73 protein-coding genes and 15 pseudogenes (2 of these 88 only partly in view) are annotated in these 53,117 nt (G+C 43.5%); 61 read left to right on the top strand and 27 right to left on the bottom strand.

The annotated features are described in order from the left end of the window. Together DXE31_RS01775 and DXE31_RS01770 are read right to left on the bottom strand one after the other, a co-directional pair. Positions 1-884: pseudogene (locus DXE31_RS01775) on the bottom strand (FAD-dependent oxidoreductase) (it extends 1,421 nt beyond the left edge of the window). Then, positions 881-1,837: pseudogene (locus DXE31_RS01770) on the bottom strand (CmpA/NrtA family ABC transporter substrate-binding protein). The pseudogenes DXE31_RS01775 and DXE31_RS01770 overlap by 4 nt, the downstream one beginning before the upstream one ends. 326 nt (positions 1,838-2,163) lie before the next feature. Between DXE31_RS01770 and DXE31_RS01765 the strand changes: the two are divergent. From DXE31_RS01765 to htpG, 6 genes and pseudogenes are all read left to right on the top strand, one after another. Continuing rightward, positions 2,164-3,746, top strand: a pseudogene (locus tag DXE31_RS01765) (ABC transporter substrate-binding protein). Between the two features lie 15 nt (positions 3,747-3,761). Continuing rightward, a pseudogene (locus DXE31_RS01760) lies at positions 3,762-4,622 on the top strand (ABC transporter permease). Next, positions 4,612-4,851 carry an ATP-binding cassette domain-containing protein gene (locus DXE31_RS12685; protein WP_415077789.1) on the top strand — a complete coding sequence of 80 codons (240 nt, stop codon included), beginning with the start codon at positions 4,612-4,614 and terminating at the stop codon, positions 4,849-4,851. Before DXE31_RS01760 ends, DXE31_RS12685 begins: the two are co-directional and overlap by 11 nt. Before the next feature lie 27 nt (positions 4,852-4,878). After that, a complete protein-coding gene (locus tag DXE31_RS12680) occupies positions 4,879-5,028 on the top strand; it encodes a hypothetical protein (RefSeq protein ID WP_415077788.1) in 150 nt (49 codons plus the stop codon). Between the two features lie 3 nt (positions 5,029-5,031). Further along, positions 5,032-5,331, top strand: a pseudogene (cynS, locus tag DXE31_RS01750) (cyanase); the annotation flags it as partial. Positions 5,332-5,512: 181 nt separating this feature from the next. Next, a complete protein-coding gene (htpG, locus tag DXE31_RS01745; protein ID WP_114697600.1) occupies positions 5,513-7,414 on the top strand; it encodes a molecular chaperone HtpG in 1,902 nt (633 codons plus the stop codon). 337 nt (positions 7,415-7,751) lie between these two features. Here htpG and DXE31_RS11925 read toward each other — a convergent pair whose 3' ends face one another. The 3 genes and pseudogenes from DXE31_RS11925 to DXE31_RS10925 all read right to left on the bottom strand — a co-directional run bounded on the left by DXE31_RS11925 (position 7,752) and on the right by DXE31_RS10925 (position 9,202). Beyond that, positions 7,752-8,129 (bottom strand): ATP-binding cassette domain-containing protein, encoded by a 378-nt coding sequence (locus DXE31_RS11925; RefSeq protein WP_269460621.1) that lies wholly within the window; start codon positions 8,127-8,129, stop codon positions 7,752-7,754. Between the two features lie 61 nt (positions 8,130-8,190). Then, positions 8,191-8,442 (bottom strand): ATP-binding cassette domain-containing protein, encoded by a 252-nt coding sequence (locus DXE31_RS11920; protein ID WP_114697598.1) that lies wholly within the window; start codon positions 8,440-8,442, stop codon positions 8,191-8,193. 260 nt (positions 8,443-8,702) lie between these two features. Continuing rightward, positions 8,703-9,202 (bottom strand): annotated as a pseudogene (locus DXE31_RS10925) (ABC transporter transmembrane domain-containing protein). A gap of 224 nt (positions 9,203-9,426) precedes the next feature. Here DXE31_RS10925 and DXE31_RS12675 point away from each other — a divergent pair. The 3 genes and pseudogenes from DXE31_RS12675 to DXE31_RS10050 all read left to right on the top strand — a co-directional run bounded on the left by DXE31_RS12675 (position 9,427) and on the right by DXE31_RS10050 (position 10,583). Further along, positions 9,427-9,669 (top strand): PucC family protein, encoded by a 243-nt coding sequence (locus DXE31_RS12675; RefSeq protein ID WP_197712098.1) that lies wholly within the window; start codon positions 9,427-9,429, stop codon positions 9,667-9,669. Beyond that, a pseudogene (locus DXE31_RS10060) lies at positions 9,573-10,142 on the top strand (MFS transporter). Before DXE31_RS12675 ends, DXE31_RS10060 begins: the two are co-directional and overlap by 97 nt. A gap of 186 nt (positions 10,143-10,328) precedes the next feature. Further along, positions 10,329-10,583, top strand: coding sequence for a PucC family protein (locus DXE31_RS10050; protein WP_197712095.1), 255 nt, complete (start codon positions 10,329-10,331; stop codon positions 10,581-10,583). Positions 10,584-10,738: 155 nt separating this feature from the next. On the opposite strand, the gene DXE31_RS01715 is transcribed toward DXE31_RS10050, so the two are convergent. Beyond that, positions 10,739-10,960, bottom strand: a complete 222-nt coding sequence (locus DXE31_RS01715; protein ID WP_162785519.1) for a hypothetical protein — start codon at positions 10,958-10,960, stop codon at positions 10,739-10,741. A 38-nt stretch (positions 10,961-10,998) separates the two neighbouring features. Here DXE31_RS01715 and DXE31_RS01710 point away from each other — a divergent pair, with 38 nt between their 5' ends. The 8 genes from DXE31_RS01710 to DXE31_RS12670 all read left to right on the top strand — a co-directional run bounded on the left by DXE31_RS01710 (position 10,999) and on the right by DXE31_RS12670 (position 13,688). Then, on the top strand, positions 10,999-11,226 hold the full coding sequence (locus DXE31_RS01710) for a YlmC/YmxH family sporulation protein (protein ID WP_114697594.1): 228 nt from the start codon (positions 10,999-11,001) through the stop codon (positions 11,224-11,226). Further along, entirely contained in the window at positions 11,223-11,402 is a 180-nt protein-coding gene (locus DXE31_RS01705; protein WP_114697593.1) for a hypothetical protein, read from the top strand. Before DXE31_RS01710 ends, DXE31_RS01705 begins: the two co-directional genes overlap by 4 nt. An 89-nt stretch (positions 11,403-11,491) precedes the next feature. Further along, on the top strand, positions 11,492-11,944 hold the full coding sequence (locus tag DXE31_RS01700; RefSeq protein WP_114697592.1) for a PH domain-containing protein: 453 nt from the start codon (positions 11,492-11,494) through the stop codon (positions 11,942-11,944). Further along, a complete protein-coding gene (locus DXE31_RS01695; protein ID WP_114697591.1) occupies positions 11,935-12,183 on the top strand; it encodes a hypothetical protein in 249 nt (82 codons plus the stop codon). The genes DXE31_RS01700 and DXE31_RS01695 overlap by 10 nt, the downstream gene beginning before the upstream one ends. Next, entirely contained in the window at positions 12,158-12,355 is a 198-nt protein-coding gene (locus tag DXE31_RS10920; RefSeq protein WP_231969279.1) for a hypothetical protein, read from the top strand. The genes DXE31_RS01695 and DXE31_RS10920 overlap by 26 nt, the downstream gene beginning before the upstream one ends. Further along, a complete protein-coding gene (locus DXE31_RS10915) occupies positions 12,352-12,681 on the top strand; it encodes a ferritin family protein (RefSeq protein ID WP_231969277.1) in 330 nt (109 codons plus the stop codon). Before DXE31_RS10920 ends, DXE31_RS10915 begins: the two co-directional genes overlap by 4 nt. Further along, positions 12,682-13,428, top strand: coding sequence for a magnesium-protoporphyrin IX monomethyl ester (oxidative) cyclase (gene acsF, locus DXE31_RS01690; RefSeq protein WP_331852024.1), 747 nt, complete (start codon positions 12,682-12,684; stop codon positions 13,426-13,428). A 140-nt stretch (positions 13,429-13,568) separates the two neighbouring features. Then, the gene (locus DXE31_RS12670) at positions 13,569-13,688 is read left to right on the top strand and encodes a DUF3623 family protein (protein ID WP_415078052.1); all 120 of its coding nucleotides are present in this window, start codon (positions 13,569-13,571) and stop codon (positions 13,686-13,688) included. Here DXE31_RS12670 and ispH read toward each other — a convergent pair. The 3 genes and pseudogenes from ispH to DXE31_RS12665 form a co-directional block, all read right to left on the bottom strand. Then, positions 13,672-14,090 (bottom strand): annotated as a pseudogene (gene ispH, locus DXE31_RS01675) (4-hydroxy-3-methylbut-2-enyl diphosphate reductase); the annotation flags it as partial. The gene DXE31_RS12670 and the pseudogene ispH sit on opposite strands and share 17 nt — an antisense overlap. Positions 14,091-14,098: 8 nt before the next feature. Continuing rightward, positions 14,099-14,350, bottom strand: a pseudogene (rplL, locus tag DXE31_RS01670) (50S ribosomal protein L7/L12); the annotation flags it as partial. Then, positions 14,328-14,462: a DUF3623 family protein gene (locus DXE31_RS12665; RefSeq protein ID WP_114697588.1), complete on the bottom strand. Its 135-nt coding sequence runs from the start codon at positions 14,460-14,462 to the stop codon at positions 14,328-14,330. The gene DXE31_RS12665 and the pseudogene rplL, both read right to left, overlap by 23 nt. Before the next feature lie 217 nt (positions 14,463-14,679). Between DXE31_RS12665 and DXE31_RS01660 the strand changes: the two genes are divergently transcribed. From DXE31_RS01660 to DXE31_RS13090, 3 genes are all read left to right on the top strand, one after another. Beyond that, complete coding sequence (locus DXE31_RS01660) at positions 14,680-15,069, top strand: hypothetical protein (RefSeq protein ID WP_114697587.1); 390 nt, start codon at positions 14,680-14,682, stop codon at positions 15,067-15,069. 66 nt (positions 15,070-15,135) lie between these two features. Continuing rightward, positions 15,136-15,444 carry a hypothetical protein gene (locus tag DXE31_RS01655; RefSeq protein ID WP_197712094.1) on the top strand — a complete coding sequence of 103 codons (309 nt, stop codon included), beginning with the start codon at positions 15,136-15,138 and terminating at the stop codon, positions 15,442-15,444. 68 nt (positions 15,445-15,512) lie between these two features. Then, on the top strand, positions 15,513-15,629 hold the full coding sequence (locus DXE31_RS13090) for a cupin domain-containing protein (RefSeq protein WP_462803949.1): 117 nt from the start codon (positions 15,513-15,515) through the stop codon (positions 15,627-15,629). A 96-nt stretch (positions 15,630-15,725) separates the two neighbouring features. On the opposite strand, the gene DXE31_RS01645 is transcribed toward DXE31_RS13090, so the two are convergent. Together DXE31_RS01645 and DXE31_RS01640 are read right to left on the bottom strand one after the other, a co-directional pair. Beyond that, positions 15,726-16,181 carry a histidine phosphatase family protein gene (locus tag DXE31_RS01645; RefSeq protein WP_114697586.1) on the bottom strand — a complete coding sequence of 152 codons (456 nt, stop codon included), beginning with the start codon at positions 16,179-16,181 and terminating at the stop codon, positions 15,726-15,728. A 33-nt stretch (positions 16,182-16,214) separates the two neighbouring features. Continuing rightward, entirely contained in the window at positions 16,215-16,598 is a 384-nt protein-coding gene (locus DXE31_RS01640) for a dihydroneopterin aldolase (protein WP_114697585.1), read from the bottom strand. 233 nt (positions 16,599-16,831) lie between these two features. Here DXE31_RS01640 and DXE31_RS12660 point away from each other — a divergent pair. The 5 genes and pseudogenes from DXE31_RS12660 (at position 16,832) to DXE31_RS01615 (ending at position 18,892) form a co-directional block, all read left to right on the top strand. Continuing rightward, positions 16,832-17,356: pseudogene (locus tag DXE31_RS12660) on the top strand (linear amide C-N hydrolase). Further along, positions 17,346-17,690, top strand: coding sequence for a linear amide C-N hydrolase (locus DXE31_RS01625; RefSeq protein WP_162785517.1), 345 nt, complete (start codon positions 17,346-17,348; stop codon positions 17,688-17,690). Before DXE31_RS12660 ends, DXE31_RS01625 begins: the two are co-directional and overlap by 11 nt. 127 nt (positions 17,691-17,817) lie before the next feature. Continuing rightward, the gene (locus DXE31_RS10910) at positions 17,818-18,000 is read left to right on the top strand and encodes a nitroreductase family protein (protein ID WP_231969273.1); all 183 of its coding nucleotides are present in this window, start codon (positions 17,818-17,820) and stop codon (positions 17,998-18,000) included. Positions 18,001-18,092: 92 nt separating this feature from the next. Further along, positions 18,093-18,437, top strand: coding sequence for a nitroreductase family protein (locus DXE31_RS10905; RefSeq protein ID WP_231969272.1), 345 nt, complete (start codon positions 18,093-18,095; stop codon positions 18,435-18,437). Positions 18,438-18,580: 143 nt separating this feature from the next. Next, positions 18,581-18,892, top strand: a complete 312-nt coding sequence (locus tag DXE31_RS01615) for an alpha/beta fold hydrolase (RefSeq protein WP_231969271.1) — start codon at positions 18,581-18,583, stop codon at positions 18,890-18,892. Between the two features lie 1,052 nt (positions 18,893-19,944). On the opposite strand, the gene DXE31_RS01610 is transcribed toward DXE31_RS01615, so the two are convergent. From DXE31_RS01610 to ahpC, 5 genes and pseudogenes are all read right to left on the bottom strand, one after another. Continuing rightward, entirely contained in the window at positions 19,945-20,175 is a 231-nt protein-coding gene (locus DXE31_RS01610; RefSeq protein ID WP_114697580.1) for an amidohydrolase family protein, read from the bottom strand. 43 nt (positions 20,176-20,218) lie between these two features. Beyond that, positions 20,219-20,803 carry an amidohydrolase family protein gene (locus tag DXE31_RS01605; RefSeq protein WP_162785471.1) on the bottom strand — a complete coding sequence of 195 codons (585 nt, stop codon included), beginning with the start codon at positions 20,801-20,803 and terminating at the stop codon, positions 20,219-20,221. Then, positions 20,730-21,045 (bottom strand): annotated as a pseudogene (locus tag DXE31_RS10900) (FAD-dependent oxidoreductase); the annotation flags it as partial. The pseudogene DXE31_RS10900 and the gene DXE31_RS01605, both read right to left, overlap by 74 nt. 127 nt (positions 21,046-21,172) lie before the next feature. After that, positions 21,173-21,337: a hypothetical protein gene (locus DXE31_RS10895; protein ID WP_231969270.1), complete on the bottom strand. Its 165-nt coding sequence runs from the start codon at positions 21,335-21,337 to the stop codon at positions 21,173-21,175. A 98-nt stretch (positions 21,338-21,435) separates the two neighbouring features. Then, positions 21,436-21,999: an alkyl hydroperoxide reductase subunit C gene (gene ahpC, locus DXE31_RS01595; RefSeq protein WP_114697578.1), complete on the bottom strand. Its 564-nt coding sequence runs from the start codon at positions 21,997-21,999 to the stop codon at positions 21,436-21,438. 618 nt (positions 22,000-22,617) lie between these two features. Between ahpC and DXE31_RS09695 the strand changes: the two genes are divergently transcribed. The 18 genes and pseudogenes from DXE31_RS09695 (at position 22,618) to ccmI (ending at position 33,071) form a co-directional block, all read left to right on the top strand. Beyond that, the gene (locus tag DXE31_RS09695) at positions 22,618-22,827 is read left to right on the top strand and encodes a hypothetical protein (RefSeq protein WP_162785515.1); all 210 of its coding nucleotides are present in this window, start codon (positions 22,618-22,620) and stop codon (positions 22,825-22,827) included. A 418-nt stretch (positions 22,828-23,245) separates the two neighbouring features. Continuing rightward, on the top strand, positions 23,246-23,473 hold the full coding sequence (locus tag DXE31_RS01590; protein ID WP_114697577.1) for a hypothetical protein: 228 nt from the start codon (positions 23,246-23,248) through the stop codon (positions 23,471-23,473). Then, positions 23,458-23,721 (top strand): hypothetical protein, encoded by a 264-nt coding sequence (locus DXE31_RS01585; protein ID WP_162785514.1) that lies wholly within the window; start codon positions 23,458-23,460, stop codon positions 23,719-23,721. Before DXE31_RS01590 ends, DXE31_RS01585 begins: the two co-directional genes overlap by 16 nt. Positions 23,722-23,811: 90 nt before the next feature. Beyond that, entirely contained in the window at positions 23,812-24,219 is a 408-nt protein-coding gene (locus tag DXE31_RS01580) for an amidohydrolase family protein (RefSeq protein ID WP_114697575.1), read from the top strand. After that, on the top strand, positions 24,220-24,474 hold the full coding sequence (locus DXE31_RS01575) for a hypothetical protein (protein WP_114697574.1): 255 nt from the start codon (positions 24,220-24,222) through the stop codon (positions 24,472-24,474). A 53-nt stretch (positions 24,475-24,527) separates the two neighbouring features. After that, positions 24,528-24,722, top strand: coding sequence for a type 2 periplasmic-binding domain-containing protein (locus DXE31_RS01570; protein WP_114697573.1), 195 nt, complete (start codon positions 24,528-24,530; stop codon positions 24,720-24,722). A 113-nt stretch (positions 24,723-24,835) separates the two neighbouring features. Beyond that, complete coding sequence (locus tag DXE31_RS01565; RefSeq protein ID WP_114697572.1) at positions 24,836-25,264, top strand: MarR family winged helix-turn-helix transcriptional regulator; 429 nt, start codon at positions 24,836-24,838, stop codon at positions 25,262-25,264. Between the two features lie 19 nt (positions 25,265-25,283). Then, a complete protein-coding gene (locus DXE31_RS01560) occupies positions 25,284-25,508 on the top strand; it encodes a DoxX family protein (protein WP_114697571.1) in 225 nt (74 codons plus the stop codon). Between the two features lie 27 nt (positions 25,509-25,535). Further along, positions 25,536-26,086 (top strand): annotated as a pseudogene (locus tag DXE31_RS01555) (flavodoxin family protein). Between the two features lie 186 nt (positions 26,087-26,272). After that, positions 26,273-26,920 (top strand): cytochrome c biogenesis heme-transporting ATPase CcmA, encoded by a 648-nt coding sequence (gene ccmA, locus DXE31_RS01550; RefSeq protein ID WP_114697570.1) that lies wholly within the window; start codon positions 26,273-26,275, stop codon positions 26,918-26,920. Further along, positions 26,917-27,582 carry a heme exporter protein CcmB gene (gene ccmB, locus DXE31_RS01545; RefSeq protein ID WP_114697569.1) on the top strand — a complete coding sequence of 222 codons (666 nt, stop codon included), beginning with the start codon at positions 26,917-26,919 and terminating at the stop codon, positions 27,580-27,582. Before ccmA ends, ccmB begins: the two co-directional genes overlap by 4 nt. After that, positions 27,579-28,349 carry a heme ABC transporter permease CcmC gene (gene ccmC / locus DXE31_RS01540; RefSeq protein ID WP_114697568.1) on the top strand — a complete coding sequence of 257 codons (771 nt, stop codon included), beginning with the start codon at positions 27,579-27,581 and terminating at the stop codon, positions 28,347-28,349. Before ccmB ends, ccmC begins: the two co-directional genes overlap by 4 nt. Then, entirely contained in the window at positions 28,349-28,537 is a 189-nt protein-coding gene (gene ccmD / locus DXE31_RS10890) for a heme exporter protein CcmD (protein WP_114697567.1), read from the top strand. Before ccmC ends, ccmD begins: the two co-directional genes overlap by 1 nt. After that, complete coding sequence (ccmE, locus tag DXE31_RS01530) at positions 28,534-28,965, top strand: cytochrome c maturation protein CcmE (protein ID WP_114697566.1); 432 nt, start codon at positions 28,534-28,536, stop codon at positions 28,963-28,965. The genes ccmD and ccmE overlap by 4 nt, the downstream gene beginning before the upstream one ends. Beyond that, the gene (locus tag DXE31_RS01525) at positions 28,962-30,881 is read left to right on the top strand and encodes a heme lyase CcmF/NrfE family subunit (protein ID WP_114697565.1); all 1,920 of its coding nucleotides are present in this window, start codon (positions 28,962-28,964) and stop codon (positions 30,879-30,881) included. The genes ccmE and DXE31_RS01525 overlap by 4 nt, the downstream gene beginning before the upstream one ends. Next, positions 30,878-31,408: a DsbE family thiol:disulfide interchange protein gene (locus DXE31_RS01520; RefSeq protein ID WP_114697564.1), complete on the top strand. Its 531-nt coding sequence runs from the start codon at positions 30,878-30,880 to the stop codon at positions 31,406-31,408. Before DXE31_RS01525 ends, DXE31_RS01520 begins: the two co-directional genes overlap by 4 nt. Beyond that, positions 31,405-31,875 (top strand): cytochrome c-type biogenesis protein, encoded by a 471-nt coding sequence (locus DXE31_RS01515; RefSeq protein WP_114697563.1) that lies wholly within the window; start codon positions 31,405-31,407, stop codon positions 31,873-31,875. Before DXE31_RS01520 ends, DXE31_RS01515 begins: the two co-directional genes overlap by 4 nt. A 5-nt stretch (positions 31,876-31,880) precedes the next feature. Beyond that, positions 31,881-33,071 (top strand): c-type cytochrome biogenesis protein CcmI, encoded by a 1,191-nt coding sequence (ccmI, locus tag DXE31_RS01510; protein WP_415077787.1) that lies wholly within the window; start codon positions 31,881-31,883, stop codon positions 33,069-33,071. Positions 33,072-33,074: 3 nt separating this feature from the next. On the opposite strand, the gene DXE31_RS01505 is transcribed toward ccmI, so the two are convergent. Continuing rightward, on the bottom strand, positions 33,075-33,815 hold the full coding sequence (locus DXE31_RS01505) for an SDR family oxidoreductase (RefSeq protein WP_114697561.1): 741 nt from the start codon (positions 33,813-33,815) through the stop codon (positions 33,075-33,077). A gap of 273 nt (positions 33,816-34,088) precedes the next feature. Here DXE31_RS01505 and DXE31_RS10885 point away from each other — a divergent pair, with 273 nt between their 5' ends. From DXE31_RS10885 to DXE31_RS01495, 3 genes and pseudogenes are all read left to right on the top strand, one after another. Further along, the gene (locus tag DXE31_RS10885) at positions 34,089-34,406 is read left to right on the top strand and encodes a TAXI family TRAP transporter solute-binding subunit (protein ID WP_231969268.1); all 318 of its coding nucleotides are present in this window, start codon (positions 34,089-34,091) and stop codon (positions 34,404-34,406) included. 117 nt (positions 34,407-34,523) lie between these two features. Then, positions 34,524-34,766: a hypothetical protein gene (locus DXE31_RS10880; RefSeq protein WP_231969267.1), complete on the top strand. Its 243-nt coding sequence runs from the start codon at positions 34,524-34,526 to the stop codon at positions 34,764-34,766. 225 nt (positions 34,767-34,991) lie between these two features. Beyond that, a pseudogene (locus tag DXE31_RS01495) lies at positions 34,992-35,688 on the top strand (2OG-Fe dioxygenase family protein). A gap of 129 nt (positions 35,689-35,817) precedes the next feature. On the opposite strand, the gene DXE31_RS01490 reads toward DXE31_RS01495, so the two are convergent. Further along, positions 35,818-36,648, bottom strand: a complete 831-nt coding sequence (locus DXE31_RS01490) for a Bug family tripartite tricarboxylate transporter substrate binding protein (protein WP_231969266.1) — start codon at positions 36,646-36,648, stop codon at positions 35,818-35,820. Positions 36,649-36,838: 190 nt separating this feature from the next. On the opposite strand from DXE31_RS01490, the gene DXE31_RS10045 reads away from it, so the two are divergent. The 12 genes from DXE31_RS10045 (at position 36,839) to DXE31_RS01440 (ending at position 45,916) form a co-directional block, all read left to right on the top strand. Then, complete coding sequence (locus DXE31_RS10045) at positions 36,839-37,252, top strand: MFS transporter (protein ID WP_197712093.1); 414 nt, start codon at positions 36,839-36,841, stop codon at positions 37,250-37,252. Next, positions 37,249-37,542: a hypothetical protein gene (locus DXE31_RS10040; protein WP_197712092.1), complete on the top strand. Its 294-nt coding sequence runs from the start codon at positions 37,249-37,251 to the stop codon at positions 37,540-37,542. Before DXE31_RS10045 ends, DXE31_RS10040 begins: the two co-directional genes overlap by 4 nt. After that, positions 37,511-37,984 carry a hypothetical protein gene (locus DXE31_RS10035; RefSeq protein WP_197712091.1) on the top strand — a complete coding sequence of 158 codons (474 nt, stop codon included), beginning with the start codon at positions 37,511-37,513 and terminating at the stop codon, positions 37,982-37,984. The genes DXE31_RS10040 and DXE31_RS10035 overlap by 32 nt, the downstream gene beginning before the upstream one ends. A gap of 8 nt (positions 37,985-37,992) precedes the next feature. Next, positions 37,993-40,425, top strand: a complete 2,433-nt coding sequence (locus DXE31_RS01480; RefSeq protein ID WP_114698615.1) for a heavy metal translocating P-type ATPase — start codon at positions 37,993-37,995, stop codon at positions 40,423-40,425. Positions 40,426-40,434: 9 nt separating this feature from the next. Further along, positions 40,435-40,614: a cbb3-type cytochrome oxidase assembly protein CcoS gene (ccoS, locus tag DXE31_RS01475; RefSeq protein WP_114697560.1), complete on the top strand. Its 180-nt coding sequence runs from the start codon at positions 40,435-40,437 to the stop codon at positions 40,612-40,614. A 163-nt stretch (positions 40,615-40,777) separates the two neighbouring features. Further along, positions 40,778-42,220 carry a cytochrome-c oxidase, cbb3-type subunit I gene (gene ccoN / locus DXE31_RS01470; RefSeq protein WP_114698614.1) on the top strand — a complete coding sequence of 481 codons (1,443 nt, stop codon included), beginning with the start codon at positions 40,778-40,780 and terminating at the stop codon, positions 42,218-42,220. Between the two features lie 10 nt (positions 42,221-42,230). After that, positions 42,231-42,878 carry a cytochrome-c oxidase, cbb3-type subunit II gene (ccoO, locus tag DXE31_RS01465; protein WP_114697559.1) on the top strand — a complete coding sequence of 216 codons (648 nt, stop codon included), beginning with the start codon at positions 42,231-42,233 and terminating at the stop codon, positions 42,876-42,878. A gap of 19 nt (positions 42,879-42,897) precedes the next feature. Further along, positions 42,898-43,065: a cbb3-type cytochrome oxidase subunit 3 gene (locus DXE31_RS01460; RefSeq protein ID WP_114697558.1), complete on the top strand. Its 168-nt coding sequence runs from the start codon at positions 42,898-42,900 to the stop codon at positions 43,063-43,065. After that, positions 43,062-43,988, top strand: coding sequence for a cytochrome-c oxidase, cbb3-type subunit III (gene ccoP, locus DXE31_RS01455; protein ID WP_114697557.1), 927 nt, complete (start codon positions 43,062-43,064; stop codon positions 43,986-43,988). The genes DXE31_RS01460 and ccoP overlap by 4 nt, the downstream gene beginning before the upstream one ends. Before the next feature lie 12 nt (positions 43,989-44,000). Beyond that, the gene (ccoG, locus tag DXE31_RS01450) at positions 44,001-45,458 is read left to right on the top strand and encodes a cytochrome c oxidase accessory protein CcoG (protein ID WP_114697556.1); all 1,458 of its coding nucleotides are present in this window, start codon (positions 44,001-44,003) and stop codon (positions 45,456-45,458) included. A gap of 24 nt (positions 45,459-45,482) precedes the next feature. Next, on the top strand, positions 45,483-45,692 hold the full coding sequence (locus DXE31_RS01445) for a FixH family protein (protein ID WP_114697555.1): 210 nt from the start codon (positions 45,483-45,485) through the stop codon (positions 45,690-45,692). Between the two features lie 50 nt (positions 45,693-45,742). Then, complete coding sequence (locus DXE31_RS01440) at positions 45,743-45,916, top strand: hypothetical protein (RefSeq protein WP_231969265.1); 174 nt, start codon at positions 45,743-45,745, stop codon at positions 45,914-45,916. 29 nt (positions 45,917-45,945) lie between these two features. On the opposite strand, the gene fnr is transcribed toward DXE31_RS01440, so the two are convergent. Further along, positions 45,946-46,716, bottom strand: coding sequence for a fumarate/nitrate reduction transcriptional regulator Fnr (fnr, locus tag DXE31_RS01435; protein WP_114697553.1), 771 nt, complete (start codon positions 46,714-46,716; stop codon positions 45,946-45,948). A gap of 77 nt (positions 46,717-46,793) precedes the next feature. Here fnr and DXE31_RS01430 point away from each other — a divergent pair, with 77 nt between their 5' ends. Continuing rightward, on the top strand, positions 46,794-47,513 hold the full coding sequence (locus tag DXE31_RS01430) for a sulfite exporter TauE/SafE family protein (protein ID WP_114697552.1): 720 nt from the start codon (positions 46,794-46,796) through the stop codon (positions 47,511-47,513). 87 nt (positions 47,514-47,600) lie between these two features. Here DXE31_RS01430 and DXE31_RS10875 read toward each other — a convergent pair whose 3' ends face one another. The 3 genes and pseudogenes from DXE31_RS10875 to DXE31_RS01420 form a co-directional block, all read right to left on the bottom strand. Beyond that, entirely contained in the window at positions 47,601-48,056 is a 456-nt protein-coding gene (locus DXE31_RS10875) for a SulP family inorganic anion transporter (protein ID WP_231969264.1), read from the bottom strand. 35 nt (positions 48,057-48,091) lie between these two features. Further along, a pseudogene (locus DXE31_RS10870) lies at positions 48,092-49,132 on the bottom strand (SulP family inorganic anion transporter). A gap of 79 nt (positions 49,133-49,211) precedes the next feature. Then, positions 49,212-49,511: a DUF2177 family protein gene (locus DXE31_RS01420; RefSeq protein ID WP_231969263.1), complete on the bottom strand. Its 300-nt coding sequence runs from the start codon at positions 49,509-49,511 to the stop codon at positions 49,212-49,214. A gap of 119 nt (positions 49,512-49,630) precedes the next feature. On the opposite strand from DXE31_RS01420, the gene DXE31_RS01415 reads away from it, so the two are divergent. Continuing rightward, positions 49,631-50,071 (top strand): universal stress protein, encoded by a 441-nt coding sequence (locus DXE31_RS01415; RefSeq protein ID WP_114697551.1) that lies wholly within the window; start codon positions 49,631-49,633, stop codon positions 50,069-50,071. 67 nt (positions 50,072-50,138) lie between these two features. On the opposite strand, the gene DXE31_RS01410 is transcribed toward DXE31_RS01415, so the two are convergent. The 3 genes from DXE31_RS01410 to DXE31_RS10030 all read right to left on the bottom strand — a co-directional run bounded on the left by DXE31_RS01410 (position 50,139) and on the right by DXE31_RS10030 (position 52,368). Continuing rightward, a complete protein-coding gene (locus tag DXE31_RS01410) occupies positions 50,139-51,590 on the bottom strand; it encodes a M23 family metallopeptidase (protein WP_231969262.1) in 1,452 nt (483 codons plus the stop codon). Positions 51,591-51,674: 84 nt separating this feature from the next. Continuing rightward, positions 51,675-52,103: a 3-hydroxyacyl-CoA dehydrogenase family protein gene (locus DXE31_RS01405; RefSeq protein WP_231969524.1), complete on the bottom strand. Its 429-nt coding sequence runs from the start codon at positions 52,101-52,103 to the stop codon at positions 51,675-51,677. A gap of 103 nt (positions 52,104-52,206) precedes the next feature. Continuing rightward, a complete protein-coding gene (locus DXE31_RS10030; protein ID WP_197712089.1) occupies positions 52,207-52,368 on the bottom strand; it encodes a 3-hydroxyacyl-CoA dehydrogenase NAD-binding domain-containing protein in 162 nt (53 codons plus the stop codon). 89 nt (positions 52,369-52,457) lie between these two features. On the opposite strand from DXE31_RS10030, the pseudogene DXE31_RS01400 reads away from it, so the two are divergent. Next, positions 52,458-52,763 (top strand): annotated as a pseudogene (locus tag DXE31_RS01400) (mandelate racemase/muconate lactonizing enzyme family protein); the annotation flags it as partial. An 86-nt stretch (positions 52,764-52,849) separates the two neighbouring features. Here DXE31_RS01400 and DXE31_RS11915 read toward each other — a convergent pair. Beyond that, a complete protein-coding gene (locus tag DXE31_RS11915; RefSeq protein ID WP_269460565.1) occupies positions 52,850-52,984 on the bottom strand; it encodes a hypothetical protein in 135 nt (44 codons plus the stop codon). A gap of 27 nt (positions 52,985-53,011) precedes the next feature. Next, positions 53,012-53,117, bottom strand: the 3' end of a protein-coding gene (locus DXE31_RS10865; protein WP_231969261.1) for a TAXI family TRAP transporter solute-binding subunit. It continues 248 nt past the right edge of the window; only the last 106 of its 354 coding nucleotides appear in the window; its start codon lies beyond the right edge, outside the window; it ends in the stop codon at positions 53,012-53,014.

The following is a 53,117-nucleotide window of genomic DNA, read 5'->3' as shown; positions in this document are numbered from 1 at the left end:
TTCATAACGCCCAATGCCGTGTTCAGCAAGATGATTTGCACAAACTTTTGCCTGTTCAAATAGCGGTGCAACTAAACCATAGGCTGTGCTTCAGTGACTTGCGCACTCACCAACAGCATAGACTCTTGTGTCAAAAGTCTGCGTTGTGTCATTAACAACAAGACCGCTTTGGCAATGTAAGTCTGCAGATTCAGCCAATGCGGTGTTTGGCTTAATTCCAGCAGCCATAACAACTAGGTCGGCAGGAATTTCTAGGCCGCCCTTAAAGCGAATAGAGCCAACCCAATCTCCAGCTGTATTAGGTGAGATTGCCTCAGTAGAGATCTTTAATAAAAATTTAAGATCCTTTTCAGCGAGATGAACTACGGTCACATTCATTCATCTGAGCGCTAAACCATTTTAGCCGCTTCTAAGCCAAGCAATCCACCACCAATCACAACAGCATTTTTATAGCGGGTTGCTACATCAATCATTTCATTGGTATTTTTGATGTCGCGATATGCAATGACTCCCGGTAGGTCATTGCCGGGGATAGGCAGAATAAAAGGGAGAGAGCCCATCGTTAGTAATAAGTGATCGTATTTTTCAACCGTGCCATCTTTAGCAGTAACCGTACGTTCTTTACGATCAATCTTTGTCATTTTTTTACCAAGATGAAGATGAATTCCATTGTTCGTATACCAATCCAGATCATTTAAAACAATTGGTTCAAGCGTTTGTCCACCAGCCAAAACTGGGGAAAGTAATATCCGGTTGTAATTGGGATGAGATTCTGCGCCAAATATGGCAATCTCATAAAGTTCTGGATCGAGCTTTAATAGTTCCTCGATGGTCCGGACTCCGGCCATCCCGTTACCAATCATGACAAGTTTTTGTTTTTTCATGCTTTGATCTTGAAGTTATCTGCGTATGCGGCTGGGTGCGAGCCATTCCAAACAACTCCATCAAATAGTTTGCTTGAGCGCATATCGCTTTTTGGAAGTGGAGTTTTAGTTGCGGTGGCTGCATCTTTGTAGATGGCAATATTGTTCGCCTTCTTTGCAACCGCTAAAGAATCTGGATACTCTTTGAGTAAACACCAGTGCTTATGTTGAGTCATAAACCACACACCATCTCATAGATACGGAAATGTAGCAAGACCGTTGTTGTAACACTTCATTGCATTAGGATTATGCCAAGTCTTACAATACCATTGTTATAGCGACCCATCATGCGATATTGAATTACATTGACATCTGTATTTACAAAAGAAAGTGCAGAGACCACTTCTACTGTTGCATGTTTATTTGAGGTAAACGCATCAATATACTTGCCTGCTTCTAGGATAGCCGCTGTGACCGCGCGACAAGTATTTGGATATTTTTTAGCAAAATCAGAAGTTGTACCTAACGCTTTTTCTGGATGATCTTGCCAAATGGCGTGTGTAGTCATTGCTGTGAATCCAATGCCATCAATGACGGCGCGAGCATTCCATGATTCACCTACACAGTAACCATCCATATTCCCACTGCGCATATTGGCAACCATGTGTGGTGGCGGAACGGTAATAATTTTTGCGTCTTTAAATGGATTAATTCCGTAATTGGCTAGCCAATAATAGATCCACATGGCATGTGTACCGGTCTGAAGAGTAGTCTGTCAATGCAATGAAACTCACCTTTACATCAGTTTTTTCTGGAGCATCAGAGCCTGCAGCCCATGCACCCGCTTTTACCATGGGATCTATCAACGATAAAATACTCGCTGAGCCAATGGATTGAATTAGCGTTCTTCTGGCTGAATTTGTATCAGTTGCAGTAGAAATTGCAACATTGGAAGTTGCGCTTTTAGATTTCATTTCTTCATTCATGCGGAGCTCTTTTGATCGATCACTAAGGATAAGTAACTTTTTTTCGGGGAAATCTGGAGATAGCTCAATATTGGTGCGTCAAATAAATGCATGAGCACTTTTGGTTCATGTAATTGATTTATGACTTTTGAGGACTGTTAAAAATGATGCATGGACAACATCATTCGAAATGCAGTTAACACGCCAAAGCGTGGCTAAGCGCAAGCTAGTTCGCAGCACTTTATTAACAAACAACTGGTAGATGCTGCAGGTAAGAATTTAGTGGTGGCGCGACTAAAAAAGAGAGGCTAATCTTTGGACGTGCTTAGGGGGAAATCGATGGACTTGAGCGCTCCGGAGTCTATTACGAGATCGTCCCTGGCATCACAACTGCCTTAGCTGCTTCGGCTCAACTAAAGCAACCACCAACGACCAGAGAGTTCAGTCGAACTCTGACATTGACCACTTTACCGGTTCGGTGTGCGCATCCCGCCCACAAAACTTCTATCTATTACATGGCCCGTGATCAGTTAATGGAGGTTGCTCCTACCTTAATCTCTCAGGGCTATTCGGGCGATACCCCAGTCTGCTTGATGGAGTCTGTAAGCCTTCCGTCCGAGCGGAGTTTTGCATACACATTATCCGCAAAGATGGATACTGAGCAGGAGAGTGCCGATTTTGTTGAGGCTGGCTTGGTAAAGGCTTTATTTCCTCAAGAGGCACGTAGGCGCGCTTTTTTAAAGGCGGTTGGTGCTGGAGGCGCAATGAGTGCTTTATTGGGCTTTTTGCTGGTGGGTGCTTTGCAGGCAATGGCCCAAGAAAAAGTTCCCCTTGAAAAGCCAGATTTAAAGATTGGTTTTATTGCGATTACTTGCGCAACACCTCTCATTATGGCCGATCCATTAGGCTGTTATAAGAAGCAGGGTCTGAATATCACCCTGAATAAAACTGCAGGATGGGCATTGATTCGCGACAAGATACTGAACAAAGAGCATGACGCTTCTCACTTTTTATCGCCAATGCCAATTTCAATGTCAATGGGTCTGGGCTCTGATCTAACTCAAATGCGTGTTACCACAATTCAAAACGTAAATGGGCAGGCAATTACCTGAGCAAACAAGCATAAAGATAATCATGATCCTAAGCATTGGAAGGGGATGAAGTTTGCAGTTCCCTTTGAATATTCAATACATAATTTCTTGTTGCGTTACTACGTAGCACAAGCTGGACTCGATCCAGATAAAGATATTGAAATTCGCGTGACTCCGCCGTCAGACATGGTTGCCAACTTACGCGCTGGAAATATTGATGGCTTCTTAGGCCCAGATCCATTTAATCAGCGTGCTGTATACGATGAAGTTGGATTTATTCATATTCTCACTCAGCAAATCTGGGACGGCCATCCATGTGGTGCCTTTGGAACTTCTGAGGATTTCATTAAGAATAATCCAAATACTTTTTCCGCTTTATACCGTGCGGTATTGAATGCTTCTACGATGGCACACGATCCTGCTAATCGACCTCTGATTGTGCAAAAGTGATTTTACCTCTTAACTACCTCAATCAGCCTGAAACCGTTGTAATGAAAGTATTGACAGGAAAATTTGCAGATGGTCTTGGTAATGTGCAAAACGTTCCTGGTCGCATTGATTTCAATCCAATTCCTTGGTATCCAATGGCAACATGGATGCTTACCCAAATGCAGCGCTGGCGTTACGTCAAGGGCGATGTTAACTACAAAGATATTTCTGAAAAAGCATTCCTCCTGACCGATACCAAGAAGTATATGGGTGAAACTGGTATTGCTATTCCACCACTGGCTAAAGTGGGATACAAAAAAGACAAGATTATGGGTACAGAGTTTGACCCTAGTCAGCCTGCAGCCTATCTGAAATCTTTTCAAACAAATAACGCGTGAATCTAAGGTAAATGAATGAAAACATTATCAATTGAGGTTAAAGGTCCAATCCTATCAGTTGTGATCTTGCGCATGTGCTTATCAATTTGGCATATGGCAACAACACACAAGGTTGCGCCTTCAGCTGGCATATCAACAAACTCTAGCGAGTACAACAATCTTATTGGCCAAGGAAGTGGTGAGCCAGTTCAGAAAACTGGTTTTCCAACCTTAAGCCAAATGCGGCAAACAATCTATAAGCAGTTGTCACATCCTTTTTATGATAATGGCCCAAACGATAAGGGACTTTGTATTCGGTTAGCCTATTCTTTGGCTCGTGTTGGTTTGGGATTTTTGTTTGCAATGATTGTGGCAACTCCATTTGGATTTTAGATCGGTATGTCACCGTTAGCATATGAGGCATTTAATCCATTTATTCAAATCCTCAAGCCTATCTTCCCGTTAGCTTGAATGCCGATTGCGCTTTATACGATTAAAGATTCATCTATCTCGGGCATCTTTGTGATCTTTATTTGTTCTGTATGGCCGATGCTTCTGAACACTGCATTTGGCGTAGCTAATGTTCGTAAGGAGTTGTTGAATGTTACTAAAACATTAGAAGTTACCCCTCTGCGTAAGGCGTTCTTGGTAATCCTGCCCGCAGCTGCCCCAACAATCTTGACTGGCATGGGTATCTCGATGGGTATAGCTTGGCTGGTGATTGTTGCGGCTGAAATGCTTGTTGGCGGCACGGGAATTGGTTATTTCTTGTGGAATGAGTGGAATAACTTATCCCTTTCTAGTGTGATTTTTGCAATTCTTTTAATTGGTATTGTTGGAATGCTCTTGGATACAGTATTTGGCAAATTACAAAAGGCGGTTTCATATGCAGACTGAAAATACTTTTCTTAAGGTCATTAACCTTTATATATCTTATAAGGCAGATACGCCTCCTGTATTTGAAAGTATTGATTTTGAAATCGAAAAAGGAGAATTTGTTTGCATTATTGAGCATTCTGGATGCGGTCAAACTGCTATCTTGAATGTTCTTGCTGGCCTTGAAGATGCAACTGGCGGCGACGCAATTATGCTAGGTAAGCGCATACAAGGCCCTGGTTTAGAGTGAGGCGTAGTATTCCAGGGGCATGCATTAATGCCCTGGATGACGGTATTGCAGAATGTTGCCTTTGCCGTAAAGTCTAAGAAACCATCTGAGCCGTTTGGTGCCTTGGATGCCTTAATGTGTAGTGTTATCCAGGACGAGTTTTTAAAGATACGTAAAGAAACAAATCAAACTGTTTAAGCGCAGGTAGAGGCTGCTGGACAGTTCTTTGATTTGACCGATGAAGAAATGACATGGTTACAAATTGTTCCATACAAGGGTGCACTGCCTACAGCTGTTCCGACCGATCCGCTGATCTATCGTTGGTATGAAATCGGCAGTGTATATGGAACCACAATTAAAGAATTGATCCATGAGGAATCTGGTGATGGCATCATGAGTGCAATTGATTTCTCAATGGATATTCAGCGAGAGCCAGATCCAAAGAGTGATCGTGTCCAGGTAGTGCTTTCCGGCAAGTACCTTTCATACAAAACCTACTAAAAAATCAATACATTCCCATGAAACCACCTTCGGGTGGTTTTTTGTGGCCAAGATCTGGGGGAAGACCCTGTGGATCAGGACTCAGTTACCTTGGACTAGGTATTTAGAGGCAATGTTGGGTATTGAAATATTTAAAATTACCCCCAATTAGAGGTAATTCATTTTTTTATGGGAAAAAGAAATGACTGTTGCTACAAAAGAAACTCTGAGATTTCAGGCGGAAGTAAAGCAGCTTTTACAGCTGATGATCCATTCCTTGTATTCCAATAAGGAAATTTTCCTACGCGAACTAATCTCTAACGCCTCAGATGCTACTGATAAGTTACGTTTTGAAGGAATCGCACACCCTGATTGGTATGGCGATGATCCTGATCTCAGGATAATAGTCGAGTTTGATAAAGCGGCTAGAACGGTGACTATTTCTGATAATGGTATTGGAATGAGCCGCGAGGAAGTGATCAGTAATTTGGGCACTATTGCCCGCTCTGGCACAAAAGAATTTGTCTCCAAACTGTCTGGAGACCAGCAAAAGGATGCTGCCTTAATAGGCCAGTTTGGTGTTGGTTTTTATTCCGCCTTTATTGTTGCTGACAAAATTACAGTCGCAACCCGTCGGGCAGGCTTATCCGCATCTGATGGCGTTCGCTGGGAGTCGGATGGTTCTGGTCAATTTACGATTGAAACAATCGATCGCCCACAACGTGGCACCTCTATTACATTGCATTTACGAGAGGGTGAAGATGATTTTCTCAATAGCGTTCAGCTCAAAGCGATTATTCGTAAGTATTCCGACCATATTTCATGGCCTATTCAGATGCGCAAGGAAGAATGGGATGCAGAAAAAAAAGAGCAGGGCATTAAAGATGAGCTTGAGAGTATCAATCAATCTTCTGCACTTTGGGCTCGTAACAAGTCAGAAATTACCGAAGAGCAGTACAGCGAGTTTTATAAGCACCTTTCTCATGATTATGAGAACCCACTGACCTATTCATTAAATAGAGTTGAGGGTAGAAGTGAATTTATTCAGCTACTTTTTGTGCCATCCCGTGCGCCATTTGATTTATGGGATCGTAATAAGCGTGGCGGCATCAAGCTTTATGTGAAGCGGATTTTCATTATGGATGATGCAGAACAGCTCATGCCGATGTATTTGCGCTTTGTCACTGGTGTGATTGATTCAGTTGATTTGCCTTTGAATGTCTCACGTGAAATTCTGCAGGAATCTCGTGACATTAAGGTGATACGTGAAAGCTCTACCAACCGTGTATTAAGCATGCTTGAGGAGCTGGCGAATAGCGCAGACGAAACTAAGAGAGAAAAATATAGTAGCTTCTGGGCCCAATTTGGGCAAGTGCTAAAAGAAGGTGTCGGTGAGGATCATGCCAATCAAGCGCGGATTTTGAAGCTCTTGCGTTTTGCAAGTACACATACCGATGCTGCTGAGCAGACAGTATCTTTGGCTGACTATGTATCTCGCATGAAAGAAGGTTGGGATAAGATTTATTACGTCACTGGCGAGTCTTTTAACGCTGTCAAGACTAGCCCGCATCTAGAGATCTTCCGCAAAAAAAGGGTTGAAGTTCTTTTGCTCTCCGATCGAGTGGATGAATGGATGCTCTCATTCATGACCGAGTTTGATGGCAAGGCATTGGTATCTGTTGCCAAAGGCGGATTGGATCTCGGAAGTTTGAGTGATGAAAAGGAAAAGAAAGAGTACAAAGAAACTGAGAAGCAATTCAAAGACTTGGTAGAGCGTATGAAGAAGGTATTGGAGGATAAGGTAAAGGATGTTCGCGTCACATTTCGTTTAACCGACTCTCCAGCTTGCTTGATAGCTGATGAAAATGAGCTCTCCGGAAATTTGTTGCGGATGCTAAAGGCTGCTGGTCAAAATGCTCCTGATATGAAGCCGATTTTAGAAATTAATCCAGAGCATCCTTTGCTGGTAAAGCTAAAAAACGATAATCAGCAATTCGATGACTGGACTAACTTGCTATTTGACCAGGCACTTTTAGCGGAGGGTGGTCAGCTAAACGATCCAGCTAGTTTCGTGAAGCGGATGAATCATCTGCTCTTAAAGTAATTCTGTATTGTGCCCATATTAGTTGCGGGTGTCGTGTGGCTGCTATTGCCCTCGTTTCCCATGCTGGATACGAGGGTTCGATACCCTTCACCCGCTCCAGCACTCTCAAAAAGCGCTACTTTGATGTAGCTCTTGCCCATTTGGCTCTAATGGGGGAAGCTAATCAGATGTTTAAAAGGTAGAATTGCTGCCTATATATGAAAGCGAGGGTGCGTCATGATGAATAACAAAGCAATCGAAACTAAAGATAAGATAGCAAAAAGCTACCTTAACTTATCTGTCGTTTTCATAGTGAGATTTTCCAGCATTACATTAATATCGCTATTTTTGAACGCGCTCAATTTCTAAATATTTGTAAATTGCAGTTTTGCAAGGTGTGAGTATAGTCTCCGCCTTGGTGAATCAGACTGGCATGGTCGCCGATTTCTACTATGCGACCATATTCTATGACAACAATTCTGTCTGCTTGCTTAACCGTCATAGCAAGTCTATGAGCAATAACAATACTCGTTCTTCCCTTCATGGCTTCCTCTAGGGCATGCCGTACTAATCTCTCAGATTCTGCATCCAAAGAACTAGTGGCTTCGTCTAAAAGAAGTAATGGTGGATCGTTGAGTAAGGCCCTGGCGATAGCAATCCGTTGCTTCTGACTGCCAGATAGTCGGACTTCTCGATCGCCAAAATACGTGTTATAGCCTTCTGGCCGCTTAGATATAAATTCATCTACGGATACAAGCTTAGACGCTTGTATTACCTCCTCATCACTGGCATCTACATTACCGTAGCGAATATTTTCTAAAGTATTTTTCAGAGAAGATACTCATGTCTTGAGGCACCACTCCGATCAGCTTTCTTAAATCTTCCAATCGATATTGCCTAATATCTACGCCGTTGAAACAGATGCTGCTACTTTGTGGATCGTAAAAGCGTTGCATCAATTTAAACAAGGTCGATTTTCCTGACCCAGAGGGTCCAACGATGGCAATCTTTTCGCCAGCCTGAAGATCCAAAGTGAGACCTGATAACACTTCGTTGGTATGGAGGGGGAATGAAAGCTGAGATTTTGGATTTCAATACTGATCGCTTGATGATGACGTTTTCCAGGAGCAAATGGAGCCTCAGGATTTCGTACCTGAGATTGAAGTCGTAGTAATTCTAAAAGACGATTGCTAGCTCCAATAGCTCTTTGAACATCTCTAATCACCTCTGAGAGGGCGGCAATAGAGCCAGCAACAATCAATGCATACAAGAAGAACTGAGTTAGTGGACCCCCACCAGACATTATTACTTACCGCATATGCGCTACAAGCCCAAGGACGGCAATAATGCTGGTAAATCCCAAAAGAATGACGACAAAAGTGAGTTTTCCTCGTGCGGCACTTCTTATGATGGCAGCTATGAATGAAGTCTCAATGGTTTTATTAAATGCCTTGATTTCATTTTTTTCATTTGTAAATGATTGCACCGTCAATATTGCATTGATTTTTTCTCCTGCAATTGCAGACGACAGAGCAATCTTATCTTGGGAATTTCTTGATAATTGGCGCACTTTTTCCCCATCAGCATGACGGGGATGACTGTCAATAAAAGGGTTGCAAGAATCAGTAATGATAATTTGATGCTAGTAATAAACATCATTGTCATACCACCCAGCAGTACAAAAATCTTTCTCACTGCCATCGATACACTCGTACCTACCAAAATTTGTACGATGGAGGTGTCATTATTAATGCGTGATCGCAATTCACCACTTTGTTTTGTCTCAAAAAATTTTGGGCTCTGGACAATGATGTGTGAGTAGACTGCTTTCCTGATATCGCTTGTTACGCTTTCTTCAAGCCAGGAGGCTATTTAATAGCGCAGAGCACTTGCAAATGCGGCTGCAAATAAATTAATAAAAGTGAGGTTGATCTGATCATGGCTAATGTTGCTAAATCCAAGATCAACAATCCTACGAAAGCATAGTGGCACCACTAAGGTTGCAGCGGCCGCCAGGATCAGACTAGTCTGTCATGATTTCTTTTTTTCCAATCATCTTTGCGCCATTTCGAGCCCTCATCGGCTTTCGTTCCGATAATCATAAATTAGCTTTGGGTTGGCGTAGGGTGCCCTACATTTGGATGGATATTTTAGTGCAATTTGTGGCGGCTTATCTATCATGCCATTTGCGTTGCTGGTTTTATCTGGCGCAGGTCAATCTCATCAAGCGCCAGTGTGGATTGGTTGGGTGGCTTCTGGCCTCGCTTTTTTATTAGTTGGGACTGGTATTCACATCACGCAAACGGTTGGGTTGGCCTTGGCTACAGATTTAGCTCCGGAAATTGATCAACCTACAGTGGTTGGGTTGATGTATGTAATGCAACTCTTAGGGATGATTGTGAGTGCATTGGTATTTGGTGTGGCTTTAAATGAATTTAGTCCTGGAACGTTAATTCAGGTTACTCAAGCTTCTGCAGTGATCACTATCGTGCTCGATGTTATCTCCTTGTGGAAGCAGGAGCCTAGGAGTTCGGATGGCAAAAAACATCAGGCACAGCCTGCATTTATAGATTTTGGGCGAACCTTTGCTTAAGGTGGTCATGTTATGAGAAGGCTAGTTGCTGTTGGCTTTGGGACCGTGGCATTTAGTATGAATGAAGTTTTATTGGAGCCATATAGCAGTCAGATTTTAGGGATGAGTGTGAGTGACACTAGTATGCTTACAGCAATCTTGGCTGCCGGGGATTAATTGGTTTTAGCTGGGCATCCCGCGTGCTGAGCAAGGGTACCGATCCTTTTATATGGCCACAATTGGTGCTTTGATCGGTATACCCGCATTTATGTTCGTTATTTTTTCTGCCCCCTTAGTTTTAATGACACTCTGTTTATTGGATTTGGTGCGGGATTATTTAGTCACGGAACCTGAACAGCAACGATGCAGTTAGCGCCTTCCGATCAAAGGGAGCTGGCATTAGGGGTCTGGGGCGCGGTACAGGCCACTGCAGCCGAAATAGCGATGGCTTTGGGCAGTGTCATCAGGGATCTTGTAGTGACAGTGGGTGTAGCAAATTGGTTACCCGAGGGGGTAATTGGCCCGACTACAGGATATTCTTTTGTTTATATGTTGGAAATTGGATTATTGATTGCTACAATTTTCTCAATGACCACACTTTTGCCTAAGAAGTGCTAGGATTTATTCTTAGCTTGTATTTTTATTCAGGGAGACTGAAATGAATTGAAACGGAATTTTATTAGCGGCTTGGGTAATCGTATGCGCTATCACGATTGCGAAAATGGCAGCAAGACTTACTAGCAAATACAAAGAAAAGATTTGTTTCAATCGCCTCATATTGAATAATGAGGTGATGATCGTGGGCCAAATATTTTGAGCATCACGTATTCCATCATGAAATTACAAATCAGTGCCGTCACAAATCCAGTTAATACGGCTAGAACAGTCCAACTGATTTCGTAACCAAACTTGAAGCCGAAATCAAATCCCATGATGCTAGCAATGCAGTAGGGAATGAAGCGCCAAAAATGATTTTTCTTTTTGGTGCGACTCATGTCATTTGTTGCTTGAATCAAAATAGTTGGTAGATCACATGGAAGTGATGATTCGTTACCTCGAGGTAGAGGTAGCAGGACATAAGATTTTGCTGTCCATCACCTTCTCTCGTATTGGTAAGCAGGATATTCAAGTGCAATCCATTTTGGCAGACCAATTTGCACAAGTCCCTAAAACAAAGCATCCAGAAGAAGAAAAAATCATGGCGTACTTTGGAGTAGGTACTCTATACACTACGCCTGAACGTCAGGCGCCGCTGGCATGAGTCTCGATATCCATAGTAGTCCAGAACATGAGTTTGAGACTGAGCTAGGTCTTCCAAAACGATTGCCTAAGGGAGAGCGTATTTTGTGGCAGGGATCTCCTGATACAAAGACGATCTTGTTAAGGGTCTTTCATATCAAAATTTTGTTCATCTACTTTGGATTGCTATTGGCTTAAATGATGGCGAACCAATTGCAGTAATTTTGTTGTCTTTAGTCAGTATTTTGGCAATATCAGCGCTAGGTCTTAGACTTATTGGGTATTGAATGGCCTCCACAGCAATCTATACGATTACCAATAAACGGGTTGTGATGCGTATTGGAATTGTGCTCAATATGACCTTTAACTTTCCTTTGAAGATGATTGAATCGGCAGACTGTGGGGTTACTAACAACGGTACTGGTGATGTTGATTTGAAGTTGAGCAAGGGATGCAAGATCGCAATATTTCATTTATGGCCACATTCAAGGCCTGATAAGTGGGCCGTACCCCACCCAACCCTGAGGGGAATAAAGAACTATTCTGAGGTGGCACAAATTTTGGTAGATGCCTGGACTACAGAAAACAATGTAATTGCGCGCTCAGTCCAAGCAACTTCTCATCAGTCAGCTGATACAAAAAGTCATTGCTCAGAGGTAGAAGCAGCATGCTTTTACCCATCAGCCCAATACACGTGCAAAACTACATTGCATTATTTATTGCCGCATCCTTGGCGATAGTAGTTCTGCTGGTTGGAAGCTATGTTCAGTCTGGTAAGCTAAAGCCTCAAGCTGATGCGAAAGTTGAAGGGCAGGCAGGATTTGTGAGGGGTATTTTAAGAGCGCTTGCTCGTGATCGTCGCATTCGCCAACTCTCCAGTGATGATGCCTTTGAGCTGATTAGTCGCTCAGATGGAGGGCTAACTTTGATTGATTTAGCTATAAACAGTCGAATTGAACCGAACGGCTACTGTATCTAAGGCGGGATTCTTATCTCGGATATGGGTATATCTCACTGCTAGGCTCGAGGTGACGATGTTGTATGAGGTGAGCTTTTCGACTACTCGATTTAGTAAGGCTAAAACATACCCTAGGCAAGTTCCAAGTAAAGAGGTGGCACCGATTATTTTGCGTGAAGGAGTAAAAGCATGAGTACAAATGCCCCAACAATGCCAATGGGGTGTTCGAGAAATGAGTCAACCGATCGCGCTCTTGAAAATACCATTCTGAGTCCGCGTTTTTATACGACTGACTTTGATGGGATGGACCGCTTTGATATTTCTTCCGTAAAGCCGGAGTGGGCTCGACTCATGCAAGAGTTTGATCAAGATATCAATCAGTCTCATTTTCAGCGCCCTGAAGATATGTCGAAGGATTGCTCCTATCTTCCGGAGGGTTTGTATCAAGAATGCTTAGATTTTTTAATTAGTTCTATTACTTCTGAGTTTTCTGGCTGCGTGTCGTATTCCAAAATTTAAATATCCATTAATAATCCAGAACTCAACAATCTTTTCTCTTACATGGCTCGTGATGAAAGTAGGCGTGCCGGATTTATTAATCAATGGTTCAAAGATTTTGGTATTGGTGTTGATTTAGGATTCTTGGCAAGAACTAAAAAATATACTTTCTTCAAGTCAAAGTTCATTTTTTATGCTACCTACCTTTCAGAAAAGGTCGGATACGCGCGCTACCTCATGATTTACCGCATCATTCAGAACAATCCTGATTTACGTTTTCACCCAATATTTCTCTGGTTTGAGAAATGGGGCAATGATGAATTCCGTCATGGTGAGGCATTTGCGCTATTAATGCGTTCAAACCCAGACTTACTCAGTGGTGTGAATCGTTTATGGATTCGCTTTTTCCTGATTGCAGTGTATGCAACGATGTATGTACGCGATCATTCAAGGCCCGAATTTCATAAGGCACTTGGTGTTTCGCCCACAGACTATGATCGCCAAGTTCTTAAAATTACCTCAGATATTTCTAAGCAAGTATTTCCATTTACTATTAACTTGGATGATCCAAGGGTTTGGAAGGGTTTTGAAAAGCTCAGAAAAATTTCTGATGAAGTTGAGAAGCTTAAGCTAAAAGGTGGATTCTTCTCTAAGGTTAAGCGTGGTGGTTTAGCTGTTGTTGCAGCAACCACCTTTTTGCAAATCTATTTGTTGCCAGTAGTTCCGAATGGGCTACCTGCTGATATCCACTTAGCACCGGTTTGGTAAGGGACCATGTATTTTTGGATAGGACCTTTAATCTTTATCATCTTTGTATGGTGGGTGAGCGCGGGTCTTATTCTGAAGATTAATGGTTTGCCAAAAAAATTTTCAAGTTGATTTTTGTACTTTCGATTGGCGTGCTATTGATGGCCTTCTGGGGATTAGAAATCTCGAGCCAACAGGCTACCGTAGCGGGTGCGTATTGTTCCTTTGTCTGCGCAATTATTATTTGGGGATGGCAAGAGCTTGCTCAATCAAATGAATAGAGGCATCAATTTGCCCTATCGCTCCCTCTACCTCTGGATGGCCGTGATGACCAATCATAATAATTTGATAGCGACGCTCTTTTAAACGCATGACTTCTGCATGAACTTTGGCAATCAACGGACAAGTAGCGTTAAACACTTGAAATTGTCGTTCATCAGCCTCATACCGAACTGCCTTGGAAACTCCATGAGCGCTAAAATCAGAATAGCACCCTTCAACACTTGATCGAGTTGATTAATAAAGACGACGCCACGCGCCTCAAAATCCTTGACTACATAAGCATTATGAATACTTTCATGTCTGACATAAATGAGGGCGCCATGTCTCTTGAGCGCCTCTTCCACGATGAGGATTGCTCGCTCCACTCCCGCACAGAAGCCTCGCGGCTGGGCAAGAAAGATGGTTTTGTTTGATCAATTGGCTTAGGTGCACCATCGACCAAGTCCTTAGCTTCTTTCAAGCCAAGACCAGTAATTTCGCGAACTGCCTTAATTACTGAAACTTTATTTGCACCAACTTCGAGCAAGTTAACAGTGAATTCTGTTTGCTCAGCGCCACCAGCATCGCCACCAGCTGCACCGGCAGGACCAGCAACGGCCATAGCTGCAGCTGAAACATTAAACTTCTTTTCGAACGCCTTAACCAAGTCGTTCAAATCCATAATGTGTGCTTTGCCGCATGCCCCATAAGATGATGTAAGTCCAAAATCCAGTTTGATTCATGGCTTCCAGATTCATGAAAAAGAAAAGCACACCAAATCCGAGTAAAGTCATCTCATGATAGTTAATGGTCTGGAAAGCATATCAAGCACGCCTTATGCCGTTGAGCCCGTTAGGACAATCAGTACGTCTCGATCCAGTGATATAGCCCAGTAAAAATGCAAGTGGCTGATGTTGCTAAGCTCTCTTTCAATCAAGATGAGCTATTGGCTTACATTACACAAACTACTTTATCAGTCGATGAAACGCAGGAAATTACGGCTGCGCTCACATCAAAAAAGATCCCCAAATTCATGCTCCCAAACGGCAGTATATTTGTTGCGCAACACAAAATCGTCAAGACGCTGTTAAGGCGATGGTTCCCCATGTGGATGTTGTTGTTGGAAGTCCGAATAGTTCCAATTCCAAGCGCTTGCAGGAGTTAGCCAGCAGCTTAAATGTCCCGGCATTTTTAGTGGATGATCCTATTCAGATAGAGGCTGACTGGTTTATGTCTGCAAAGAGCATTGGGGTCACCGCTGGCGCCTCAGCACTAGAGGCCTTAACCACTAAAATCATTGAGGCGATTCATTCCTTGCACCGGGGTTCAGTAGTTCCCATGCTAGGAATTGAAGAAACCGTCAATTTTTTCCTGCCAAAAGGCTTATTAGAGGCGGCTTAGGCCCAAAAAGCACTTCCCCTGATAAGGGTTTTCACTGGTAAAAACAGACTATAAATAACGATTGCGATGCGCCTCAATTGGGAAGCACTTGTTTTGAACCCAGGAGCCTATATTGAGCATATGCCAAGTATGAAGCTGCTACACCTCGGCGTGAATCATCATACTGCCCCAATTGATATTCGGGAGAGTGTGGCAGTTGCGCCTGATGTGTTACAAGATTCATTAATCGATCTGCGCAAATTTTTGCAAATAGAAGAGGCCGAGCATCAACCTGAAGTAAGAAGCTTGTCTATGTGTAACCGCATGGAAATCTACTGTGCCGCCAATGATGTTGAGTATGAAGATCATCATCTAGAAGGTCGTGCCTTTGAATAGTTAGCTGCTCAGAATAATGTCCATAAAAATGAATTACGCCCCTATATCTATTCAGCTAAAGAGAGTGCATGCTGTTAAGCATGCATGTATATTTCAATCCCCACAAACATTATGGGGGAGAGGAAATCTTTGTGGTTGAGGGAGTTTTTGAGGATGGGCATGGTCGTTATCCAGCGGGTTCATAGATTAGAAGCCCGCATATGAGCCTGCATCAGCCTTTTAGTAAAGAAGGCTGCACTATTTTTGTAAGGACCGGACACCTAACTATAGAGTGATACTCATTAAAGTCTGGGGCTGGGGTAAATCTGATGTGATATATGCTGCCCATTCTGATTTACTTTTACTAGAACCATGTCGTTAACACCTACCACTTTTCCCGTATAAGCCTGAATATTGACGTGATGGGTTGCGAGAATCAGCGGCTGCCTATGATTGCTTTTGAGAGTCGACTGAATCAATTTCTCCAAGTCTTTTGTTTGTTGTTTTTCAAGACTCATATTGTCAAAAAATGAACCAAGAGATGGAGCAATCTGCACTTTACCACGATTGCGTTGGGCGGAGCATTGGTTTAGCTGATACCCAGAAGGATCTCCATCTCCAGGAGCATCTGCATGTCGCATTAGAAGGACGTGCTCGCTGTCATGCAAGTCGGTCGCTAGGTTTGCCTGTGCTGCAAGAGGTAGCATATTACCAATTATCACAGCGCAAAGAGAGATGCAGATTTTGATGAGCTTCATAGATGACACACTTTTCCGTAGATTGAAGATTGCTTAATTTCTTAAAGCTGCTAAGTCAGCCTGCTCCAGGAGTAGCCTAACGCCCAGTGAGCCAGATTGATTTCTAACGGGAGATTTGCGGAGGCTAATTTCTAAGGCGGTAACTTGGGGGTAGCTTGCGCATGCCTCAACTATCCTACTGACCAATCTTTCTTGAGCCTCATATAAACCATCGCCGGCTAAGCTCTCAATATCAGCAATCAGAGGGTCATAATCAAAAACATGACCGATCCCATCTTCAGTAGTCAACACCAGATCAGAGTCGACCTTTAGCGTGAGATCTAAAGGTCTATCGGGAACAATGTCGCCGGGCTTGTAGATTCCAATTTGGGTTTGGAGTTGAAGATCGCGCAATTCAATAGATGCTTTAGTTCGCATATTGTGATTCTCTGTAGGAGATTAGTCTTTATTATTGATTAGGATAGTATTATTCTTAAGTTACCCCTGAAATCAGGAGGTAGTTGTGGAGAAAAAAATAATGAGAAAGATGGTGGCTGCTTCGGCATCAGTCAGCCTGGCATTTACTCCCTTGGTTAGTGTAAGCCTGTACTAGTTTTCTATTAAAAGGTAGCGATGGTGCTGATGTCTATAGACGAACCCTAGAGTTTGGAATGTCTTTGGCCTCACAGCTCACGACTATTCCTAGAGGCTACGCCCTTAAAGGAATTGGAGTTGATGGCAAGTATGGATCAGGGCTTAGCTGGAGCTCCACATATGCTGTTGCTGCGGCAAACTCAAGCGAGAGTATTAATTCAGTACAGGTGCTGACTGATGTTTTGACCAAGTTTGCTACTGTTGAAGAAATTAAAACAGGATTCCAGAAGATTAAGGTCAACGGAGCTAAGCTGTCTATTGATGGCAATCGCACCCCGCCAATGCACTACACATTCCATGACGCAAATGGAAAAAGTATTGTTGTTGAGTATATGAAGGGGTAGCTCAATATTACGGATAATCCAGTGACCGTGATGACAAACGATCCTCCGTTTCAAGATCAACTGAATAATATTGGTAAGTACGTTAACCTTTCCAAGGTAGAAAAACCGCCACTAGTGATTAATGGTGCCACGTTTGCAGCTCCTAGCTCTGGTAATGCCTTACACGGCCTTCTTTCCTGGCGACTACTTGAGCACTAGCCGCTTTATTCGTGCGGTATTTCTCTCGCGTTCAGTTCCTACTAACTTTACGACTGCTCAAGCAAGTGCTGCAGCTGGGCATATTTTGGGAAGTTTTGATATCCCTCCTGGCGCAGTTACATTACCCGCGAGTAATCCATATGGTGGTGCCTCAGGTGGCTATGAGATAACCGAGTGGAGCGTAGTAGCGAATAATAAAGAGATGCCTTACAGTGTGAAGATGTATGAGAATACTAACATCTATAGCTATGATCTGAAAAAGATAGATGTCAATGCCAAGGAAATTAAATACACTAAATTGGATAAACTCAAAATCGTATTCCCATTAAATTGATTTGCTGATTTGCTGATTCGTATTCGTGCTACTAAACTCGCCTCGGCGGGTTTTTGATTGCCATCAACGGCTATGCTACGGTTTTCTATATCAAATAGATGAATGCCTAAATATACGCAAGCGAATCATGAAAGCATTAATGCCAGCAGATGCAATTACTTCTCGCATGTCTGTGAGAGTTTTTACTAAACAGGGTATCTCGAAGGAGCTGATTCTTCGATTATTGAATATTGCAGCGCGTACCCCATCTGGTACCAATACTCAATCATGGAAAGTTTATGTGCTTGAGGGTAAGTCACTCAGTGAGTGATGTGAAAAAGTCTATACTGCATACGATGAGATTGCTGCTAATCCAGAGTTAGCAAAAGAATATTAGCCAGCTTACGACTATTATCTAGCGAAATGGTTTATAGTCCTTATATCGATCGACGTCGTGAAAATGGTTGGGGTCTATATTGGCTCTTGGGCATCACCAAGGGGGATAAAGATAAGATGCATATTCAGCATCGCAAGAATTTTGAGGCATTCGGTGCACCAGTTTGCTTCTTCTTTACCATCGATAAGGAGCTGGGCAGGGGATCAATGCTGGACTACGGCATGTTCCTGCAGAATCTAATGGTCGCTGCAAGAGGGGGGAGGGCTTGGATACCTGCCCGCAAAATTAGTAAATACCTTTCACACCCCGAGGGTGGTGGGCGGAAGAATTTACGACATGGGTCAACTAAGTTGATGGACATGCTTAATTGAAGAAGTAGCATAAATTTAGTTTTTAGAGGGCAATAATTTCATGCGCTTAATGATTAGATTTCTATTTTGTATTGGCATCCTGTTTGTTTATTGGATTTTATAGTCAGACCACTACAGGTTTTTGTCCTCTGGTTATCAAGAAGATGAGTGTTGATTCGGGTGTGATTAGTTACCTGGACGGTGGTACAGGCCCATCAATCCTATTGATGCATGGATTATTTGCTCAAAAAGAGCAGTGGCTTGATGTTGGTTGTGCATTGGCTAGCAAGGGTGATCAGGTTATCGCCCCTGCTCTTCCTAGTTATGGAGCAAGCTCTGGTTTTTCGGTCTCGGTTTACCCTTTGGGGTCTCAAGTAAAAGTATTGCACGAATTTTTAACTGGTCTAAGACTGGAGCAGATTCATATCGCTGGTAGTTCAATGGGTGGCACTATCGCCTCTATGTATGCGATTTAATATCCACAAGCAATTCAATCTCTTGCATTTATTGGCGCCCCAATAGGAATCATTCCTTGGAGTCCACGGGTGAAGAGTGCCATTTTCCAAGGTGTCAACCCTTTTATTCCGATAAACCAGAATCAATTGGAATTGGAAATGAGCTTGTTATTTTTTAAACCACCGGTTGTGGATTGAAAAATAAGCTCACAACTAATTAAAGACTATCTGGATAACAATCGTCACTATCAATAGGTTTGGGATATTGTTAATTTTTACGGCGGGGCATTAGAGAGTGGACCTGTATATCAGGGCGCAACCTTAATTCTTTGGGGGGGGGAGAAAGATGGCATCTTTAATGTTGCAGGATTACCCGCTTTAAAAAACCTTCCCATAATCCAAAACATTTAGTTATGCAGACTCTGCTCACTTATTGAGGCTGGAGCAACCCAATAAGGTGTTAGATGCTGATGCCGACTTGCTGGGGCAAGGTAAGACAGTATTGCCTAAAAAATAGGTAATACTATTGATTAAGGTTGGCATTCATTTGAAACATGCTACCCAGTTTTGGATATCTTGGAGTTATTTAAAGCCGTTCAATCAGCATTTAAAGGTCTTTAAATGCGGCATATGTAAATATATATTGCTTTGCAACAAAAATATCTTGCATTTAGAAAAAGAGGCTCCTAAAATGGTGCATCGCAATAAAAAACCCATTTACTTAAAGTTAGGATAAATCATGTTTTAAACTCAATTAAATGATCAATTTGCTAATGCACAAGCTAAAGTTAACAAAGTGGTTCTAACGGCAATAAAGAAGTTGCTCAAGTAGTTGACGCTGCTATAGAAAACATCCATAGGTCAATACGTTGTTGCTAAGCCTGCTGCTAAAATCCGTAAAGCTGCTTAATCTGATTGCTTACTTCAGCTACAGATTTAGTTTTACTGTTTTTCTAAAAGCCACCCGAGGGTGGCTTTTTTTTCGTGCTATCAACTAGTCAGACTTATCAACCACTCGACCACCTACTATGGTCATGGATGCTTGAACGTCTTTCAGCGATGTTTTGAGTATTTTAAAAAAAATGATTGGATAGTACTGTCATATCTGCGTACTTACCAATCTCAATGGTGCCCTTCACTTTATCTTCCCCAGTCGCCTGGGCGGGCCAGATAGTCCACATTCGTAAGGCGTCGCGAACTGAAATAGCCTCTCGGGGCTCAAAGATTCCCATATCGGACTGCCTTGTTACGGCCGCATAAATTGCTTTAAATGGATCAATATTGCCGAGGTAGATACCTGTCATATCTGTGTTGGCGGCAGGCTCTCAACCAGTATTAATCATGGTTTTAAATTGATATCCAGTTTTTGCTCTTGCAGTCCCCATAATTTTCATAATCAGCATTAACTAGCTCCAATAACCAGATGGGTTGTGATGAGAGATGACAGTGATTTTCCTTGAGTGCAACACCTCGCTTTAATTGTTCTGGTGTTAGCTGAAACATGCCAAAATGTTCAATACGTTTGATGGTATTACTTGATTGATTTTTGCTGAGCAGTTCGTATGCATTGAGTCCAATATTAGCAGCCGCGTCACCAGAGCAATGCAGCATGCTCATTTTCTGATTTTGATTGGCTAGCTTGGAAAGCTGATTAGCTAATTGCTGATTTGTGACCAAGGTAATTTTTCCGCCAGGTGGATCGGTATCCTGTATGCCTACGTATGGCTCATACATGAAGCCTGTTGGACAGTTATTTTCTCCATCAACCCATGCTTTGATGGCGGCAAAGCGGTAGTAAGCAGGATTTGCTTTTGCTGACATTTCAAAAATACTTAAGTCTTTTAGCATACTTTCACCGTTAGGTGCCGCCCAAACTGAAGCGGTATATCGAATATTCGGCGTAGGAGCAGAGAGTGAGACACTTTGCATCACGGGAATGGCAGTAGCTAGTTAGACTAACCATTTTTCTTTGCAACACAGCATCGGCACGCAGTTTGCTATCCAATTCAATCCAATCAAGGTGACATGACTTACGATACCCAACAAGTCAATTGCAGCGTCAACACCTGAGTTCCCACCACCAATTACCGCGGCACGCTTGCCTTTAAATAAGGGGCCGTCACAGTGAGGGCAATAGGTACACCCTTACCGCGATATTCTTGTTCGCCGGGTATATTCGATTGCAAAATAGCCAAGATAAAGGCAGTCAGTTCGTGACCCATTGGCAGTCCAGCAAAAGTGATGCGCGCAGACTGGTCAAGTTTGCTTACAGTAAAGCTAGGGATGTGATCCGCTGTGCCGTCAGCTTTGACGGGTGATTTTGTCAGGCTGTTCAGCAACTTCGTTTAAGAGCTCAAGCATTTGTTTTGAGCTTTCGCTGCCATCCACGCTAGCCACTAAAACGATAGGGCTAACGATTTTTTCAAAATAAACCTTGAATTGAGATTTGATATTGGTATCGAGCATGATAATTTCCTTCAATATTTTTTAGGTGAGTCTATTGGGCAGGATCTGTTCCTCTCCAATAGACTCACCGAAGAGAGTCTATGGATGAATGATTCAGCTTAGATCTTGCCTACGAGATCCAATGATGGAGTTAAGGTTGCTGCCCCTTCTTTCCACTTGGCTGGGCAAACTTCACCTGGATGTGCAGCTGTGTATTGAGCAGCCTTTAATTTACGCAGAGTCTCAGAAACATCACGAGCGATTTCGTTGGAGTGAATTTCTGCGCTCTTGATTACACCTTCTGGATTGATGATGAAGGTGCCACGTAACGCTAAACCAGCTTCAGGAATATGCACACCGAATGCATTGGTCAAAGTATGAGTTGGGTCGCCTACGAGCGGGAACTTTGCCTTACCAACAGCTGGAGATGTTTCATGCCAAACTTTGTGTGAGAAATGAGTATCAGTAGTAACGATATAAACCTCAGCACCCAATTTTTGGAATTCAGCATAGTTTTCAGCTGCATCTTCAATTTCCGTTGGGCAGTTAAATGTGAATGCTGCTGGCATAAAAATGAGCGCTGACCAATGGCCCTTCAGAGTCTCGTCGGTAACGGTAACGAACTTGTCGTTGTGGAAAGCTTCGGTTTTAAATGGCTGTACTGCTGTGTTGATGATGGACATACTGTGCTCCTAGTTTTGGTTAATCAATATTTTGGTAGCAAATACAACTGAATGAATTGTGAACCTCTGATGATTATTTGTCTAATGAATAAATTTGATATTTATCATCGAATTATTAGATAAACTGAAATTGCCCATCCTAAAATACTCAATATTCAATTTAGACCATATAAATCAATAGAGTACAAATTCTGAGAATGCAGGGGTTCTCAATTGCATCCAGCTAAGGGGCAAAACATCGCCTTGCAAAGGTTTGTAGCGCACGCTAACTATGAGCTTGCATTTAGTAATCAGGACGCAAACCTACAGTAAGAACAGCTAGCATACTGATGCAAAAGGCACTTACAAATCTTATAACTTTTAACGTTTTTAGTTAAATTTTGCTTATCCCTGCATCCTATAATGAGCCCTAAATTGATCGCAAACGCTGTATTCAACCCAATCTTTTAAGTAGATTATTTATGAATAAGAAAATCCTTGTAATTTGTTTCTCTGCATTCCTAACCTTGGGATCTGTAAGCGTTGTTCAAGCTGAAGAGCAGATCTTACCAATTCCCAAAATCTCTGACAGTTGGACCGTAGATGTAACGCCATATTAGCAGTCTCAAGTCTGGTGGAATGCTTGCGAGCAAGGTTCGTTATGGTAACCGGGGGATGATGGCTGACTTTATCAGCGCAACGCTTCACAAAACAGGAACAACATCTGTCACCCCCGCCCCTGGTTATAACTTTAGGGTGGGATTGAAACCTACAGTTCAACAAACCATTTTGACTGGCGCAGCAACATACAATTTAGTCAACAGTCAAGACGCCACTTTGGATGGTTGACTAGGGGTTCGTTGGATTAGTGCGACAGCCACATTGAATCTGGCTCTTGATGGCACGAATTATTCATTGAGCGATTCTAAAACTGTGAGCACTGCTCATCCAATTGTGGGCTTCAAAGGCCGCTATCGTATTGCAAGCTCAACTGGGTATGTGCCTTTTATGCTGATATAGGTAGCGGAGGAGGTGCTACCAACGTAACTTGGCAGGCCATGGCTGGCATAGGAAAGACTGTTGAGAAATGGGTTGATGTCTCTCTAACTTATCGCGGTCTTTACTATGACATGCGCTCCTCAAAGACTAACGGCGCAGGCTTGCTGCAAAAACGACTTTTCAAATCCCGCAATTATCTGCCATTTTCCACTTGTCATTCTTTTAAATAGTGCTTATGAAACTTGCTTAAAAATGGGTACTGAATTTAGTGGTTGCAGGATTATTTTCATCCATACCATTTGCTCAAGCAGTTTCTAGTCAACCAAGTAATGTTAGGGCGGATAATTCAAGTGCCGTTTCAGCTGCCTCTAAGCCGGCGGTAGATTCTGTTGATATTGCTAAAAAACTGGCCCATCCAATTGCCAATATGAATTCAGTCGTGGTGTTGGCAGAAATCAAGGAGGGCCTGAGCAGACCCTCTTGTTCCAACCAGTAATGCCTTTTGATTGGGGCGGCGACGATATTTTTATCGTCCGTCCAATTGTGGCTGGCGCAAGAGAGATTAGCGTTCAAGATGCTGTGGGCCAACCTTTTGTTGTTTATACCAATAAAAAGAAGCTTGGACTTATACAGCTAATATGGAAGCACTTTATAACTGTAATACGCGCCGTACTTCCAACCCGCTTTATGTTGGCTGATGGTGTGCTCATTTCATTTGGCCGTGGGCCCTATGTATTACGTTAGCAATACTCCGGGTGGTCCATCGATATGAGGTGCTCGTGCTACCGTAACTTTGGTGATTTTAAAATAATGAATTAATACCTAGGAAAAGATATGCAATTTGCTTCGAAGCTATTCTCTGCTGTATTGATGACGCAGAGCGCCCTTGTGTTTGCAAAAGGCAATACCGATACCATTTTTTATGGCGGCCCAGTTGTTACCGTCAATGCTAAAAATGAAGAGGCACAAGCACTCGCAGTTCAGAATGGCAAGATCGTGGCTGTTGGTACAAAGGAAGTCGTTACTAAAGACTGGCAAGCTAGCACTGCCAAGAAGGTCGTGGATCTTCAAGGGCAAACACTCATGTCTGGATTTGTAGAGCCGCATGTTCACATTATTATTACTTCGGTATCTGAGGGTCTGGGATTAAAATTCAGGAATTTCACATTGCCATATGACACCAAAGAGACCTGGATTCAGAAAATGAAGGCAGCACTAAAGAATATTCCTGCGGGAGGATAGTTGTTTGGTTTTGGTTTTGGTTTTGGTTTTGGTGTTGATCCAACACGCACCACGCCATTTATGGCTGAAATGGCTGAATTAACTGCAGATGATTTAGATAAGGTCTCTAAAGATGTTCCGATCTTTATCGTCAATCAATCGGGCCCTATTGGTTATGTCAACCATAGGGCTCTCGAAATTGCTGGTGTTACGGATAAGACTCCAAATCCCCCAGGCGGCGGTATTTATATGTCAAGGATGCTACAGTCAAATTGACTGGTAAATTGGTTGAGCCCCCTATGCGGGGTTAGTTTCATGTTCCAAAAAAAGTGCCAGGTTCACGGATATTAGATGGCCAATTCACCAGTATACAGCAAGCGATTGCCACCAAGAAGTCGAATTTAGAAGCAATTGAATATTTGGATGCTTGTCTCAAAGAGTGTATTCGGAGTGGCTTGGTTGCGAATTTGCTGCAAAAATATGGTGTGCAGGACTTATCCGCCGCCCCCATTATCAAGCCGTAGAAGGTGAGTGAGAGGACGCCTGCCAAGTCTCAAATCAAACCCCCCCATTAATGTGGGGTTTTTTGTTGCTCTAGCTTGCATTTAGTTCGTATTAGTTCTAATTAGTACTGTATATGAGTCAAATGAACTTCTTACCAACACGACGCACTCTTGTGTCTGCCTATCAGGCTTTTGAGCGATATTCAGCGCCAGATGTCAAAGCGATGGGTTTAACTACTACTCAGTTTGATGTGATTGCGACTTTAGGTAACCAACTTCCAATGACATGCAAAGAGTTGGGTGACAAGACTTTAGTAACCAAGGGAACGCTGACAGGGGTCCTGGAACGTCTAGAAGCGAAAGGAATTTTGGAGCGGAAATTAAACCCAGAGGATGCGCGCAGCCAAATGATTGGGCTAACAACAGCCGGAAAAACATTATTTGAAAAAGTATTTCCTGCGCATCTACAGCATTTAGAAAAAGCATTTTCTAAATTGAGCGAAAAAGAGTTCGCGGAAGTTACTAAATCTTTGCGGGTTATTAACCATATTTTTTCAAATTAAATTAATCAGAGAAGTTTTGATGAATTCAATATCCAAGCCGTTAGTATTCATTGCCAGAATTTTGCTTGCAGCAATTTTTATATCTGCAGCCTTTATTTTGCATAATTTTTGGGCCGCTCCTGCTGATCAGGCTTATGTACAAAATCTCATGTTGATGAAAAATCTGCGTATTGCAGGCGGTCTATTTTTGTTGACAGTATTTGGCGCTGGTGAGCTCTCGATTGATTCTAAAAAAGTATCTTAATAATTGGCTTATTTAAAGGAGAAAAGTATGAAAAAAATTGCAGTGATATTTCATAGCGGTTATGGTCACACAGTAAAGCAAGCAGAAGCAGTTGCAAAAGGCGCTAATGGAAGATTGGTGGCAATTGATGCTGAAGGCAATTGAACTGAATCCCAATGGTCAATCTTGAATGACGCTGATGCAATTGTCTTTGGATCGCCAACCTATCTGGGTACGGTAAGTTGGCAATTTAAAAAGTTTACCGACGCGAGCTCAAAGCAGTGGTTCTCTCAGTAATGGAAAGACAAGGTGTTTGGCGGCTTTACCAATTCGGCTACGATGAATGGTGATAAGCATTCTACTTTGCACTATTTCCTTACTCTAGCCATGCAACACTCTGGTTTATGGGTTCGCACTGGATGAATGCCCTCAAATTCTAAGGCTGCAAAGCCTGATGACATTAACTATGTCGGTTTTTCAGCGGGAGCAATGATGCAAACTCCCTCAGACGCAAGTGCGGATGAAGTCCATTCGGGGATTTGGAGACTGCTAGACTATACGGACAACGTATCGCAGAAATTACTAAGCGTCTTAAGTAGGCTAAGTAATTGATTTAAAAAAACTACCTTTGGGTGGTTTTTCCTTTCTGTGAGGACTCGGTTTATACTTTCATAAGTAATTGAATTAAAAGGCATTATTCCCTTAATTCCACCTGTCCTGGTTTGACAGTCCCTATGGGCTCTTGGACAATGCCTGGGGTGGTTTGATTCAAGCCACGAGCCCTCATGATTGTCACTACCTCCTCCATCTCCAGCAACCCATCACTTGCGCTTGAAGCTCGTGAGCTGTGCTGTGTGCGTGGCGAGAGAACGTTATTTCGGGATCTCGATTTCAGAGTTTCAAACGGAGAGTGCCTACATGTTCGTGGAGAGAATGGAATCGGCAAAACCAGTTTCTTAAGGCTTTTGACAGGCCTATCTAAACCTGAGTCTGGAGAGATACTATGGAATGGTGAGTTGATCAGTAAAGATGCTCCCATCTTTCACCGCGATTTGCTATTTCTGGGGCATCGTGACGCACTCAAAGAAGACCTCACAGCATTCGAAAATATACAGTTGTATGCTGCGCTCGATAATATTGCATTATCAGACGTTCAAGCCCTGAATGCTTTCTGGCGCTTTGGTCTACGTGGGCGCGAATACTTGCCCGTGAGTTGTTTGTCTGCTGGACAAAAGCGTCGTGTATTGATGGCGCTTATGTTGACTCGTCAAGCTAGATTATGGATTTTAGATGAACCATTCAATGCGCTTGATACTGATGCAGTAAGGGCGTTACAGACTTTGATTGCCGAGCATATAGAGCATGGTGGTTTGGTGATCATGACTAGCCATCAAGAGCCCAGTCTTCCAAATGTTAGGGTATTGGATTTATGAATGCCTTGTTAGCTGTTATTCGTCGTGATTTGCTTTTGGTGATGCGTCGCAAAAGCGAGGCGCTCACAGCTTTATTCTTTTTTGTCGTCGTGACCAGTTTATTTCCTTTGGGCATTGGTGCGGATAGTGCCTTGTTACGTAAAATTGCACCAGGGGTTTTGTGGGTCACTGCTTTATTGTCGACATTATTGGGTTTGCAGCGGATGTTTTCTGCTGACTATCAAGATGGATCCTTGGAGCAGCTCGCTTTATCACCGCAGCCTATGGTTCTCCTAGTTACCGGAAAAATTATTGCGCATTGGATTGTGAGTGGATTGCCGCTAGTGTTATTAGCTCCCGTTATCGGGATCCAGTTTGATCTGGATGCAAGTGCTTTATATGTATTAATGGGAACCCTCCTAATAGGAACGCCAGTACTATCCTTGTTGGGCTCTATAGGTGCAGCGTTGACACTGGGCGTCAGGGGAGGGAGCGTCTTATTGAGTTTATTAATACTGCCTTTATGCATGCCAGTGCTGATTTTTGGTGCTGGCGCTGTTTATGCAAATAGTGTGGGTTTAGACGCGTCAGGGCATTTTTCGTTGCTGGGCGCATTATTGATTTTGGCTTTAGCATTTGTCCCTTGGGTAAGTGCTATAGCTGTGAAGATTGCGATTGAATGAGACAGGAAAAGAATTTTTCTAATAACCGCTTAGTTAACTGGTTCAGGTTATCTAGCCCCAGTACCTTCTATCCGGTAGCGGGGAAGCTTATCCCTTGCTTTTGGGTTTTGACTTTGCTATTTGGCATTGCCGGTTTATGGGTCAGCTTTTTTGTGGCTCCGGTTGATGCCGTGCAAGGTCAGGGGTATCGAATTATTTTTGTACACGTTCCAGCGTCTTGGATGTCCATGCTTATCTACCTAGTGATGGCAGTATGGGCAGGGTTAGGCCTCATCTTCAATACACGCTTGTCCGCAATGATGGCGCAAGCACTCGCTCCCGTTGGAGCTTGGATGGCTTTTTTGTCATTGTGGACAGGGGCATTCTGGGGGCAGCCAATGTGGGGCACTTGGTGGGTTTGGGACGCTCGCCTCACATCAGAGTTAATTCTTTTGTTTCTTTATCTCGGTTTTATTGCCTTAAGAGCATCAATTGATGATCCTCGTCGTGCAGATAAAGCAAGTGCCACTTTGGCTCTCGTGGGTGTAGTGAATGTGCCAATTATTTACTTCTCAGTTAAATGGTGGAATACCTTGCACCAAGGGGCTTCGGTTTCTTTAGCTAAGGCCCCAGCCATGGCTCACACCATGCTTTTAGGTATGCTTTTGATGGCCTTATGTTTTTGGATGTACTCGATAGCAGTTACCTTAATGCGAGTGAGGGCAATTATTTTGGAGCGTGAAGCCCATGCTGATTGGGTGGGACAATCGAGTAAGGTAAAAAGTTGATGTGGAATAGTCCTGCCGAGTTCTTTGCTATGGGTGGCTACGCGCTATATGTGTGGAGCAGTTTGGGTGTCTGTGTATTGATAATGGTATTAGAACCCTTGCTTGTGCGCAGTCGCTTCAGAGCTATCGTACGCAGATTACAACAAGAGCAATTAGCAGAGCAGTTTGATAAAGAGACTTGTAAGTGAAGCCTAGACATAAACGTGCATTGATTGTTGCTACTCTCATAGCAATTGGGGCTGCAGCGCTGTTCATTCTAAATGCACTAAATAGCAATATTGCTCTGTATGTAACCCCTAGTGAGGTTGCTGCTGGAAAAGCGCCTCAAGGTCAAGCCTTTCGAATTGGCGGCATGGTAAAAGATGGCTCGTTGAGGCGCGATGGTTTAACCGTGCACTTCGTAATCACGGATCTTGCCAAAGAGATTCCAGTTACCTATACCGAAATTCTTCCTGATTTATTCAAAGAGGGTAAGGGTGCCGTCATTCAAGGGCGCCTGAATGCCAATGGAGAATTTGTTGCAAGCGAAGTGCTGGCTAAACATGATGAAAACTATATGCCGCCGGAAGCAAAGCACGCTTTAGATCAGGCCCAAAAGAACGGAAGTGCTAAATGATTCCTGAATTTGGGCATTACGCGCTAGCTTTGGCGCTATCTATTGCTTGCGTTCAAGGGGTGTTACCTTTATTGGGTGCGCATTTTGGTCGTCGTGATTGGCTGGTCTTAGCAAGACCAGCTGCACAAACCGTTTTTTTGCTACTGGCTATTGCATTTGCAATTTTGGTTTGGAGCTTTTACGTCAATGATTTTTCAGTGCTCTACGTAGCGCAACATTCAAGTTCTCAATTACCGCTGATGTATAGAATCGGCGCGGTATGGGGTGGTCACGAGGGTTCGCTGTTGTTATGGATTTGCTTATTAGCTACTTGGACGATATTGGTTGCTCAGCTTTCTAAGGCGCTTGATGATTTTATGGTGGCCAGAGTGATTGGTGTTTTAGGTTTGGTTACTAGTGGTTTGTTGTTATTTGTCTTAACAACATCAAATCCGTTTGAGCGATTATTGCCGGCTGCGCAAGATGGTCGCTCCTTAAATCCTTTATTGCAAGATCCTGGCTTAGTATTTCATCCCCCAATGCTGTATATGGGTTATGTTGGATTCTCAGTTGCCTTTGCTTTCGCTATTGCTTCTTTATTGTCAGGAAGATTAGATGCTGCCTGGGCGCGCTGGTCTCGCCCTTGGACTACCGTTGCATGGATTTTCTTGACTCTCGGTATTGCTTTGGGTTCATGGTGGGCCTATTACGAATTAGGTTGGGGTGGCTGGTGGTTCTGGGATCCTGTTGAAAATGCTTCTTTTATTCCTTGGCTAGTGGGAACAGCTTTATTGCATTCATTGGCTGTGACTGAGAAGCATGGTGGTTTCAAAGGCTGGACCGTGCTTTTGGCAATTACTGCATTCTCTTTATCGCTATTAGGAACGTTTTTAGTTCGCTCCGGTGTATTAACTTCCGTTCATGCTTTTGCAACTGACCCACGGCGTGGTATTTTCATACTGCTCTTCTTGTCCTTGGTGGTAGGCTCATCATTATTGCTGTACGCTTGGCGCGCACCCAAAAGCACAATGGGTGGCAAATTTAGCTTGAGCTCTAGAGAGACATTAATTCTGCTTGGGAACGTCTTTTTAGTTGTCTCTGCTGGTTCTGTATTGCTGGGAACGCTTTACCCATTGCTGATTGATGCATTGCATCTTGGCAAGATCTCCGTTGGCCCACCTTATTTTAAGAGTGTGTTTGTCCCCATCATGGTTCCTTTATTGGTATTGATGGGACTTGGTCCTTGGGCAAGTTGGAAAAAGAGTAACTTAGTTAGCATCATCCAGCGTTTGTGGCTTGCTGGTGCAGTTTCTTTAGTCGCAGGCATAGCAATTCCTCTGGCCATGGGTCAATTCACATGGCTTGCAGGCTTAGGATTTATGCTGGCTTTTTGGGTGATTGCATCAGGCTGTATGCAAATTATGCGTCAAGCAAAAGCGGGTAAACCTACACGCTCTTTTATAGGAATGCAGGCGGCACACTTAGGAATCGCTATTTTTGTTATTGGCGTAACTATGGTTGGCGCATACCAAGAAGCAAAAGATGTTCGTATGACGGCTGGCGATACTGTCAATGTTGGCGCATATCAGATTCAATTACAGAGTGTAGATGCTGCGCGTGGCTCCAATTATGATGCTATGCGCGGCACATTCTTGTTGTCAAAGAACGGCACTCTCGAATCGACTCTTTATCCTGAAAAAAGAAATTATTTCTCTTCAACAATGCCCATGACTGAGGCAGCGATTGATGCTGGGCTTACGCGAGATATTTATGTATCTCTTGGCGAAGAATTGGGAGACCAGTCTTGGGCTGTGCGGGTCTACTACAAGCCATTTGTCGATTGGATTTGGGGTGGTTGTTTGTTGATGGCTCTTGGCGGCATTCTAGCAATGTCAGATAAGCGTTACCGACTCAAGTTAAAGAGCAAATGGGCATGAAAGTAAAATTTTTGATCCCGCTAGTACTGTTTGTCGGCCTTGTCGTTTTTTTGGCTATCGGTTTAAATCGTGATCCACACGAAGTTCCATCGCCCTTAATTAATAAGGTAGCGCCTAATTTTGAAATTCCACAATTAGCTGATCCTAATAAATCCTTTTCACCAGCTAATATGAAAGGTCAAGTATGGATCCTTAATGTGTGGGTCTCGTGGTGTGTAGCGTGTCGTGAAGAGCATCCTGTATTAGTAGAGCTGGCTAAATCTCAAAAGGCACCTCTTATTGGTTTGGATTACAAGGATAAGCGTGAGGATGCTCTGGCAATGCTGGTAAAGCAAGGTAATCCTTATGTGCTCTCAGCGTTCGACGCTAACGGACGCGTTGGTATTGACTACGGTGTCTATGGTGTGCCAGAGACCTACATCATTGACCAAGCTGGAGTAATACGCTTTAAACATATTGGTCCACTTACGATGGACTTATTAAATCAAAAAATCTACCCCAAGCTGAATGAGTTGAAGAAATCATGAAGCAGAGTTTTCTACTCGCTATTTTTGTATTTACTTTGGGCAATGCATTTGCTAAGGATGCCGCTCCTTTAGCAGATGATCCTTTAACAGAGCAACGTTTAATTAGTATCTCTGAAGAAATGCGTTGTTTGGTATGTCAGAATGAATCATTGGCTGGATCACGCTCTGACTTAGCAAATGATCTGCGTCGCGAAATTCGCATCCTCATCAGAGAAGGAAAGAGTGATGATCAAATTCGCTCTTTTATGGTCGAGCGCTATGGCGATTTCGTCTTATATCGCCCACCGGTTAAACCAGTGACCTGGCTGCTTTGGATAGGCCCCTTTGTTATCTTGGGAATCGGCATCGCAGGACTGTGGACCTATCTCAGACGAAGAAATGCTAGCGTCCCTAATGTGACCTTGACTGATGCAGACAACCAAAAAATTGACGCATTATTGAATGCTGCTAGCAAGAAAGAAGGATGAACTCAGTGGCAAGTTTTTTAATCTCTGCTTTTTTGCTTTTAGTGCTGGTCTTGGTCCTGCTCTTGCGACCATTTATTTTTCCTGCAAAGATTTCTGCGACGTCACGTCGTCAGATGAATGCTGCTATTTATAAAGAGGAGTTAGACAAACTAGCGGCAGAGCACAAAACGGGTCTCATTACCTCATCAGATTATGAGATCGCCCATGTTGAAATGCGCCAGAGGCTTTTTCAAAATACGGTTATCGAAGATGATCGCGAGGTTGCAGGTTCCGCAAAGAAAACGGCTACTGGTCTTTCTGTCTTTATCGTCTTGTTTTCCTCCGCCCTGTACTTTGCTTTGGGAGATGCTGTTCGGATCGCTGAAAGAGGGCCTGAAAATCCAGTTACTCAAGAGGGCGTCGAAAAAATGGTGGCTGAATTTGCTGTCAAAATGGAAAAAGATCCCACCAATTTGAAGGGTTGGGTCATGTTGGCCCAGTCTTATCGTATTTTAGGTCGTACTCAGGCCGCTGCTAAGGCTTATGAACGTGCAGGTGACTTTATCGATGCTGATCCTCGGCTCTTAGCAGACTATGCGGATGTTTTAGCAGCTAACGCTAATGGAAGTTTTGTGGGTAAGCCTCTGCAGTTAATTAATAAAGCCTTAAAGCTAGATCCTAATAACTTGATAGCACTTTGGCTTTCGGGAACGGCTTCCTATAGCGCGGGTAATTACAAAGCTGCTGTACAGGCTTGGGAAAAATTGGCGCAACAATTGCCACCCAATACTGATGAAGCACGTGCTATTCAGGGATCTATTGCTGAGGCACGATCGAAGGGCGGGCTTGTTCCTCTAAAGCCATCAGTCGCATTAGGCAAGGAGATAAGCGGTGTAGTTGAATTGTCTCCCGAACTCAAAGCCACGAGTAAGCCTAGCGACACCATGATGATCATTGCACGTAAGCCTGGCGAACGCATGCCGGTTGCAGTACTTAAGGCTCCTGTAGGCAGCTTTCCAATGAACTTTGCTTTAAATGATGCTCTAGCTATGAATCCAAGCGCACCTCTATCGCAATTGTCGGAAGCTAGCATAGAGGTGCGTATTTCAAAGACGGGTATGGCCAAGCCTGAGGCAGGCGATTTAATTTCTTCGGTACAAAATATCAAGGTTGGCGCAAACAATGTCCGCTTGCTAGTTGATCAAGTACGTCAGTAAGATCTAGCGCCTTCCAACAAATGGCATATTGGTTGCCATAATCGTCATGGAGAGAATATTGCTTTCGAGTGGAAGTTGAGCCATATGCAACACGGTTTCACCCACATGATCCACATCCATACGTGGATCCACCTTCATGGATTGATCGGCTTGCATAATTCTGGCGGCCATAAGTTCTGTCATTTCAGTAGCAGCATTACCAATATCGATTGGACCGCAGGCAATATTAAAGGGGCGTCCATCTAAAGCGATGGCTTTTATTAAACCGCTGATTGCATGTTTTGTTGCAGTGTAAGGCGCTGACATCGGGCGAGGCGCATACGCTGAGATCGAGCCATTATTAATAATGCTGCTGCCTTGAGGAGATTGGGCCTTCAGCATGCGAATGGCCTCTTGTGAGCATAGAAACGCACCACAGAGATTGGCATTGACTACATTCATCCACTGTTCGTAGGTCAACTCTTCCATCGGAATTGCTGGAGCACCCATGCCGGCGTTATTAAATAGCGCATCGATGCGTCCAAAATGATCACTCAAGGCCGCAACAAGCCTTGTAACTTCATTGAGTTTGCCAATATCACATGAAACAGCAAGGGAATTACTTTGATTGCCTCCTATAGCAGCAATCGCTTTTTCCAGTCTATCAAGATTACGTCTGGTGAGCACGACTTTATAACCCCCTCGGAGGAGGGTCTGAGCAGCTGCTTTTCCAATACCGGTTCCTGCGCCCGTAACCAGGGCGATCTTAGCTTAGTTTCTCCTGAATTCATAAAGACCTACGAGCTTCTAAAAGCCTTATCTTATCGTGATTGATATAGATCGTTTTGAAACCTTTTCCTAGCGCCCTGCTCGGGGCATAATGCCAAAAACACGCGACACTCTTCATGAACTTCATCAAAAAACAAATTTATAACCCAATGGTATGAGTCGCGACCGTTGTTGCGTTTCTCATTATCATTTTTGGTGTGCTGTGGTTCTTGGTTCCGCCACCGTCAAAGTCGATCGACTGGCGGTACCTTGGATAACTTGGCCCTTTTAAATGATTCAAAGTCGGGTGTGGCATTCGCAATGGTCCAAGGCGGTGTTGCAAATATTAATGACGATCCAAAGTTAGTATCGATTGCGAGAATGTTTTATGAGCCAATCTGGGTTTGGTATCGTGAGGGAGCTTTTAAAAACGATCGCGAACAGCTCAAGATTTTGAGTCAACTCAAAGGTAAACGGGTGTCCATTGGTAACGAGGGTAGTGGCACCCTAGTGTTAACCAAAGATTTATTCAAAACTAGCGGCATTGCTGAACATGAGATGACTGCTGAGAGATTAAAGCCTGATTAGGCTATTGCTAAGCTCAGTAGTGGTAAATTAGATGCAGCATTTATTGTGGCAGCTGTCGAGGCGCGCCCATTTTGAAAGGGGGGTGAGCTTCCGTCTGGTCATGGTCTCGATTTTCCATTGCACGTAGATGCTGAGATTTATTTGAAGGATGGGCCTTCGTTCTTACATCGCCACTTACCGTTTTGGATTGCAGTTTGGGTAGGTCGTTTCGTGAAGATGGTGATTCCATTATTGGTAATTTTGATTCCGTTGTTTGCCTATATTCCATTGGCTAAAAAATTTCTTATTACGCTTGAAGTGAGCTCAGGTATATGCAGAGCTCAAGACAATAGAGAGGAACGCACAAAATCCGGAACTTAGCGAGAAGAACTGCAGAGATTTTGAGGCGATCGAGAAGCGTGTTGGCAAGATTAAAGTATCCATGCTCGATGCCAAAGAGTTGTACGATCTTAAAGGGCATGTAGGCGCAGTCCGTGCTCGTTTAAACTGAATAAGCGCATCAAATGCTTAAATGGCAGATATTGACTCTAAAATAGACTGGTGGTATTAGCTGGACTTCCACCTCCTCTGACGCCTCGAAAGCAAATGGATCACACTTTGCGAGATGAGGGCTTTGCAGTCGTCTCTGTGGAGACTGTGGCCGAATTTAGTAACGTGACGCTTGAGAGTCTCCAAAATCTCATCCAATATTGGGAAATATTGCCGCGTGACCCCTATTTAAAAGATGGGGGTCGTTACCGTTTTTGTCGTCACGCAAGCTATCAAATTCAGGGCGAAGAGCTTGCTTTGGTTCCGCATCGTGCTTCACTGGCAATCGCTTGATTACAACGCACTTCATGGTGGCATTGAACGCTGGTTTGAGTCCGTTCAAAATGAACGAGTCAATAACCCTGCTTGGCAATCGGTGCTGATTGGATGGGCGCAAATCCTAAATGGCTTCAAGCCAGTGAAAACCTAGTTTGTTGAAGCGCATCAATTTCGGATAGATACGACTGATGGAATAGGTCGCCTCTCCCCTGAGGGAGCGCATTGTGATGGCGTTGATTTTGTTGCGGTCTTGTTGCTGGACCGTTCTAATCTCAAAGGTGGAGAGACTAGAATATTTGATGCCACAGGTTCTGCTGGTTTACGCTTCACTCTTACGCAATCTTGGTCCTTATTGTTAATGAATGATCAGCGCATGATTGATGAATCAACTCCTATTCAACCTCTGGAAAATTATGGCTACCGAGATACTTTGGTTCTCACATATCGCTCGAATCCCAATCGGAGCCAGCAATAGATTGCCGACTCAGGTTGCATACCAGCTTCTTTGAAGGCTTTTGCCCACTTCGTAGTCTCCAATTTAATTTTTTGACAAAGTGCTTCTGGTGTTCCAGGTTGTGTTTCAAAGCCATTTGCAGATAGTCAGTCAACTCAATCTTTTGATTTGGCGGCCTTTATTGATTGCTTGATTTAACTTCAGGATTGCACCCTTAGGCATGCCTGCTAGACCCAATGCAGCAAAGAATGCAACTAATTCATAACCTTTAATTTCGAGAGCTTCATTCACAGTGGGTAACTCTGTAATTACTGGGGAACGTTTTAGAGAGGTTACTGCCAAGCCACGCATTTTTCCTGCTTGTACTTGAGGTAAAGAAACTCCAAAGTGAGATGTAAACATATTTACCTGGGCGCCGATTGGATCAGTCATCGCGTTAGGACCACTTTTATAGGATGCCCCTGTCATTTTGATGTCTGCGAAGCTAGAGAGCATTTCAGATGAAATGCGCTGAGATGTACTCGCATAAGCAAAAATCATTTTTCCTCGATTTGCTTTTGCTAGAGAAACAAAACCATTCAGTGATTTAGCGGGTACATCATTATTAACAGCAATAATTAGTGGTGCAGATCCAAAGTATCCAAGCGGAGTAAACGCAGTATCTTGACTGCAAGGTAAATTTTTGACGAGACTTTTTAGTGCGGTATTGGTGCTATTTGTCCCGATTAGTATCGTATAACCATCTGCAGGAGCTTGTGCAACAAAATCTGCGCCAATTATTCCATTTGCTCCAGACTTATTTTCAACAATAACGGGTTGCCCCAATGATTCAGACATCTTGACAGCAAAAGCGCGTCCTATTTGGTCGGTGGTGCTGCCAGGAGCAAAAGGCACAATTGCTTTTATAGGCTTTGAGAGGTAGTTATCCGCAATCACTTGGGTGCTAGCTAGTCCAATGAAAAAGCCAATACCAATCTGCAACAGTCTGCTAATAATTTATGCCCCTCTACGATTTTTGCTAGTGTAACGGGTCTAATTGGCTTTGGGCGAGTAGAATGAGTCCAAGTTTCTACTGATTATTTATGCGCGTTCGTTCAGCTGGCTACACCCCCTTAATGTTTATGGCACAGACCTGTGCTTTATATTGGGCTTTGCATGCTACGCAGTAGTGTTGACTGCCCTCCAAGAGGAGGGGCACCTGAGTAATTTGCAGTCTGGACTAATTGCCAGCGCTTTTTTCTTTGGTTATATGCTTGCTGTTCCCTTAGCGACTGCATTAACGGATCGAGTTGATGCGCGTAAGGTCTATTTAGTTGGTGGTCTTACTGCTACTTGCGGTCTGTTGGGGATGGGCTTATTGGCAAATAACTTCTGGACTGCGCTGTTCTTTATGGCTTTGAATGGCGCAGGTCTTGCAGGTGCATACATGCCAGGCCTCAAGATTTTATCTGATCGTATTCAGTCAGGAGAATTAACTCGCCATATTGCTTTTTATACTGCCTTCTTTGGAAGAGGAACAGGTTTTTCCTATCTCTGTTTAGGTTGGATTTTGAGTGCACTTGGTTGGATTATGTATTTGGCGTGATTGCCTTAGGCCCTTTTACCGCTTTTCTAATTGTGTTGTTGTTGATTCCGCCGCTACAGCACGAGAAGTGGAAGGGTCCTATTAATATTCGCTTGCATGATATTTTTCCGGTTGAAAAGTGGAAATTGGTTTTGCAGGATAAAAATGCCTCGAGATTTATATTTGGATATACCGCACATTCTCTAGAGCGTTTTGCCTCCAGAAGTTGGATCGTTGCCTTCTTCGTTTTTTGTACATTTACTTCTGGAGAAGTATTTTTTGGCAGTCACAACTCTAGCTGGAGTGATTAACTTTTTTGGAGTACCTTTTTCTATTTTAGGTAATGAAATCGCTTTACGAATAGGGCGCCAAAAATGGATTTGTATTGTGATGTTAACTAGTGCAACCTTAGGAATTGCATTAGCGAGTTCAACTGGACATGCATGGTGGCTTATTGTTGCCCTAGTTGTTGGACATGCCATTTTCATCATGGCAGATTCTGCAACATTAACTGCGGGGCTGGTAATTAGTGCGCAGGAGAATATCAAGGGCGCTGCCATGGGGTTGCACTCCTTAATGGGCTTTGGTGGTGGATTGCTGGGATCAGCGATCTTTGGATTTGTCTTAGATATTTCCGGATCCCGCACCTCACAAGTAGCTTGGGTATTGGCTTATGTTGCCGTCGTGATGTGGGGCGTTCTTTTTGTGATTTACGAGCGTCGTAGCGGCTGGGGAAATAAAGCGCACTCATGAGGGGCCAAATGGATCAGAAGCTTGCTCTCCATTGTTATCACTGTTCGAGTCTAATTCTCTCTCAAGATTTAATCGAGGCAGAATTAGGTGGTGAGTCTCGCTCATTTTGCTGTTCGGGATGTATGGCGATTGCGCAAACTATTCATGGTGAGGGCTTAGAGGTTTTTTACACAAGACGTTCTCAAGCCAGCGATAGGCCGCCATCATATCTAGCATCTCATGAGATTCCAGAAAAGCTCAAGCCATACGATGACCCCTCATTACTGGGTCGCTTTACCCGAACCTTTGGGGATGGGGGTAGTCTAGAGACAACGCTGCGCCTAGAAAAAATTCGTTGTGCGGCCTGTGTTTGGTTGTGTGAGCAGCATCTGCGAAGACATGCAGGTGTTCAAGACGTTCAAATTAACTATGTCACCCAAAAAGCGATCGTTCATTTTTCGCCAGAGAAAACGAGCCTAGCAAGATTACTTTTTTCAATCGAGCAGATTGGATATGAGGCTTGGCCGTTTGAGCCATCACTCTCAAGAGATCAATCACAAAAAGAAAGGCGTAACCTTCTTCTACGCCTAGGTGTTGCTATGTTAGGCATGATGCAGGTGATGATGTACGCCTGGCCTACCTATGTTGGTGTGGACATCGCTCCTGAATTTGAAATGCTATTAGCTTGGGTGAGTTGGGGATTGACCGTTCCAGTCATGATCTATTCAGCAGGACCTATATTCCATTCGGCCGGGCGAAGTCTTTATTCATTCCGGAAAACGCATATGTTGGGAATGGATGTTCCCATAGCCCTAGCACTTGCCTTGGCTTTCATTGCAGGAACGATTAATTTAGTCAAAGGATCCGGTCAGAGTTATTTTGATTCGATCACGATGTTTGTGGCATTTATCTTAGCTGCTAGATATGTGGAATTGCTCGCTAGACAGGATGCTCAAGGTGGAGCAGAAGCTCTAGCAAAGCAACTGCCAGCAACATGCGAATTGGCATTGCATTACCCAGTTTCACAAGAGATTAAAGTAGTGCCCGTCGTGAATTGCAATCCTGGAGCCGTGCTGCGCGTTTCTCCCGGTGAGGTGGTGCCAGCAGATGGCGTTCTCATCGAAAATCCCAGTGCACTGGATGAGTCACTGCTCACAGGTGAATCAACACCAGTAGAGAAAAAAATTGGTGATCGTGTATATGCGGGAACCCATAACATTCTTAATCCTCTATTTATACGAATTGAAGCGGTTGGACAATCGACGCGTATAGCGGGTATTGCCTCTTTATTAGATCAAGCATTACTTGCGAAGCCAGTGATGGTGAGCCTTGCTGAAAAGTGGACTGCTTATTTTGTTGTCTTTCTATTGCTGAATGCATTTGCTTCATCTGTTCTTTGGCTTTATTTCGATTCTAGTCGTGCCTGGACTGTTTTAGTTTCAGTTCTAGTGGCCAGTTGTCCATGTGCACTATCGTTCGCGGTACCAACTGCCATGGCGGCGGCTCAGAGTGCGGTAACAAGGCTAGGATTGCTGATTGTTCGTGGCCATGTAATGGAAGGTTTAGTAAAGGCGACAGATGTGGTGCTTGATAAAACGGGTACATTAACGATGGGTCAACCTGAATTGTTGGAGGTCACTCATATACGCGCAGGCTATCGTCGTGAGGACGTTTTAGCTATCGCGGCTGCACTTGAGTCTGGACAAAGACATCCTCTAGCCCTCTCTTTATTGCGTGCTTGCGCAGCTGAAAATCTCTTACTTCCCTCATTCAGTGATCCAGTAATAAATCATATGGGCAGCGGCTTAAGTTCTGGTTCGTATCGCTTAGGTAGTTCAGCATGGGTTGGGGTAGGGCAGGGTAGTCAGTTAGGTCAATATGGACAGGTGCACTTAGCAGATGATCAAGGTTTAATTGCGAGCTTTGTATTTTTGGATACCCCAAGAGTGGGTTTAGATCAATTCTTAAAAGCGGTGAAGTCGAGAAATATTTCTATTCATTTGGTTTCGGGCGATGATCGATCTACTGTTGCATGGTGGGCTCAGCATGTTGGGATTGAACATTTTCAGGGTTCTTGTACGCCAGAAGATAAATACGATTATATTGAGCACTTACAAAAACAAGGGCGATGTGTATGGGCTATCGGAGACGGAGTCAATGATGCCCCCTTGCTGGCTCGAGCCGATGTGTCAATAGCAGTCGGAACTGGTGCACCTCTAGCTGCTGCTGGTGCGGATGCAATTTTGACTGCTAGCTCGCTGCAGCCTTTGGCAAAAGCATTGCAATTGGCAGATAAAACTCAGACCATCATTAAGGAAAATTTAATATGGGCATTGATTTATAACTTGCTGGCGATACCAGCTGCAATGATGGGCTGGGTCAATCCATGGGTAGCGGGAATCGGCATGTCTCTTTCCTCGCTCGCAGTGACTTTAAATGCCTGGCGTTTACGAAACGCTTAGACTGTAACGATGGAAAGTTTATTTCTCCTCATTCCCATCTCCTTGCTCTTAATTGGTCTTCTTGTATGGATATTGCGCTGGTCCATTAAGAGTGGGCAGTTTGATGATTTGGACGGCCCAGGTCATGCAATTTTGATGGATGACGACACGCCAAGATCTAAAGAAGTTAGTGAACACTCTCAAAAATAGCCACATATTTTCTAGACTCTAGAAAATAAGCGGTTTTATTCCTTTAAGCATCAATTTGCCTCACACTTTTGATATAGATCAAACCACCTAGAGGACCCTGATTTGATAATCAATCCAATCTATTTGGATTATGTCGTTGTTTGGTCGCAAAAAAGGAGAAACCATGGGGCTTACCGTGGGGGGTAATCACGATACCTTCAATTACAAGGTTGTCAGCCAATTTGCCATTATTACTGTGCTTTGGGGAATTGTTGGCATGCTCGTGGGGGTTATCCTCGCGGCCCAACTCATCTGGCCTGAGATCACCTTCAATATTCCTTGGTTAAGTTATGGCCGCTTGCGTCCTTTGCATACCAATGCAGTCATTTTTGCATTTGGTGGATCGGCCTTATTTGCAACTTCATATTACATCGTGCAACGCACATGTCAGGTGCGTTTGTTCTCCGATAAATTAGCAGCATTTACTTTTTGGGGATGGCAAGCCGTGATTGTTTCTGCAGCTATCACTTTGCCATTAGGTATTACGACTTCCAAAGAGTATGCGGAACTCGAATGGCCGATTGATTTATTAATTACGGTGGTGTGGGTAGCTTACGCGGTAGTATTTTTTGGAACTGTGATTAAGCGTAAAACAAAACATATTTACGTTTCGAACTGGTTTTTTGGTGCTTATATTTTAACGATTGCAGTGTTACATATCGTCAATAATGTTGAAATGCCTGCAAGTCTCTTTAAATCTTATTCTGCATATTCAGGCGCCCAAGATGCCATGATTCAGTGGTGGTATGGCCATAATGCAGTTGGCTTCTTCTTGACTACCAGTTTCTTAGGCATGATGTATTATTTTATTCCAAAGCAAGCTGAACGCCCAATCTATTCATACCGCTTATCGATTGTCCATTTTTGGGCTTTGAACTTTACTTACATGTGGGCAGGTCCTCATCACTTGCAACATACAGCATTGCCAGATTGGACTCAATCTTTAGGGATGGTTTTCTCATTAATTTTGTTAGCTCCATCTTGGGGCGGCATGATCAACGGCATTATGACACTCTCAGGTGCTTGGCATAAATTACGTCGTGACCCAATTTTGAAATTCTTAGTAGTCGCCTTGTCTTTCTACGGCATGTCTACATTCGAAGGTTCCATGATGTCTATCAAGACGGTTAACAGCCTGTCTCACTACACAGATTGGACTATTGGGCACGTTCACTCTGGCGCATTGGGCTGGGTTGCCATGATCACAATCGGCTCTCTGTACTATCTGATTCCTCGTTTAGTGGGTCAAAAAGATATGTATAGCACTAAGCTTATTGAATTGCATTTCTGGATTGCAACAAGTGGAGTAGCGAGTTATATCGCAGCCATGTGGATTGCTGGTGTGATGCAAGGATTGATGTGGAGAGCATTCGAGCCAGACGGTACTTTGACTTACAGCTTTGTTGAGTCTGTAAAAGCAACTTATCCCTTCTATGTCATTCGTTTGTTGGGCGGTCTGTGCTACCTAGTCGGCATGTTTGTGATGGCTTACAACGTCTACAAGACTGTAGTTGGTAAAAAATGCATTGATGCTGCGATTCCACAAGCGTCTGTAGCAGCTCATTAGGGATAAGAACATGTCAGAACAACGTCGATTTTTTTCCCACGAAACGCTTGAGCGGAATGTTGGTTGGTTGATTATCGCTACTATCGCGGCAATTTCGGTTGCTGGTTTGGTGCAGATCGTGCCTTTATTTTTCCAGCACTCTACAACCGAGTCTAGTCCTGGTGTTGAGCCGTATTCAGCCTTACGTTTAGCGGGTCGTGATATTTATCAGCGTGAAGGTTGCTTAGGTTGTCACTCACAACAGATTCGTACTTTGCGTTCAGAAGTAGAACGTTATGGACCTTACTCCCTAGCAGGTGAGTCGGTGTACGACTATCCATTTTTATGGGGAAGCAAACGTACCGGCCCTGATTTAGCCCGCGTGGGTGGGCGCTACTCAGATGATTGGCACCGCATTCATTTGCGTAATCCTCGTGACGTGGTGCCTGAGTCCAATATGCCGGCCTACCCATATTTACAAAAACCAGCAGCTGCAGACACAATTTCTTCTCACATGAAGGCAATGTGTCGCCTTGGTGTTCCATACGCTGATGAGCAAATAGCAAACGCACCAAAAGAGTTAGAAGGAAAAACTGAAGAGGATGCATTGATTGCATACCTACAGGGTCTAGGCGTGAATCGTAGATATACTACTGTTGATGAGGTGGTTGCCCAGTAAGCTTGGGAACTAAGACATTATGCAAAATATCGCCCCCTACCTTTCAGTAATATCTACCGTACTTGGCTTGGTATTTTTTTTAGGAATTGTTTGGTGGGCTTGGTCAGCAAAAAGACAACCAGCCAATCAGGAATCTGCTGAACTTCCGTTCGATCTTCCCGATGAATTTAGTAAGGATAAATCATGAGCGATTTTCTTGGTGCCGGTTGGAGTGCCTATATCGCCTTAGTAACATTGGTCGGTATTGTTTGGTGCGTCTGGTTATTGTTTTCTCAACTGAAGGTCAAGGTAAAGCTGAAGCCGGATGGGCAAGTACAGGATACTGGTCACGTTTGGGATGAAGATCTACGTGAATTAAATAATCCATTACCACGCTGGTGGATGTGGATGTTTTTGCTTTCCTGTATTTTTGGTTTAGTTTACTTAGTACTCTACCCAGGCTTAGGTTCTTATCCGGGTGTTCTTGGCTACAGTACTGACAGCGCTTTAATGAAGTCGATGACTACTGCAAACGATGAATTAAAGCCAGTCTATGCTAAGTATGTCAGCATGGATATCGAGCAAGTTGCTGCAGATCCTAAGGCGCGTGAAATGAGTCAACGTTTATTCTTGAATTCCTGTGCACAATGCCATGGTTCAGATGCAGGTGGTAGTAAAGGCTTTCCGAATTTAACTGATGGTGATTGGCTTTACGGCGGTTCACCTGAAAATATCAAAGCCAGTATCGTGAATGGCCGTGGCGGAGTCATGCCTCCATTTCCACAATTGGATAGCAAACAAATTTCTGATGTAGCTAACTATGTGCGTAGCCTTTCGGGATTACCTGCAGATGATCTTAAGGCCGCTCGTGGTGCTGATGTACACAAATCTCATTGTGCTGCTTGCCATGGACCTGAAGGCAAAGGAAATATCGCTTTGGGCGCACCAAATTTAACTGACAAAGTTTGGTTGTACGGGGCTTCAGAGGCAACAATTGTTGAGACGGTAACCAAAGGTCGTATGGCGCAGATGCCTGCTCAAGACAAAGTATTAAGCCCTGAAAAGATTCAATTATTAACAGCTTATGTATGGGGTTTATCAAACAATAAACAACCTGTGGCCGCTAAGTAAGCATAGTGATTCGTGTCTGATAATTCGCCGGGTGGGAAACCTGTTCCGATAGAAGTGATTGAGGAATCACTTTATGAGGTTCGGCGAAAAATTTATCCTCGTTCCGTATCGGGAATTTTTGCTCGCTGGCGATTCATACTTGTCTTTGCAACCCAGCTACTCTTTTATGGCTTACCATGGTTGAGCTGGAATGGTCGTCAGACAATTCTCTTTGATTTAATTCAACGTAAGTTTTATATATTTGGTCTAGTACTTTGGCCACAAGATGTAATTTATCTGACGCTTCTGCTAATTCTTGCTGCATTAGCTTTATTTCTTTTTACTGCGGTTGCTGGTCGTTTATTTTGTGGCTATGCCTGTCCGCAAACGGTGTATACGGAAATCTTCATGTGGATCGAACGCAAGGTGGAGGGTGATCGATTTGCTCGGATACGTTTAGATGGTGAAGAGTGGCCATGGAGTTTTCGTAAATGGCGCCTCAAGGTTGCGAAGCATTTTCTATGGTTATTGCTTGCTTTCTGGACAGGTTTTACTTTTATCGGTTACTTTACTCCAATTGAAACATTGGGTGAATCTCTTTTACATCTCTCGCTAGGGCCTTGGCAAACATTCTGGTTATGTTTCTATAGCTTTGCTACCTGGGGTAATGCTGGCTTTATGCGTGAGCAAGTATGTAAATATATGTGCCCATATGCTCGCTTTCAAAGCGTTATGGTGGATAAAGATACTTTCTTAGTGACATACGATAAAGTGCGTGGCGAGCCAAGAGGAAGTCGTAGTAAGTCTACTGATCATACCTCTCTCGGTTTAGGAGATTGCGTTGACTGTAGCATTTGTGTACAGGTTTGTCCGACAGGAATCGATATTCGTGATGGCCTGCAATATATGTGTATTGGTTGCGGCGCTTGTATTGATGCTTGCAATCAAGTGATGGAGAAGGTGAGCTATCCAACAGGCTTAATTCGCTATACCACCGAGCGCGCGATTGAAGATAAGGAATCTAATCAAAGTGCTATACGTCATATTTTGCGCCCCCGTGTATTAATTTATAGTGCATTTATTACCGTACTAGCATCCGCTTTTATGTTCTCTTTGGTGACTCGCAATCCTTTAAGAGTGGATGTGATGCGTGATCGCGGTGCCTTGGCTCGTGAGGTCGAGGATATTCGTATTGAAAATATTTATCGCATGCAGATTATGAATGCGTCCGAGCATCCCATGAAGGTGCAAGTGAAAGCCACAGGGTTGGATGATTTAAGGATCCTGAATTCGCAAGGAAAAGAAATTCAGGAAATTGATGTGGCTGCTGCTAGCAACCAATTGCTACCGATTAAAGTTAGCACTACGATTGGTCAAAATACGGCTGGAAATTACCCAATTCATTTTGATGTTGAAGCGCAAGAGATTTCTGGGGATAGATTCATCACTAGAACTCGTGATGAAAAATCTACTTTTATTATTCCCCGTTAATTTAGAGCAATGGAGAGAATGTATATGACAGAACAGCAAACGACTAAGCCTTGGTTCAAACAAATTTGGCCTTGGTTATTAATGAGCGGGCCTGCAGTTGCTATGGTTGGATGCATTATTACGATCTACTTAGCAATCAATTACCATGCTGACAAGCCTTTGCGTGACGGTGTATTGAAGCAGGGTCTCAAAGTAGAGCAACTTAAAGCTTCTGATACACAGGCTAACAAATGAAATTCTGCCTTTTGATCTGGATATTATGGCCCTCTTTTTTGGTGGCCGGAATGGCGGAAGGCTTGTTATTTACCATTATTCATCCGCAAGACCTTTTATTTTTTGGGCATCACCCCGAAATATCCGATGAAAGTATTTACACCATTGTTTTTTTTACAATTTGGATCTTTTGCGCAGCTTCAAGCGCCCTGACAGCCTATATCTTGCCTGCCATAGAAGCTTGAGATGATAAAGAGATAGACCGCAGCTTACTTTAAGCCAGTTTAATAGGGGTTTCGGGGTTTTCGCACCCGTGGCGATCTGGGTTTGGAATGCCCGCCAGTTCAAATAGGCCATTCATATCTATGAATTTGATATGACGTTGTTTAATCTGAATAAGACCAGATTCTGCAAAGCGCGAGAGCATGCGACTCACAGTTTCAATCTGAATACCAAGATAGCTACCAATATCAACGCGACTCATACGTAAGTCGAATTCATTATTGAGATAACCGCGTGCTGCTAAGCGTTGTGAGAGGCTTAATAAAAATGCTGCCAATCTTTCTTCTGCTCTCATAGAGCCAAGAGAGAGAAGATGACGCTGATCCTGAGTCAATGCGCGACTCATGATTTTATGGAACTGGTTTTGCAGTACTGGAATCTGGCGTGCTAGATCTTCAAATGCATCGTACCGAATAATGCAGACTTCACTCTCTTCAAGTGCAATTGCATCAGATTGATAATGGCCTTCACCGATCCCATCAAGACCCAATATTTCACCCGGAAGATGAAAGCCAATAACTTGCTGGCGACCATCTTGAAGGCAAAATTCAGTTTTAAAAGTGCCAAAACGAATGCTGTACACTGAGTTCAGCGGATCACCATGTCGGTAGAGGGTTTCACCTTTTTGTAGGTGGACACGCTCTTTGACTAAGCTATCAATTTTGCTTACTTCACTACTATTGAGGCCGGCTGGAAGGCAAAACTGACCCAGTACACAAACAGAGCATTTACTGGTTGGAGTGTCGGTAGGCTTGTAATTCATATTGATGCTAATTATGCAGTCAGTTTATTCTATATGGGTGATGAATCTGGTTTTTTTAAACGTTCTTGCGATAGAAGATGCTAACTTATAGCCTACTTCTTGCTGTATTTTTGGCCGCTCTTGTGAGCGGCTGGCATTGCGCCTTGATGTGCGGTGGGATCGCCTCTGCCATTGAGCGGCCAATCTCCTCCGAGACCCCATTACGGCCTAAATCAGAACTCTTTTACCTTCAATTCATGATGCATTTAGGCCGAGTAACAACATATGCCCTCTTAGGGGCGTTGGCAGCCTCTGTGGGGGTGGTAGTTTGGCAGCAAAACGTAGTTCCTATACAAAGACCTTTGTTTGCCTTGACCTCTCTTATTTTGATTCTGATGGGTTTTTGTTTACTCAAGGCTGGTAAGTCAGAGAACTTGTTGAGTGCCAAATGGATTGGCTCCAAGATTGCGACTTATTGGGCTACATATCTGGGCAGGATGGTAAGTGGACCCTCGCGTTGGTTTAGTGGAATGCTTTGGGGTTTGGTACCATGTGGATTGGTTTATAGCATTTTGCCGCTAGCATTTTTATCGGGAGATATTTTTACTGGGGCTGCATTGATGTTGGCTTTTGGATTGGGTACATTACCTAATCTATTGCTGATCTCTAAATTTTCTGCAGCGCTTACTCAGTTTGGACAATATCTTTGGGTACGGTATTTAGTCGTAGTACTTCTCTTTATTACTGGTGGTTTTGGTTTGTATCGCGCTTGGGTTTTACCAGAGGCATTACTGAAAGGTGGCTTCTGTATATCTTAAGAAGTTGCTGCCCCTATTCCAGCGTTTAGGGCTGGGTAGAAAGCATCTTGTGGTAGCGAAGATGCAAAGTTACTGCGCTCAGCCATTTCAAGCGGCTGGTGTGCTAAGCCAAAAATGATCACGCGAATTTTGCATAAATGCGCAATGTTCCATAATCGTATCCATGCCAGAAGTGTCGATATACATCACATTCTTCAAATCCAATAATAAAGTTTGCGTGGGTAAATTCAACTCAATGTTTTCTAATAATTTGACGGCACCAAAAAAGAGGGCGCCGTGAATACGATACGCGTCTATACTTCCTTCTTGATTTTGTAGACCTGGGAAATCACTTGTTTGCGCAAGTTCACAACGCGATAAGCTAGAGATGCGATAAATGAATGAGATAAAGGCTAAAAGCAGACCGACCTGAACTGCAATAGTGAGGCCCAAAACTACAGTCAGAATGAATGCCATCAAGAGGGTCACGTGATAGGGTAAGCAGCATTGTTTAAGGTCAATCAACTTTTTCCATTTACCCATATTCCAAGCAACGTACATCAAGATTGCAGCAAGACTAGCGAGCGGAATATTTTTGGCTAGTGGTGTGCTGCAAACAAAACGATTATGAGTGGAGTGAGAGCGTGCACCAGGCCTGCGACAGGTGTAGTTGCACCGCTCTCCACATTAGTGACGGAGCGTGCAATAGTGCCAGTTGCTGGCATGCCGCCGAACAATGGAAGCGTAAAATTGGCGCTCCCTTGAGCCATCAACTCTTGATTAGATTCATGACGATCGTGCATCAAGCTATCTGCAATACGTGCGCAGAGCAAAGATTCAATAGTCCCTAATAATGCAAGCGTTATTGCTGGTGCAATCATGTATTGCGCGCTATCCCAGCTAATGTGGATTCATTCAAAAGAAGGTAGCTGCGATGGGATTCCGCCAAAACGACTGCCGATAGTATCAACCGGTAAACTAAAAATACTGGTGATGATAGTAGTAATTACCATCGCAACCACAGTGCCTGGCAGATGCAAAAGCCAACCCAAGCGCTTCTGAAATAATTTCCAGAGAATTAATAAAGCCAGACTTCCACACGCTAGAGCTAGGGCAATCGGGTTCACAGTATGCGCCGCCAAATAGAGTGTGTGTACAGCCTGGAAAAAATGGGTCGGCATTTTTTCAACCTGGAGGCCAAAGAAATCCTTGGTCTGGGAGAGTCCAATCAAAAAGGCAAGGCCGTTTGTAAAACCAATGATGACTGCAACAGGGATAAAGCGAACTAGCGTTCCCAGGCGAAATACGCCCATCAGAAATAAAAATACACCTGACATTGCTGTAGCAATTAATCAATTGGAAATACCATAGCGCTCGACAATGCCGTAGACGATCACAATAAAAGCGCCAGCTGGGCCGCCGATTTGAACTCGACTGCCACCCACCAGTAAAGAAATGAGTCCACCAGCAATGATGGCCGTAAAGATGCCTGCTTCTGGCTTGAGTCCGCTAGCAATGGCGAAGGTCATCGCTAGGGGAAGTGCAACAATTCCAATAGTTAATCCTGCGAAAACATCTTTTGTGAGAAGGGTGCGGTTATAGCCCTTAAACGAATCTAGTAGATGAGGACGAAAAAGCATAGGCTAAATTAATTGCCTAGGAGGTGCGATTGCCAACCCAGTAGGCAAAGTATGCGCATATGGCTGTTACAAAGCTTCCTCACGCTATATCGACAAAGGCTAACTGTGTTAGAAAGTTTCTCACAACGGCAAGGTTGGTGAGATCGTATGTCATGTAACACAAAACCCCAAACAAGGCGCCATATTGCAGCGCATATATCCAAGACTGTTTTGAAAGTGCTGGAATAATCACAAATATACAAACCCCCAGAGCATACAAAAGATAAAAGGCAAGACCGGCAATGAGTTTGGGCTCGCTAGCCATCAAATCACCCATTTGGTCGCGATAGAGATTTTTTGCAATCTCTAAAAGAGATATAAAATCGATTGTGATCAACACAACTAAAAAGGAGGTATAAAACAGCAATATTCTTGAGCAATTCAGTAACCTTTATCTTTATATATTCTAATAGTATGATAGAAAAACTAGATTAGTTGTTCAAGTTAAAGGGGGTTATTATGTTTAAACGTTTATTGGTACCAGTAGATGGTTCTGGCGTCAGTAGCAAATCCTTAAAAAAGGTCGCCGCTCTGTCTAAGGCTGATGGCGCTGCCGTAACCTTGGTTTATGTTTCTGATCCAATGCCCCCAATGGTTTATTCCGACAGCACAATGGGTTACGGAATTTCGCAAAAAGAACATGCCAAGGTATGTGAAGTATATGCGAAGGACGTATTTAAGAAAGCCACCGCTGCACTTGGTGCCGGCGTCAAAACAAATAGCCTACACATCGCCAACAGTAATCTGGCTGAGGGAATTTTGGATGGCGCCAAAAAAGCGAAAGCGGATGTCATTGTGATGGCCTCCCATAAGCGTACTGGCATTAGAAGTATGTTGCTCGGTAGCGAAACCCATGAGGTCATTGTCCATGCAACACTTCCAGTGTTAGTTTTGGGTTAATTTGGCGATGTTCAGTAAAAAGGGTCCATAAGGACCCTTTGTTATTTCAAGCGTCATACTGAATCAATTAGTTATTTTTAATGGGGCTTCCTAGAAGCAAAATTTCTCTAGTGAGCTGTCCACTATCATTGTCTCGCATAGACCATAAATCCAGTTGTGTTTTGGCGGCATACGGATCTATGTAGACCCCATTTTTTCTTAATTCAAAATGCAGATGGGGACCAGTTGATCGCCCTGTAGAGCCTACATATCCAATTTCTAAACCACGTCTTACTTCATTACCAAGTTCGAGTTCTACGTTGTAGTTACTTAAATGCGCATAGTAAGTGTGATAGTTGCCAGGATGCTCCAAAACAATTAAGTTGCCAAAGGCACCGCTGTAACCAATATGAACAACCCTACCATTAGCCACGCTGAAGACAGGTGTTCCAGTTGGCGCAGAGTAGTCTATTCCCATGTGGGCGCGGTAACGTTGTTTTTGGGCTGGAGCGGTATTGGCATTAGGTGTAGCGGCAGGGGCTTTACTGCGTTTGCTGGAGGCCTTTACCATACCAACCCCACGAGAGATGCGTCGATAACTTAATGGATTGGTCCAGAAAGAGCGCTCAAGTGATTCCCCACTTCCGGTAAAGAAGCCGCCAAGAATATCGTTGCGTTCAAGCCAGAAGGCATTGGCATATGTCTCATTAGTGTTTGGATCGATAATTTCAACCGCCCAAATTTGGGCCCATTTTTCTCTATCGCCAAAATCCACAATCAAACGCACAACACTATTAGTGTTTTCGAGGGAATTATTTTCTTCCGGATAAATTTGTTTGATGATGGAGTTCAGTTCCCAAACGAGTTCTACAGGTAGTTGATCGTTTACTTTTCGTGGGTTATATAAGACATCTCTTAATGGAAGACGAATCTCTGTCAAGCGTTTTGATTCATCTTTTAAGTAATCTTGCTGAATTAAAAATTCACCAACTGCGGATGGAGTAAAGGTCCACACCTCTGTTTTGCTGTCTTGAATGGGCCCATTCATAATGCTGAGGGAATCAAAGCGATTGCGACTACCAAATGCGGCGGTATAGGGTATGCAATCACCACGCATGCGGTCAAAAAAAGTTTTTGTTTGATTCTTAAAAAATTCGGCAAATTGACGATCCTTTATGCCGACGCTGGCAGGCAGGCTGTCTTCGCTAAAACTTCGTCGCAGGCAGCCTTGAGTAACGCGATAATCGAGGTTAGCGTCACCATCCAACATAAGTTCATCTGGAACTTTGCGCTGAAATAGCGAGGGATTTAGACTCATACTGCTTGTTTTTGGATTCGAGCCCGCTGATTTATCTTGAAAGCCAACTTGTTTGGGCTGTTGGACGATGATTTTTTTGGGCGACTGCTTTGTACTCTTAGTTTGATTACTCTGAGCTTGTGCCTCGACAATCCACTCTGGGGTTGTGCTTAGAAAGGCGCAACAAGACAAAATGACAACTCCCTTGGTGAATAGGGAGCTAATAGATACTTTTTTATTCACGCCTCAATTATCTAATAATGTGAGCGCAGCTCTGAATAAATATGCTGTGCTGCAGCAAAATTAAATTTAATCTTCATCTGCAGACTATGTTCTGAAACCCTCACCCTTGGCGATACCAGTTTTGCCACTTTTAACTAAATTCATTACGCAACTTGGTGGCGCTGAGATATTGGATAAAGATGGGTATATCAGTTCTGCGGCTAGAGTCATTCCCTCCCAGCCAGAGATCTCTTTTTGAGTCATGGGTCCGACAGCTGCATACCGAAATCCAAAGCTATAACGAACTGCAGTATCAATAGCTTCGGGAGTAGCAATTCCTTGCTCAACCAGTGAGAGAGCCTCACGCATTAATGCGTGTTGAATGCGGTTTGCTAAAAATCCCGGGATATCTTTTTTGACAAGCACTGGTTTTTTACTATGGGCACGGTAAAACTGGCATACCCTCTCTGCCAAAGAAAGGTCAGAATGCTCACCCACAACTATTTCCACCAATGGGAGTTTATGTGCTGGCATAAAGTGGTAGGTGTTGAGAATGCGATGCGCGGTAGGTAAACCAGCGTGGACATCCAGATTTATTACTGCCGATGGAAATATGAGGAGGCACACACACATTGATCTAAGGCGGAATTGATTGTGCGGATGACTGAATAGAATCAAGACAAGCCATCGCCTTTTGAGAATGGCGGCCCAGAATGATGATATTTGTGCCGCGCGCTAGAAATCCAGCGGCGATACCAATGCCCACGGTGCCTGTTCCCATCACAACAACTTGGCTCATCTTTGCCCTCTAACTGCCAAATGTAATGGCTTGATTATTTCTTATTCGAGCCCATGCTGGTAGTGTAAATTTTTAATTAAGGAGTTTAGATGCCGATTATTGAATCCATCCAAGTTGCTTCTGTCGCAGTGCCTTTGGATAAAGTAACTTCATTTTCTACCCGAGCGGTATCAGAGCGTCACTATTGTTTGGTAAAAGTACGCAGCAAAGATGGTCATAAAGGCATCGGCTTTTGTTATGTCGGAAGCGCGGGAGGCGAGATTGCCAAAATTACAGTGGAGCAATTACTCGCTCCTCAACTTATTGGTCAAAATAGTCACCGAAGTGAAGGCCTCTGGATGGAGATGTATAACGAGTCCATATTACAAGGCCGTGCAGGCGCAGTAATCTCGGCATGTGAGCGAACTAATTCCAGTTGATTGTCAAAAACAGCCTGCACAATCTTGTAGGCTTCATCATCGGACATCGTCGCATTGACAACTCATAGGTTTGCTACCGCAGCTAGATTATTGTCTTTAGCTATGCCGCTATATGTTTGCTTAGTTATGATGGATGGGCAATATAAGTTGCCATATTTTTTATTCATGGCTGGTACTTTGGCTGAAGTATCAATCATGACAATGTTCATCCCTGGACTATTTGCTCAATCGGTTACTGCTGTAGTTGGTAAGCCGCCGACCCAGGAAAACGCATCAATTTTGCGATCTTTGACTGCATTAACGGATTCAGCAACGCTTAAACGCTCGCGC

It is taken from the genome of Polynucleobacter necessarius (assembly GCF_900095185.1).
Classification (GTDB): Bacteria; Pseudomonadota; Gammaproteobacteria; order Burkholderiales; family Burkholderiaceae; genus Polynucleobacter.
Note: the sequence above shows the minus strand (reverse complement) of the source record. Positions and strands in the feature narration are given on the sequence as shown.

Bases quoted from the DNA above. Each gene is read 5' to 3' on its own strand.
- ahpC (WP_114697578.1), bottom strand. From the start codon at position 21,999: ATGTCCATCATCAACACAGCAGTACAGCCATTTAAAACCGAAGCTTTC.
- DXE31_RS01460 (WP_114697558.1), top strand. From the start codon at position 42,898: ATGCAAAATATCGCCCCCTACCTTTCAGTAATATCTACCGTACTTGGC.
- DXE31_RS01445 (WP_114697555.1), top strand. From the start codon at position 45,483: ATGACAGAACAGCAAACGACTAAGCCTTGGTTCAAACAAATTTGGCCT.
- DXE31_RS01640 (WP_114697585.1), bottom strand. From the start codon at position 16,598: ATGCGAACTAAAGCATCTATTGAATTGCGCGATCTTCAACTCCAAACC.
- DXE31_RS01645 (WP_114697586.1), bottom strand. From the start codon at position 16,181: ATGAAGCTCATCAAAATCTGCATCTCTCTTTGCGCTGTGATAATTGGT.
- DXE31_RS01610 (WP_114697580.1), bottom strand. From the start codon at position 20,175: ATGACAGGTATCTACCTCGGCAATATTGATCCATTTAAAGCAATTTAT.
- htpG (WP_114697600.1), top strand. From the start codon at position 5,513: ATGACTGTTGCTACAAAAGAAACTCTGAGATTTCAGGCGGAAGTAAAG.
- ccmC (WP_114697568.1), top strand. From the start codon at position 27,579: ATGAGACAGGAAAAGAATTTTTCTAATAACCGCTTAGTTAACTGGTTC.
- ccmD (WP_114697567.1), top strand. From the start codon at position 28,349: ATGTGGAATAGTCCTGCCGAGTTCTTTGCTATGGGTGGCTACGCGCTA.
- DXE31_RS01430 (WP_114697552.1), top strand. From the start codon at position 46,794: ATGCTAACTTATAGCCTACTTCTTGCTGTATTTTTGGCCGCTCTTGTG.
- DXE31_RS10050 (WP_197712095.1), top strand. From the start codon at position 10,329: ATGCAGTTAGCGCCTTCCGATCAAAGGGAGCTGGCATTAGGGGTCTGG.
- DXE31_RS01565 (WP_114697572.1), top strand. From the start codon at position 24,836: ATGAGTCAAATGAACTTCTTACCAACACGACGCACTCTTGTGTCTGCC.
- DXE31_RS11915 (WP_269460565.1), bottom strand. From the start codon at position 52,984: ATGATTGATACTTCAGCCAAAGTACCAGCCATGAATAAAAAATATGGC.
- DXE31_RS01480 (WP_114698615.1), top strand. From the start codon at position 37,993: ATGGATCAGAAGCTTGCTCTCCATTGTTATCACTGTTCGAGTCTAATT.
- DXE31_RS09695 (WP_162785515.1), top strand. From the start codon at position 22,618: ATGCTTGCGAGCAAGGTTCGTTATGGTAACCGGGGGATGATGGCTGAC.
- DXE31_RS01415 (WP_114697551.1), top strand. From the start codon at position 49,631: ATGTTTAAACGTTTATTGGTACCAGTAGATGGTTCTGGCGTCAGTAGC.
- ccoS (WP_114697560.1), top strand. From the start codon at position 40,435: ATGGAAAGTTTATTTCTCCTCATTCCCATCTCCTTGCTCTTAATTGGT.
- DXE31_RS01520 (WP_114697564.1), top strand. From the start codon at position 30,878: ATGAAAGTAAAATTTTTGATCCCGCTAGTACTGTTTGTCGGCCTTGTC.
- DXE31_RS01715 (WP_162785519.1), bottom strand. From the start codon at position 10,960: ATGAGTCGCACCAAAAAGAAAAATCATTTTTGGCGCTTCATTCCCTAC.
- DXE31_RS12665 (WP_114697588.1), bottom strand. From the start codon at position 14,462: ATGACTTTACTCGGATTTGGTGTGCTTTTCTTTTTCATGAATCTGGAA.
- DXE31_RS01580 (WP_114697575.1), top strand. From the start codon at position 23,812: ATGCAATTTGCTTCGAAGCTATTCTCTGCTGTATTGATGACGCAGAGC.
- DXE31_RS12685 (WP_415077789.1), top strand. From the start codon at position 4,612: ATGCAGACTGAAAATACTTTTCTTAAGGTCATTAACCTTTATATATCT.
- ccoP (WP_114697557.1), top strand. From the start codon at position 43,062: ATGAGCGATTTTCTTGGTGCCGGTTGGAGTGCCTATATCGCCTTAGTA.
- ccmB (WP_114697569.1), top strand. From the start codon at position 26,917: ATGAATGCCTTGTTAGCTGTTATTCGTCGTGATTTGCTTTTGGTGATG.
- DXE31_RS12670 (WP_415078052.1), top strand. From the start codon at position 13,569: ATGGCCTTCTGGGGATTAGAAATCTCGAGCCAACAGGCTACCGTAGCG.
- DXE31_RS01615 (WP_231969271.1), top strand. From the start codon at position 18,581: ATGAGTGTTGATTCGGGTGTGATTAGTTACCTGGACGGTGGTACAGGC.
- DXE31_RS12675 (WP_197712098.1), top strand. From the start codon at position 9,427: ATGATTTCTTTTTTTCCAATCATCTTTGCGCCATTTCGAGCCCTCATC.
- DXE31_RS13090 (WP_462803949.1), top strand. From the start codon at position 15,513: ATGCTGTTAAGCATGCATGTATATTTCAATCCCCACAAACATTATGGG.
- ccoN (WP_114698614.1), top strand. From the start codon at position 40,778: ATGGGGCTTACCGTGGGGGGTAATCACGATACCTTCAATTACAAGGTT.
- DXE31_RS01440 (WP_231969265.1), top strand. From the start codon at position 45,743: ATGGCGGAAGGCTTGTTATTTACCATTATTCATCCGCAAGACCTTTTA.
- ccoO (WP_114697559.1), top strand. From the start codon at position 42,231: ATGTCAGAACAACGTCGATTTTTTTCCCACGAAACGCTTGAGCGGAAT.
- DXE31_RS01515 (WP_114697563.1), top strand. From the start codon at position 31,405: ATGAAGCAGAGTTTTCTACTCGCTATTTTTGTATTTACTTTGGGCAAT.
- DXE31_RS01525 (WP_114697565.1), top strand. From the start codon at position 28,962: ATGATTCCTGAATTTGGGCATTACGCGCTAGCTTTGGCGCTATCTATT.
- DXE31_RS01560 (WP_114697571.1), top strand. From the start codon at position 25,284: ATGAATTCAATATCCAAGCCGTTAGTATTCATTGCCAGAATTTTGCTT.
- DXE31_RS10030 (WP_197712089.1), bottom strand. From the start codon at position 52,368: ATGAGCCAAGTTGTTGTGATGGGAACAGGCACCGTGGGCATTGGTATC.
- DXE31_RS01705 (WP_114697593.1), top strand. From the start codon at position 11,223: ATGAGTCTCGATATCCATAGTAGTCCAGAACATGAGTTTGAGACTGAG.
- DXE31_RS01700 (WP_114697592.1), top strand. From the start codon at position 11,492: ATGGCCTCCACAGCAATCTATACGATTACCAATAAACGGGTTGTGATG.
- DXE31_RS12680 (WP_415077788.1), top strand. From the start codon at position 4,879: ATGCCCTGGATGACGGTATTGCAGAATGTTGCCTTTGCCGTAAAGTCT.
- DXE31_RS10905 (WP_231969272.1), top strand. From the start codon at position 18,093: ATGGTTTATAGTCCTTATATCGATCGACGTCGTGAAAATGGTTGGGGT.
- DXE31_RS01405 (WP_231969524.1), bottom strand. From the start codon at position 52,103: ATGCCAGCACATAAACTCCCATTGGTGGAAATAGTTGTGGGTGAGCAT.
- fnr (WP_114697553.1), bottom strand. From the start codon at position 46,716: ATGAATTACAAGCCTACCGACACTCCAACCAGTAAATGCTCTGTTTGT.
- DXE31_RS10895 (WP_231969270.1), bottom strand. From the start codon at position 21,337: ATGCTCGATACCAATATCAAATCTCAATTCAAGGTTTATTTTGAAAAA.
- ccmA (WP_114697570.1), top strand. From the start codon at position 26,273: ATGATTGTCACTACCTCCTCCATCTCCAGCAACCCATCACTTGCGCTT.
- DXE31_RS01710 (WP_114697594.1), top strand. From the start codon at position 10,999: ATGGAAGTGATGATTCGTTACCTCGAGGTAGAGGTAGCAGGACATAAG.
- DXE31_RS10915 (WP_231969277.1), top strand. From the start codon at position 12,352: ATGAGTACAAATGCCCCAACAATGCCAATGGGGTGTTCGAGAAATGAG.
- DXE31_RS01655 (WP_197712094.1), top strand. From the start codon at position 15,136: ATGCGCCTCAATTGGGAAGCACTTGTTTTGAACCCAGGAGCCTATATT.
- DXE31_RS10910 (WP_231969273.1), top strand. From the start codon at position 17,818: ATGAAAGCATTAATGCCAGCAGATGCAATTACTTCTCGCATGTCTGTG.